Source organism: Photobacterium ganghwense, assembly GCF_003025595.1.
Classification (GTDB): domain Bacteria; phylum Pseudomonadota; class Gammaproteobacteria; order Enterobacterales; family Vibrionaceae; genus Photobacterium; species Photobacterium ganghwense.
Window position 1 is genome coordinate 230687 of the sequence record NZ_PYMI01000001.1, and the last position, 56701, is coordinate 287387.

Consider the following 56701-nt stretch of genomic DNA (forward strand, 5'->3'; position numbering starts at 1 on the left):
TGCCATCAGTGATGCTCTTGCTGGCAGGGTGACGTCCAGCGTATCACTGCCAGCTTTAACCTGCTTGGCGCGAGCAACCACTGCAGCTTTGGCTTCCTCATAGTTCGGATATGTATAAACAATCTTGAATTCAGGCTCACCGATTCCTGTCGAGACTTCCTTCGTATCGCCGCTCTCCAGGTCATGGTAGGTCGCCACCACCCGGCGGACATCATTCCGGCTGCTGAACCGACACTGCCAGGTCGCCACTTGGTGAGGGTGGAGTGTGATGTTCTTTAGTGCTTTTCCTGATGCTGATTTCCCTTCCCCCACTTTCAGAAATAGCCAATAGCCATTTGCAGGCTTGCTGACTGCCCCATAGCGCTTCGCCAACCGGGTAAGCAGGTTCATGTCACTCTCACCGACCTGATCAATATGGGTCAGCGTGATGCTGGCCAGCTCGCTGCTGACCCGCGGCACCAGGCCGTGCTCAGACACGACGGTTTTCACTAAATCCCCCAGGGTAACGTCATCGAAACTGCGGGTTTTCTGGGTCTGCAAACTCCCGGGCTGCTTGCGGTTATCCATCGGGGCGGCGTTCGCCACTATCTGCACCCGTCTGGGTGGGCCACTGGAGGTCACCTCATCCACCACAAACTGCCCTTTATCAATCAACTCACCATTAAACCCCAACCCCAGGCGCAGGACAGCCCCTTTCTTCGGGGTGGCCACGGTGTCAGGCAGGCTCACGGTAATGGCAAGGCGATCCGACTCGCTACCGGCATTATCCGTTAGGGTTAAGCTGATCAGGTTTCGTTGGATGGCAGCTGTGATGTCGTTGCCATCCGCGGAGAGGGAAAAATCCGGACGGTAATCTAATCCCATAAGCTCGAGGACTCCTTAGCAACGGGGGGCGGCAGGTCAGGCAGCGTAATTTGAATGCCGCTTGGCAGAATAGTCCCACGGTCAGCCAGACCCGGATTGGCGTTTAGCACCTCAATCACGGCGTTTTCCCGCCCGTAATGACGCCAGCAAATGGCATCAAGCATGTCCCCTTCACGGGTTCTGTAGGTCATCGCCATAAAATGCTAACTCCAGAGTAAACGACTGGCGCCTTGGCAGGCCACCTTTGATGAATTTGGTATTGGTTTCACTTAAATCCGTCATCACCCAATATCCCATGACATCGCCAAGGCCGCTGACGAGCAGCTGAGGTCTGTACTCATTGCCCATTGCGGCCAATTTCTCAATCTGATGGGTGCCAACCTCCCGGAACGTGGTCGCGATTTGCCCGTTCAGCGAAATCTTCACGGCGGCTTTGCCGGTGTACTGCAGCAGATCAGACTGGCCAATGCGAGACTGGGCATGCCAGCGCCACTGCCACGTTCTGACCAGTTCATTGTAAGCGGCGGCATCAATGTGGAACTTGAAGCCGCCCAGGGACAACATCACTTGAGCCATTAGCCTGCCTCCGGTAAATCATAGAGCGCACTGTCCTGGTAACCACCAAGCTGAGAGTGAACAGCCTGCGCCACGTCTGCCGGGGATTGCCCCGGGGCCGCATACACTTTGATTTCACCCACGCTCTGGTGTACCGTATGGCCTTTACTGGCGGGATAGGAACTGTTGATGGCGGCAACGGTCCGGCTTTGCGCAGCTTCCTGCTGGACCTGGTGATAAGATTTCACCTGCGGTGCCGGGGAATCGCTCTCCCAGAACGTCAGCGAGTCCATCCAGCCGCTGACGGTGTCCCAAATGCCTGAGATCCTGGCGAGGCTCGCATCGAAGATCCCGGTGATGCCACCCCAGAGATCAGTAAAGAATCCCGTGATCGGCGACCAATGATTAACAATCAGCCCCAGGGGCGACCAATCAAACAGCGTCTTGATGACATTGAACGTGGACGGGAACTCGGTCTTAAACCAGGTCAGTTTTTCGCTAAACCACCCTGTGACAGCATCCCAGTTTTGATAAAGCTGCGTGCCGGCAAAAATCAACGCCCCCACCGCTGCCACGGTTAACCCAATCGGGTTGGCGGCCATGACCGCATTAAAGCCAGCCATCCCGACTTTCATCGCACCGATGACTTTAACCGCCTGGTATCCGGTGGCTATCATACTGCCCAGCCCCATCACCAACTTGCCAGCCAGCAGGGAGGCAACCGCCAGGCCCACCGTTTCCCAGCCACCGAAGATCTGCACCACCCGGTTAACCGTGGCGCCCACATTCCACACGACCACGGCAAAATCTTTGGCACCGTAGACCATCGTTTTTAATGTGCCGACCACGTCCTCCTTGTTCTCCCGGACGTACTGGCTGACAGTTTGGCCAAGCTGTTGGATATCGCCCGCCATTTCACCGCCAACGATGCCTGAGATTTCTTGCCAGGCTGAACTGATGACCGTTCTGAGGTTTTTGAATGACTGGCCATACGCGACCGCACCTCTCGCACCTTCCTCGGTCAGCATGTTGAACTGGCGCTGCTCATCCAGCAACGCATTCAGGCTTTTCCCCGTATTGCGGATATAGGTGGTGACCTTGTTCCCTTCACCGCCAAAGAGCATGTCAGCTAAAGAGGCAGCTTGCTGCTTATCCGTCACCCCTTGCAGGCGTGCCATGATGAACTCAAACTGGTCGGCCGCCGCCATGCCTTCCATCATGGCTTCATCGATCCCCAACGCCCCAAACACATCCGCCACCGATGACTGTTCGCCCAGGGCTTTGAACTCACCGAACTTGTTGCTGAGCTCTTCAATCAGGTCGCCAATGTGCTCCCCGTTCAGGCCTGCCTGCTGGGCGACCCCACTCCATGCCTGGAAGCGCTCAATGCTCATGTCGTAGGACTTGGCCATCCCCGCCATGGTGGCAGTGCTGTCATTGGTGACGGTCATTAAGCCGGTGATCGCCGTGGTCGTGGCCCAGATACCCCCCACGGCAGCCGCACCTGCCGCGCCAATCCCGAGTAAGCGGTCGCCCAGCCCGGACGCTTCTTCAAAGGCCTCCGCTTTTACCCTGGCATCATCCAGCTCCTCACCCAACTGCTGATACCGGCGGGTGAGCAAGCTGACATCGGCACCGGCTAATTTTGACTTCCGGATCGATTTGGTGAGCTTGCCCTGCTCCCGCTCGAGCTCCTTGACCGTTTTGGTTGCCTTCCCCATAGACTCATTGAACGCAGAGCCCATTTTATTGAAACTGCCATCCACGGTACCGCCAAGGGTGACCACCGTTTTAAGATTTTGCGTGACCATCAGACTTTTCCTTTTTAGGCAGCAGTTCAATGAATTCCGTGAACGTGTTCAACGGCAGATCCAACAATTCAGAGAGTGACCAGCCCGTGTAGCTGGCCAACGCGATCAACCCTCGCTGGATGTGCCGCTCGCTAAGCGCTTCTGGCGAAAACCCACGATGACTTTTTGCACCTCCGTGTAATCATCCATATCCAGCTCCTGGATCACGGCGGGGTCCACTTCGGCTAACAGCGCCATTAAATGCACTTCTTTGTCGGCGTCGATCTTGTTCTGTTTGTTCGCAATCAGCTGATCGCGAACCTTAGGACGGCGCAGGGCAAGCACCTCAATGGTCTGGCTGCCTACCGTCACGGGATAGTCCAGTTTCACTTCTGTTTTTTCAGCAGCTGGGTATGTCATGATGTCACTCCAATAAAAAAGGCCGCATAAGCGGCCATAAAAACGAATGCAACCGCGGTCGCAGGGTATTAGGCGAGTTGCAGGATGCCGCGGATGCCCTCAAGGACATCGATGCCGCCCAATTTGCGAACGTGGTTAACCGGGTCAATTTCAATCAGCACGGCGCCGGACCGCACCACTTTGTAGTAATCCAGTTTCATGGTCACTTTCATGGCCTTGTCACGTTGGCTGCCGGTGTCCTGGGTGTCACGCTCAATCTTGGTGATCATGCCACCCAACTCTTCAACCAGGTCATAACTGTTACCGTACAGGTCGGTATAGGTAGAGCGCACCGACACCGCCGTGCGTGATCCCTGGCGCAACCCGAACAGCGGCAACACGGTAATATCCACCCCGAACAGGGAAAAGCTGGACTCCATGCCCGCCATGCCATCATCCACAGGGATCGGCATGTCCATATCACCGGCCTGAAAGTCAGAGGTCAGCACCTCAAGCACCGGTGGCGTGTACTCTTTGGCATTACCGGCTTTGCCGACACCATCGACCCAGATAGCCCAGCGGCTCAGTAAGTTGTCCCCTGCCATCAGCTAAATACCTCTTCCAGATAATCATTGTTTAAGCGGCTGCGGAACACGATGTGCTCAGCCGGATACGGCGGGCAGAAATCAAAATCAAAGTACACCAGGCCTTTTTGAATGGTCGCAGGTGTGTTCAGCTCTTTATCCGCCCAACATTCCCCGCCAAGAATCGCCCCGAGCGCCTTTAATTCACGCAGGTAGGCATTCACCCCTGCAATCACGTCATCGACGTAGGTCTTGGTGATGTTGCGGTCTACGGCCCACATGTGCGAGCGCTGGACGCTGTCGTTGATAATGTCTGCCGTTCGGCGGGTCTGCTCAAACGTCCATTTCGGATCCACACTGCAGGTGCGGTTCCCCCAGTGACGAAAGCCCCCTTCACGGATGATGGTGCTGACCTTGTTTTCGTTCAGCATGTTCGCCGTGGTATTCGCGTCCCCCAACGACCAGTCGACGGGTTGGGATGTCCCCACAATGCCATAGACCTGCTGGTTCGACTTCGACCACCAGAAACCTTTCTCTGCATCGATGCGGGCACGAAGACCTGCCGCCCGGGCGGAATAGGGACGATCAATCTCTTTGGCCAACTCGGTGTCGAACACACGCACCCATGGCCAGGTCACTTCAACCCGCTCACCGAACTGACGTGCGCGTTTGATCGCATCAGTGTACGTCGCGGTTCGCTCGCAATCTGAGTAGAAGATAGCGCGCAGGCGTTTGGCTTTGGCTTCCCCTTCACTCGATACCGCATCCACCTGGCTAAACTCAGGGGCGATCAGAATGCGCGGGGTGTATCCGGTTTCGGTTTGGCTATCAAGCCAACCTTGCATAGCCTTAATGACGTTTGCTTGGGTAGCTGCATCATCCGCACCTTCTTCGGCACGAACCACAATGACCAAAGCACCTGTTTGGTCAAAGATGTCATCAATGGCCGCGGGTAGCGTACCGCCAACACCAAGACCTTCAGCACGCTTACGGCTACCTGCCACGGCAACAGGCTTATACAGCGGGAAAGGTTCATTCTCGCCGCCAGTCAGGTAAGTACGCGGCGTTGCCGCCACATCACCACTGCCATCACCCAGCACGGCCACAGAAACCAGCGCAGCAACTGCCGCTTCGGCTTCAATGGCCGCTTTCACTTCATCTGCAGTGGACGTTAATGCCGCATCGGCATCCGTGCCCAGGACAATCTTGATTTTGTTTCCATCTACCGTGACGGCAAGCGCAGCAGAGGCTTCTGACTGGGGAAGGATTTCCACGCTGATGGCGTTGCCTTCCGTGCCTGCCTTTTTCGCGGTAAACACCAAGCCATCATTGAGGATGACACTACCCAGGGTGAGCGAGGCCGCAACGGCAGATGCTGCCCCTGGGGCCGTACCAACCAAACCAATGACGGCTGATTTTACGGTTTGAATCGGGCGTGAGCCGTCATCAATTTCGATGACTTCCACACCATGGAGAAATTGCGTCATAGCTAATTCCTATTCGTCGGGTAATAAAAAACCCCGCCGGAGCGGGGTTTGTAACCTACAATGATTTAAACCGAGTCTACAGACTCATATCGTGCATTCGCTTTAACATATCCATGAAACAAATCGGCGGGGCTTACCCAATCATACGCTGCGCCTTTTTCCACCAATGTTCCTTTTGAACTTAAACAGTTTGTCGGAATATATTGGGTAGCTGTTTTTACTATTGTGCAATCACGTAGATGATGGAGAGAGAATTCTGCATTACCAGACGTTCGGCTTGGTAATGGTATGATCTGTGAGCCATAAAACCATGCCTCGCCCTCTGAAACTAAACCTCCAGAATTTGCGTCATATGAAATACATGATCCTCCGTGAACTTCTATGAGATGGTCAACAGTAACTTCCACGTCAAACATGGTGCAATCTGTAACTATCGCCCGTAATTTAATTCTGTCTGAATTAATGTTTCTATCGTCGGGTATCGGATCATACTGAATTAACGTTTCTGCCCCTGGTATACCATCATCATGAAACGGATTTCGATTAGCATTAAAAATTCTCGATATACACCAAACTGAATTATGAGCACCGGATAGCACCGACTCAGATTCAACCGGCATTTTTACATACTTATCATTAGGCCCATTGACCGCTGATATATATGCCTTTGCATTTTCCTTTGAATAATTAACGTTATCGACAACAATTCGTGCTGGTAGTCGAACGCCAGTAGTAATGGCCTTTTTATTGTAATCGACACAAACAACACCGAACTCATGACGATTCAAATGGCTGTCTGGTGCATTAATGACCACATTCTGAACGTTAATATTTCTCCCCCATTCAGTTATTTGTTTGGCGCCATAATCCCCATTAGAAACAAAATCAACAATTTTAATAATATCTGTGACGGGCATATTAGAGTCGATAATCAATGTCAAACCATCAATATCAATATTACCACGCCATTCAGCGCCATAGTCAGGACGGAATTGCACAACTGATTTATACCCATACTGAGAGGCATTGAGCTTGGTTGACTTGCCAAAGAATCTAGAACAATTCTTCAATTTCAAGTAACCACCGCCATTACCAACCATGACTCCCCACTCTTTGAAATGGGTGTCCTCTGCATAAAAGTCCCATAGGCCGAAATGACAATCTATACGGTTTATTTTTGAACCTTTTAATGACAACCCATTAATATTATTAAACCCAGAAAAACCCCAGCCACAATAACCATTAATGTTTTCCATTTGAAGGTCAACAATACCGTTGCCACTTAAACCATACGTCCCTTCCGTACCTTCCAATCTTGTTGGTGCTTCTCCATTAACATTAATCAACCGAATATCCGCTGCATGAGTAATTTTCATCGTAGCTCGAATATTTAGCTCATCTGACTGAGTTTTATCCTTGAAACCAATCAATTCCCAAATCGTATTATTTCTTGCTATATCGAGAAATACATGACTCGGACTTCTGTTTAGGTCAATAAACCCGCCCTTTATTGTAATATAGCTTTCCTCTAGGTTCCTATATTTTACTGACAGACTTGTTGCACCTGAGTAATCAAATCTAAGCGGCTTATTTAACTCTCCGTTCTTAACAACACGATTAGGTTCTTTCTTGTAAATAAATGTCGTACTTTCAGGTTTTCTTTTTATATGTTCAAGATCGGACTCAATGAAAACATAAGCATTGTGTAGCGATGAAAGGCTAGCAACATGACTAGATGTTTCATAAAACTCAGTATGATTGAGCGCACCATTAAAATCAGAAAGAGGATTACCTTCAGCACGAAACAAAACCGGAAAATCCCATGTCGCAGGACGGCCAACATCTTCATGTATGACAAACTCTGTCATTCCCCAGTCAACATTAGTATTGATAACCGCCAAATAACTATCATCAATTAACGCTATCCCATCTTCATTGACAACTGGAAGTTTCTTTAAGTTTGCACAATCATGACAATCTTTAATTTGACGCATGACGGGAGATTGACCATCTAGAACAGCTCCAAACTGCCGATAATTTAAGGGACTGCTAATTATCTCAAACTCTCGGCCTAATTGGTCATAAACCAAACCTATATTTAGATAAGTCTGTCCCGCTTCCTCTTGCTTGATTTGACCTGTATGGGTGAATTCTGCATTACCTTTGTCGCCAGGATGATTGTAGCCTCGTGTAATAATGTGTGTAGCATTAATATCCTTTTTAGGAATATCTGTAAAAGCACCAACCGTCTCTGTTCTAGTTTCTACTTTTTTATTAACCCAATCGCGGCTTGCTATCACCACATTAGGATCAATTTCAATAATTGGCTCTGCACTGGTAATGACAAAGATCATCTCCAATGTCACCGGCGTGCTGACGTTACCGTTATTGATCGGGGCGGGTACATAAATACGAGCGCAGTTGCCCACCGCATGAAAGTAGGTATTCCCATCAAACGTCGCCACGGCGGCAAATTCTCGGATAATCAGATCATTGACATCATCAGGGAGAATCGCCTCGACCTTTAGCATCGGGGTGCTGTCGGGTGTGGGCTGTAGCACATCCACCGAATTCACCGGGATACGGGCCAGCTCATTGACCAATGCGGTCTGTTTACGATCAGGCTGCACATAGGTGTCATTGGCATCACCAATCGCAATATGGGTGAAGGTGATTTGTTTGTTCTTCAGCTTACCGTTCTGCTCGGCGTTTTCGCCGAGGATGGTCAGAATCGAGCCATATTGCTGTTGATTCTCTGGGGGTTGACTCATGTTTGTTACTCCAACACTAACGGTATCGGGCCGGACTTTATCTGTATACCCTGGCGTGAAATGCAAACCAGACCGTTATTTGACGAACTCACCATTGAGGAAATAATCCACGGACCCGCTTTCAGCTGCATCGCTTGCCGACTCACGGCAACATGCTTTTCCGGCGCTTCCACCCGGCTGGTAATGGCGACTTTGGTTAAGGTGCTGCGGACATTTTTCGCCGCATTGATAGCTGGCACGAGCTTTTCCAGATCAGAGCCGTCAACCGGGGTTCCGGTTGATACGTAATCCACCGTGAACTCACCCGGAGCCAGGTTTGCTTTGTCTTCAAACCACTCGGTAATTTTGGTGTCATCCCCGCGGATGCCGCTTACAGCCCGCTCGACCGCATCCCGGGTTCCCTTTTTCCGGTGTATATACAGACTGTCTTTGATGACCTTGCGCTTGAGCTCAACTGGCCAGGTAGAATCCCAGTTATCCACCGACAACGCCCACGCCAGATGCGGCAGGAGGTGCTCCGGGCATTTGTCCGGGTTCCAGAGATCACGGTTGGGAAAAGAAAGAGGCGGTGAAATCACCGCCTCGATGTCTTTTTCATGTTTGCTGGCATTGGGTGGCAGCAGGCTTTTTCCCGTCACGTGGTCACCCTCGCGGTCAGTGTGAGGCTTGAGGCAAACCCGGCACTGAATCGGTCATTGATGATGTCGGCCGCCGGCGAGGTTAAATGCACCTTATACACCCCGGGTACACGCAACGCGGCATAAAAACCATCCAGGGTTAAATCCAGACCCTGACGATGGGATTCGCTTAACCAGGCATCCAGTTTTTGCCGCGCCGCCTTCAACACTTCCGCTTGGTCCGGCCCCGAAAACAGCTCTAATTCAGCCTCCACCGCAAACTCATTGATGTGGGCACTTTGCACCACCACCTCATCACTGAGCGGCCTTGTGCCTTTTGGCGTGAGCGTGTCTTCAACCAACTGGAGAAGCTCTGGGGTGGCCGTACCGTTCCCTTCATGGGACAGCACCGACACCGTCACCGTTAACGTGCCTTTGGGGGAGTCAGTGGCAATACTCTTTACCCGGCCATCGGCTGACAGCGCCCAGAACTCATAATCATCCGCGCTGCCTGCCGTGTTCTTGGCCCGGTTGGATAGCTGTATCCGGTACCGAAACGCTTCATCTGACTCCATAATGCGCGGGCGTGGCGGCAGGGCTTCGGGATCCCCGTAATCAATCACTAGGCGCTCCACATCAAAATCAGCCCCTCGGATATCCAAGTCGGTGCCAGTCGCATACGCCAGCATCGTGGCATGCGCACCATCATTCACGCGCTGACGCAGCACCATTTCACGAAACGCAGCAACCTCCATCAGCTTGTAAACCGGATCAGACTCGTTCACATCCTGGTAGTCAGGGTCAATCGCCTGATAACGCCCCACCCACTCCTGGAGGATTTGTTCATAGTCCAACTGCTCTATCACCGCAGGTTTTGGCAGTTGGCTCATGTCTACATTCACGACTGCCATTAACTCACCTCAATGCCTTCCAATGTGATGGGCTCACCATTGGGTTTGTATTTCCCCTCAATGGTGAGTATTACCGAGCCCGGCCGAGCTGATGTCACCCGAACCCGGGACACCTCAATCCGCTTTTCCCACTTCTTCAGGGCCTGGGCACTTTCTGCCACAATGTCCGCCACCGTTTCGGGGTTACCCGGGTTATCAATCAAATCGAACAGGCGGCTCCCGTAGTCACGGCGCATTACCCGTGAGCCAATGGGCGTGGTGAGGATATCCCGCACCGACTGTTTGAGGTGCTCCATTCCGCTCAGTGCGCGGCCTGTCGCGGCATCCATCCCTTTCATACCTGCCCTTACTGTTCCGAATTTGGCTCACTGGTGTTGGGTTCACCGTGGCGGTGAGTGTGGCCGTTAAAGATGTCCCGGTCGTCGCCCATGCTCCGCACGGCGTCGGTCACCGTCTTCCCTTTCACCTGCTCTATCGCCGTCACATTCATTTGGACGGTCATGTCACCGGTCGTGGTCTGGTTGCCGTCATGCTGGATATTCGCATTGATGTAGAACGTTTTGCAGTTGAGCTCAGCATTGCCGTCACTACCCAGCGAAATGGTAAGCTTGTGTTCGGCGCGGTTGTATTTGATCTCAGTGCCATCGGCATAACGGCTGACATGCTCATCGGGCGAGGTGCTCGGTACCGGGCTGGACGCATCGGCCAGAGAGGGGATCACCACACCGGCAGCCAATTCGCCAGACTCTGACAGAATGATCACCTGCTCCCCGACCGCCAATGGTTCCCAATCCGATCGGCTGTCTTTGGAGGCTCGGCCCGACACCCAGGGTAACCAGGCAGTCACCGCGCCTTTGGCATACTCAACCCTGACCCGCGGCGGCACCTGGGTGAAATCAACACTGTGGACACGCCCCCGGCGAATCATGTTGGCCATCCGCCGCTGCAAATCCCGGATGATGAAATTCAAATTTAAATCACTCATTCGGTACCACCTGCACGTAATCCGCCTCATGTGCCGCCCCAATCTTCGGCGCGACGCCAACCCGCACCATCGCGGGCGTCAGTCCTTCCGGCTTGAACGCATCCTCACCCACTTCCACGTTCTGGCTAAACCGAATCGACCAGACCGCGTAATCATCCAGCTCGGGATTGAAGCCATCAGGTTCCGCGCTGATAAACACGGCAGGTTCTACCGGCAAACCAAAACGGGCGCCTTCCACCTTCAGGCCAATGGCCATCGCCGCGTTACGTACTTCAAGCTGAAACTGCTCATCGGCCATGCCAAGAACAGCAAGGATTTCACAATTCAATGTGACCGCCAGCTGCCCGTTCATGGGCTGGTCATCGGCCCGATCCCAGTCCATCACCGCAAAGAACAAACAGGGCGTGGACAGCTGGGTTTTGGTTTCCGGGTAATAATCCACAGACTCAACCCACTCCAATTGCTCTGCCAGCCATTGCCTGACTTTGCTGTGATAGTTGGTTAAATGAATGCCATCACTCATGCCAGTTCTTCCTGTTCATTCCCATCTTCACACGGCCTTTCAAGTCGGTTTCAAAATGCTTGAGGAATATTTCCGGCAAACGCTCAAAAATTTCATCTTCGATTGAGACTTGAAGGGAGTCTGAAATCCCCACGCTGGCCTCATCTAGAGGATAACGATGCTTTGTAGTACGCATATAGATAGACTTCTTCCCATTTCCGTATGGAGAAGCAATAAATCCACGATCATACTGCTTGGAAGGTAGTTTCCCCTTTGGCGTAAACCGTGACCCCTTTGGCTTTTTCTTGGTGCCTAGACGTCTCATTGAGCCCTTTAAGATACCTATCGGCACATTATCAAGACCAAACCACAATTTGATTTCATCCAGTTTTTCCAACTGGCTGGTACTGCGAATCCGAAAATACTTGATACGCTCTCGCAGCTTATTCATCGCTCTTGGCTGAAGCTCATCCCGGACCAAAGACTTAGACAGCTTCCGCAATGTTTGCGCGGTTCGACCAAGCGCACGATTGTAAGCCGCTTTAACCTGGCTTTCTGTCGCCCCGAGAATTTGCCTAACAGCCTCAAGTTCCTCGGGATCAATATGGAATAGGAGATCGTTGTGATTGCTCGCCATGATGATTCCCTAGCGTCAGCTTCACGAGGCCAGTGCCATCGGGCTCTGGGTTCTTAACCTGGTAAGTTTTAACCGTGCCATCTGAAAATGTCAGAGTCACTAGCGTTCTTCGCGATATTCCAGATGCATTGTGACTTTGAAGGAATAGCTCATTGTCTCTATCTGATATTTGGCCGCCGCCTGGTAATGAACTGATGGCTGATGGGTTATCAAAAATGCCAGGAACAGGGTTATCTCTCCCTTCGATCGTAACGGTCACATTGGCAAAGGTTTCAAAGATAATGTTGTCCGCTTTTTTCAAAGCAGACTCAAAATCAAACATACACCACCTCTACAGGGTCGCGATCAGGTTTGCCAGACCGGCTTCAACCGCTTCCATCGCTGTTTCTTCATCCAGGTAAGGCTTGTCACCGACGTTGTGCAAAACAGACCGTTTGCCGGTGTGGCTTTGAAACGCTTTCAGTACCAGTACCTGCATTTCACCGTCGTCATTTGTATTGACCTCAGGTGCCGGGCCTTCATCTACGGACTCTCCATCTGGCAGCTCGCCAATACCGACCAACACTTCTGTGTGACCCGTATCCGCACCCTGGGTTTCCTGGCTTTCATCACTGGCCAGATCTCCAGAGTGAGCTGCTTCCGCTTCGGTGCCAGTTTCATTGTCTTGATTGACTTCATCATCGGACTCATCCTCACCGGGCAGCTTGTCTTCCAGCTCATCAATCATGGTATTGAGCTGCGCTTCTGATGAGGTATCGGAATACGGGACATCGGCGATACCCAGCTCTTGGCACAGCGCATCAATACGTTTTTTCAGGTTGTCTTTACGGCTCATTTCGTTAGCCCCAAAAAAATGGGGCACTAGGCCCCATTAGGTTTCACTCCGCTGGCTAAGGGGTTAACCCACCTTAACCACCACCACTTTGTTCACATCAATCAAGTACATCGCCGGGGCCGATTCCGTTTTGGTTTGACGCACTGCCGGGTCACCGCCTTCGGTCCAGTCCTTAACGTAACGCTCAGCTTCGTCTAAGCCTTGCATTTGCGCATCCAGGTCCTGAATCTGGCCATACAGACGGGCACCGCGAACGGAGGTATGCGCCAGGATCAGGTGGAAGTCACGCTGGACTTTCTTGGTGGTACCGTCGCGGTCAATGTACTCTTCATCAACCACAATGATGGTCACATCGCCCAGGTTACCTTTGATGCTAACGGTTGCCCCCAGGTCTTTGAGCGCAGTTTCCAGCTGGGAGTTTGACCCACGGCGGGTTTCGAGCTTGTCTTTGAATGACTTGAACTCGCACATCAGTGCCCACGTTTTTGGATCCGCAATCACTGTGTTCGTCAGCCCTTCAGACTGCGCTGCCCACTTCGTGATGTCTGCAACAATGTCATATGTTTCACGGTCTAGGTTGGCCCACTGTGCGGCAGAGAGCAGCGTGATGTTGTTACCCGGGTTACGACCGGCATCGATCTCATAAGGCTCTTCGATGTAGGGGCTATCAATGACCGTTTTACCGTCATACACCATTTCGGCACACATCAGCTCTTCACGGTCACGCACCGCCTGCTCTTCGATGTCCATGTTCTGCATCACGACGGCGTTTAGTCGTTCTCCGGCTGACATGGTGCCTCGCACGGGCTCACCCGGACGGCGTTTGATGCTCTGGTTCGCCGTCACAATGTGCTTGGATTTCACGTAGGCAGGTTTAAACGTAGAGGTTTTGAAACCCTGATTGCGGTCCGGTGCTGCACCAATCATCGGTGAGCAATAGGCGGCAATCTTGGTTTTGTTCGGGATCATGTCCAGGTCGACTTTTTCCGTGGCGAAGGTGTACGACTCACGGAAAAAGAAGCGCATGAAAAAGTTGTCACGGCGAATACCGGCTTGCGTCACAGCACCCAGCAGTTCACGCGTTGTGTAGTTATCAGGCATAGTAAGCTCTTTCTAAATTCTAAAGGGAACGACTTAGTATTCGTCGTCGACGTACACGGCACTGCCAAGGAACGCTGCACGCTTGGCTTTATCGGTGGTGACAGTGTCCGGCCAGTTCACGAAACCAATACGGAAACCGCCCTGTGGGTATACCGTCGACACCTGCTCTGAGCCGGAGTCGGTCACGTTACGGGCTGACACCGCAATAGCTTTGCCCGGGGTGCCGTCCCATTTGACCAGCGCAGCAGTATCGGTCGCGTCGAACATCAGCGGCGTGCGGGACGGGAAAGTTTCACCGGCTTTAATCGTGGCGCGGGTTGTCACCGGATGACCAATCAGGAACTCGTCCGGTGTGTATTCTGTTACTTCACTCATTGCGCTTTCCTTTAATCAATACGCGTATAGGATGCAGCGAGAGAATTGATATTCTGCTGCTCTTCGGAAACGTCGGCGGAGTTCACATCCTGGCCAAGCGGTTGACCATGGTCCTGTGCGAGCACCTGAAGCGCCGCATCATTCTGGCTGACCGCACTTTTTGGTGCTGAGGCGAGAAAAGCCTTGGCTTCCTCCACCGAAATTTTCGGGTTGCTGGCCAACTGGTGTGCCAGTGCTTCTCGCCCTTTGCTTTCTTCCAGGCCCAGAATCCCCATGCAGCGTTCACGCTCGGCGGTCGCAGGATCAGGGTCTGTGTTGCTCTCTGGTGCCGCCGCAACTGCCGGGGCTGGTTGCTCTTGCTGGCCCTGGTCAAGATCGGCTGAGGCTTGTGGGGCTGTCACGTTGGCATTGGTGTCATTGCCGGTGGTTTCTGCTTTTGGGTTAGCTGTGATTTCCATGGAGGCTCCCATATCAAAGTTGGTTGATTTGTTTTTGAAGGATTCAGCCATCAGCTGAATCGCATCCAGACCGTTTACGACTTCATCCGCGAAGCCAATATCCACCGCTTCCTGACCTTCGTAGATCTCCGCTTCGGTGGCCAAAACTTTATTTACATCCATGCCCATATACTGCGCCGCCTTGCTGGCAAACATCTGACGGGCTGACTCGACATTTCGCTGCCATTTTTCCTTCACATCCTTAGGCAGCGATTTGTAAGGATGCCCATCCGCTTTGTGATCCCCGGCAGTGATCAGGGTGATTTCCACTCCTTCATTTGCCAGCATCTTTTCCACGTTGGTGTGGGCCATAATGACGCCGACCGAACCAGCTATCCCGGTTTGGGTGATCAGGCGGCGTGAGCAGGCGCTGGCCACCATTTGCCCCGCACTGGTATGCATGTCGTAGCCCAAGGACCAGATAGGTTTGATTTGCCGGAGCTGGGCAATCTTGTCAGCCAGATCAAAACACCCGGCGACCATGCCACCGGGTGTGTGCATATCCAGCATGATGGCTTTCACGTCCTTATCACTCACCGCTTCGGTCAGCCGGTACACGATGCCGTCGTACCCCGTCATGCCTGAGTAGGGTCGGACGTAGCCGTATTTGTGCACCATTGACCCGTCAATCGGGATAACGGCAATGCCATTGATGATCTGGTAGCTGCGGTTTTCAGAGCGGCTCCGGCTAAAACTCGACGCGACTTTTTCCATGTCCCGCTCAAGCAGAACCACCCCGTCGGTATCAGTCAGTTGCACCACGTTGCCCATCCGCTGGCTTAATGCCGAAAAGAAAACCCGGGCATAACCCGCCTCCAGCGCCAACGGCCTGTTGAACGTATTACTGATGAGGTGTTGTAAATTATTCATTGGGATTCTCGTTTGGGTTGTCCGGGGCGAGCGCCTGCAGCTTCATCCAGCTTGGAGGCGGTAGCCCTTTGGCTTTCCGCTCTTCCATCTCGGCAACCTGCTGCTCGAAGGTTTCCTGGTAATCTTCACCGAGCAACGCCAGCTCTTTCTCGTAAGTCGACAACCCGGCTTCGATACGCAGCACCGCTTCCTTGACTTCTTTCAATCCATCAATGGCCAGACGGCCAGAGCCAATCCAGTCACTTTTCGTCCAGGCGTGGCGGCGGTCATAGAAACCAAACCGGGCTTTACTCGGCAGCGTGATGTACCGGCGTATCAGCATTTCTTCAAAAATCAGGGTGAAGATTTGGCTGGCAAACCGGTTGGCAATGATTTTTCTGCGCCCCATGAAGTAGCGCCACGAGTCGTTATGGGCTGCCCGCAAGGTGCTGTAAGACATCTGCGCGTAGTTTTTTGATAGCTGCGCGTAATCGACCCCTATGCCTGCCGCAATGTATCGGATGATCGACTGCTCCAGGGCTGAGAACCCGTTGTCCGCGTTTCCGGCGCTGTGCAAGTTGATCTTGTCGCCAGGCATCAGGTGGGGCAGTTTCACCCCGTTGAATTTCACTTCGTTGGACGAATAGTATTCCCCGTAGGCCATCAACATCCGCTCAATAGAGCCATCCTGCTGGTTGGCCCCAAACAAGAACTCCATGGCCTGCTCCGAGCCCAGTTCAGACTCAATGCTGGCGGCATACATGGCATTGACGACAGCCCGCTGCAGCGTCGTGTTCTGCAACGTATCGAGCATTTTGAGCTGCTCTAAACTGGACATGAACCGATTGACGCCACGGCACTGGCCACCTTCGGAGGGTTCAAACACATGCAGAAAGCCGAGTCGGCCGGTGCGGGTGTACTTGGGGATCCGCCGCCATGTTTTGGCAACCCCAAAGTTGTCTGCACCTTCTTCGATATAAAACGCTTCCGCCGCGCCATAGCGGTTGATGTCCATCCCGCCCCTGAGGTCCGGTTTATCCATCGCGTAGTTTGGGTTGTTCACCTTTCGAGGGGCGACCATACGGATGCAGGTTGCAAACGGCGAATTTCGCCGCCCTATCCATTCCGGTTTCGCCATGATTTCACCAGCTGACGCATGCGTTTCTACAGCCTCGCGCATCATCATGGTGAACGTTCGGCGGCCTTCAGCGTCAATCAGGCAGTTGGGATCCTCGGCAATGTCACGGAAGATGGCTTCCACTTCCCGGACAAACCCTTTGTCGGGCCTGATGCCGAGCAAGAGCCAATTAGGTTTGTAACTGAGGCGAAATTCAGAGCCGATGATGTGGTCTTTGTGGATTTGAATCCCGTTTGCCGCAATACCGTTATTGCGGATCACATCGTCGGTTCGGGCATTGGCCTGCTTCATGACAGGCAGTAAAGCGGCATCCACTGATTTTGACGGCGGATGCCAGTCGCGCATCTGACCACCAAACCCTGAACCGCCAGCTCTAAACACCGCCTCTCGTAATGGTGTCTGACCATCTGGAGCCAGAAGTCCGGTGCTCTTCATTAGAATCCGACTCCTGCTGGGCGGCGACGCCGAACATTGGTGATGCCTAATTGCATTTTGAGATCGTCAATATAGGCTCTCAGTTCATGCACGTTCGCTCGGTTGTACTCCACCCGGCGGTCTCCTTTTTGAATGGACACCGCCATGGTTCCGGTCTGAATCTGGTGGTAAGCGTGTTCCGCTTCATCCAGTCTTGCTTGTAAGCTCATTATCCACCTTTAAGTCTGGCGGCTAGTTCAGCGATGCTGAGGCCGGAAGATTTCTTCTGTTGAACTGGCTCAGGCTCCTGTAGCACCAAGCCGAATTTTTGAATAAGGATGTTTAACGCGGCATAGGCATAGTTCCAGCCATCCAGCGCTTCATCGTAGGGGTGGTATTGCTTTATCCAGCGCCACATCTGGCGACCTGACTTACTGTGCTCGAGCTTTTTGTTGGCAGAGCACAGCTGTTTGAAAAACTCATCCCCGGCAATGGCATCATCCATCGGGAAGTGAACGCAGCCCGGTACCGGCTCGTTGCCGTTGGGTGTCAGGCATAACCGGCTGTACAGCCTTTGCTTGATACCATCGGTACCCAGCCGGGTCAGGTACACTTTCTTGCTGTTTTTCTTGCGCGGGAAGTTTTGGATCGGCTTGCCGTATTGGTTTTCACCCTGAATCGGGATGACCCTGAGAACGCCGTGTTTCCGGCTCATTTCATACACGTCATCGGTTTTGTGCCCCATGGCATCCCAGCACCAGAGCTGGACGTCCATTTCGGCCCCATTGCGCTTTTTGTAGGTATTGTTTAGCTCTTTACCGACCGTATCTTTCAGCACCTGGCTAGAAAGGTCGCCAACACGCACAATATGGTCAACCAGCCAGCACTCTTCACCGGCTCCCCATGCCCAGATGAACATCTCTATCCGGTCATCCTGGGTATCAATGCCACCGGTCAGTACCACCGCGCGATCCGGTACCGGATTTTGTTTCCGGTCTCCGGCCCACCAGATTTCGCGACGTGCTTTGAGTTGTTCCCAGTCCAGCTTGTCGCCGTTCTCACCTTCCCAGAGCTGGCCGAGAATGAGGTTCACAAAGGTCTTGAGTTTTGCCGGGTCGTTTTTCTTGGTCAGGTACTCGCGAACTAATCCAACCCAACCGTCAGTCATGGTGGTGTTGTACGCCGCCCAGCAATGGATACCGACACTGACCGGGGTGCTGACGGGCTGATTGTCTATGTCAAAGAACTCCAACCCGTCCTTGGTCCAGGTGAAATCTTCGGCCATCCAGCGGCCAGCTTTCTCCATCTTCAGCAGGTCGCGGTAATAAATCGCCTGCTCGCACTCGATGCAGCGGTAATGGGCCGTTTTGGCTTTTTTCTCTATCGACGGCTGCTTGTTGTCCCATTTGAAGCCGTGTTTGGTTTCGTCCGAGCCCCATTCCAGCACCTGCTCATGGCCGCAATGCGGACAAGGGAGATAGAACCGGAATGTCAGCTCCATCTCCGCCATCAGTTTTTCGATATGGGATTCACCGGCGTTGGTCGGCGTCGTTCCCCAGCGCTCCATTGGGAACGCGGCACCGTCAAGTCGGGTGCGGGCAAGGGAAATTGGATCCCCTTCTTTGCCCAGCTCCCAGTCCCACCCGTCCACTTCGTCGCCAAATAAGGCGGCTTTGGTGATACGCCGCATGTTCTTCGGGGTAGCAGCACCTAAAATATCCAGAATCCAGCCGAGACCGACTTTCTTTTTGGTGGTGTTGTTTTGGTCTCTGGCGTTAAGGTACGGGAAGATCCGCCTGATGATTGGCATTTCTTCCCAGGCACCGTCTATCTCATCAATGCAGAACCCTTTGGCATCATCATCCGTTGGCTGGTAAATCACGGTGTTTGTTTTGAACTGATGCAGCAAACATGAAACCGCAGCCACCAACATTTTTGACCAGCCGATGCGGGCCGATTTTTGAAACGCTAACCGGCGGATGGACCGGTTACACATCATGTTCAGGATCGCGACCTGAAACGGCAACGTGACCCAGGCACCTTCATCTTGTGAAGATCCTGAGGCCAGCCGGTAATGTTCATTCGCCCATTGCGTACCACTAACCGGCGGTGTCCGCTTCATCCCCGACAAGCCACGCTGGACCGCCGAATGGATCGCCGTCCATGTAATCTGAGAAATCTGGTCGAACATCAGCACACTCATTTGACACAGCGGCGATTTCCGCCTCAAGGACTTCGATGGCTTCTGGCGGCATCTCTGGCCAGACTTTTTTCATCTTTGGTAGCAGGCCATCAAGGCGGGAAGTGAGACGGGAACTGACCTGTTGCAAGGTCTCGACAATGATCTGAATCGGGCCGTAGGATTTCTCAAACAAAACCCGCTTGGCTCGCTTCATGGCGATGGTTTCTTTCTTGTCTTCGTTGGCCAGCCGCTTCTTTTCAATCTCGAGGTCCTCTTCTTCATTTTCTGCCGGGGTTTCCGGTTTTGAATCGACCTGTTTTGCTTGCGATTTATAGCTGATGTACGCATGGGTACACGCTAAAGGATCCATGCCGTTCCGCCCCTTGGCGGCAGGCAGAACCCCTTGATTTAAAAGGTTTCTAACCTGCCTCTCACTGATACCAAGGAGCTTGGCAATATCCGACTGTGTGAACTTTTTGTCGGGATTGAATATGCTGCTCATTCATGGTTAAAAACCGGAAACCGGAAACCTCCAAAATCAAAAAAAATTTTTAACGAGGGCTTTTCTGCGAGGTTACACCCCCGTGGTAATTGCGGATCGCCAAAAGGACCCGTGACCTCTGGCAGAGTGAGACCACGCAACCAAACATTCAAAGGCAATAAAAAAGCCCAGCATGTAGCCGGGCAAACTGGAAACAAGTGGACATATTCAAAGCTGGGCGTCAGCTATTTTCTGGACTGCTTGTCTTGTACCCAGCGGTTAATCTTGTCTATCTTTCCTGCACACTGATCAAACGCCACTTTCCAAACGGGATCTCGTTCGTAGGCGTCACCATAGGTGTCGGGCTCTGAATCAAATGGCGGGGCGCAATCAACCAAGTAGGCTGGCGGCGGGAACAGATAAACCTCGTTAACTTTGGTGATGACTTCGGGTGTAGACGGCGCGCACCCCGTTAACAACAGCATCAGGAGGACGCTTATCCCGGCATTCATCTTTTGCATCTTCGAATCCCTTTCTGATCACGGCCAAATCTTTTTCCAATTGCTTGCTGGCCACCCGTTGAGCCTGGTTCATTTCAACCGCGGCTAACTGATTGGCTACCATTTCCGATGTTAGCCTGGTCACTGTCTCATTCAGTGAGGCATTGTATGAAGTGGCCACTTCAGCCATTGACTGGTATTTCTCTTTATCAAGTTCTGACTGGTGCAGCTGCCGTTTGAGAAGGCCAATCTGAAATTGATTCAGAACCACGATGCCGAGCAGTGCTAAAGAAATCATGGCCCAGACATTGCTAAATATTCGCTTCAGGAACGCCAAGGCACATCTCCGTTTCTTTCTGGCGGCGACTGATCAAGCCGGGCAGCTTTTTACCCCCACCATAAACCCAATAATTAAGCTCACGACAGGCTGAGTCATATCGACCCGCCTTGATCTTGCGGTAAATGCGTGTCTCACTGCCGTCCCCGTTAAACCGGAATCGCGTACACCCAGTGTTAAAGATAAAGGACGTGAATGCGTCAACTTGGCCCTGGCGTAAACCGGCGTCAGAGGCTGAGGCAGTGAGACATTGCTCGGATGACTGGATGTTCTTCACCCAATCTTTAGCAATTTGTTCCAGACTAACCGGGCTATCCGGTACGCCGTAGGTATTACCTATACCATTGGTCACAAGGCCTGATGGGCATCGATATGGGTCCTGTCGGCAACCTTCTGCGTTACCAATTAACTCAAGGGCCGCAGGTGAAACCCGCAAGTTGCCCAGTGATTGACCATCAATCACAACCTGCCCCACGGATTGAGTAAAACCAGTGTCAGTGGTTGCGACACCACCAGTGATTAACGCGGCCACTGCCGCCACGGAACAAACAATGCGTTTCTTCAAGTTCATGACTGGTCAACCTCGTTCATAATCTTCTTTTCACGAGCCGATGAGTGCCTCAGAAGTTCATGGTTTTTGTGTTTGTAGTACCAGCTCAAACCGAAAGAAGCGATACCCAAGACAATTCCCACGATTACTCCCCACTCCTGAACGGTGAACAAACTAAAAAACGTCGACCAACCCGCCCAAAAGCGAGTTGAGCCAGTTGAGAGTTCTTCAGCCCTGACGGTGACAGGAAAAGCTGACCACCACACAGCGACTCTCTTTAACATGCTTTTCATTTCGTCTTGCATGATGATCAAAAAAGGCACCTCACGGTGCCCCCTCATAACAATGATTTGTATTTCCTGAATTTCAGGCATAAAAAAACCGCCAATTGGCGGTTATTAAGATATCTGTACATTTATCCATACTAGATATATATACACTAATATGCCCCACTTTTATTTTCAAGCACTTTTTTGAACAACGTCCGGGCTAATTGGTCATAGCTAATTAGCTGCGCCCGAATACTCTCAACATGTTGTTGCCAGGCCGACCAATGGTTCTGATAATACCGTTGGCGCTTTTTCCAAAACGACTCGGAAAAATTGTCCTTCTCTTTACAGTCGAACTCCACCAGCGCGGCAATTAAGGCAGAACGTGTCGTGACTGGTTGATATTGCAGCTCTGAATTGTGATAGCTAACATTGGCGCCTGAGGTTTGCTCCAACGCCAAACCACCAGCAATAAGTGGCACCAAAGTTTCTACCCTTTTAAACGTTCGCTCTTGAATGAAAACGCCATGCCCGGCCAAATTCATTGCCCAGTCATGAAGCAGGTGGCTGAACAAACGCTGTCGATTTTCCTGAGCGTTCCAATAGGGTGAAGAGTAAGCAAACAGACTCCAGTCAGCCAGATGAGGGGATAGTTTTTCAATCTCATCGATAACGGCTAAGACTTTCGCACCATCTATTTTCGATGCGATCTCCATGTCAGCAGCACCGAAGCCGCCACCACCAACACCGTGATTGTATTTGGCCTTAATGCCTTCAGTCGCCATCCCAATAGCCGCCGGCATACCCCAATTTTCGATATTCGTAATGAGTCCCATGCCCTTACCACTGTCTATTTAACCAGTATTGTGAATTGAAATACAAAAGTAACACCGTGTCCAGTAGTAAAAACAAAGAATAAATAAAACCAATTTTTATCTTTATCATCTAACTATCGATCTGATAGCAATAAGAAAGGCGCACATTCACTTAAACACTCGCTATTTTGATAGTAAAGCTATTCACCGTTCCCCTTAAGTGAGGTATCTCTCTTCAAGAGCCAACTAAGTAACCCTATTCCCACCAACGCTGAAAATAAGGATGCAGATAATATACCGAGCTTCGCTACATCAACGAGTTCAGGGCTCAAAGCTAAGTGGGCAATAAACAACGACATGGTGAATCCTATACCAGCAAGCATGCCACCAGCAATAATGTAGAGCCAAGGTAGATCTGGCGGTCGCACAGCCAGCTTAGTTAATGTTGCTAATCCGCTAAACAAGATGATTCCGGTGGGCTTCCCTATGACAAGGCCAGCAACAATAGCTGTATACAAGCTTCCGGATAGTTCCGAAAAAGAGATCTGTACGCCAGCGTTCGCGAAGGCAAAAAGAGGCATAATGACAAAACCAACCCAAGGATGCAGTAACATCTCTAAACGCTCTAATGGAGAAAGCGCTTCCCGAGCTGCTGCTTCGGCAGTTTTTAAGACTTTTCGATCAATCCGAAATTCACTGGGCTTGCTTGTTGCCGGAGCAGGAATGACACAATCCATTATAGTTAACAGACGCTCTTTACTGACCCAGCTGATTGTGGGCGTCATTAACCCCAAAATGACACCTGTAACCGTTGGGTGTATCCCAGACGCGTCCACCGAGAGCCATATCAGACCACCAATTAATGAATAAATAGCAATACTGCGAATACCGAGCTCAGCCATAGCCTTAATACCAATGACCCCAAGTGCCGCTATTCCAAGATAATAATAATTAATCTCTTCACCATAGCCGACCGCTACTACGATAATCGCACCTATGTCGTCGATAATCGCTAAAGAGAGCATAAATATTCGTAGACTTTTAGGAACACGGGGGCCAAGTAAGATAAGGCAAGCAATGACAAATGCTGTATCCGTCGCCATGACGATCCCCCAGCCATTTTGTCCCGGCTGATCTAATTGAAATACTAAATAGATTAATGCCGGAACCAGCATGCCGCCCATTGCCCCTGAAATAGATAACATTGCTAAACGCGGCTTTTTTAATTCTCCCAAAACAATTTCACGCTTCAACTCCAATGCAACCAGAAAGAAAAACAGCGTCATCACAGCATCATTAATCCACTCCTGAAGTGAACGCGTATATTCGAACGAACCGGATTTTATACCGAGCGGGATCTCCCAGAACGACAGGAAAGTCTCTGACCAGGGAGAATTAGAAAGTACTAAAGCGACAATAGTAAAAAATAGCAGTACAACCCCTGCAGCAGCCTCAATTTTCAGAAACCGAGTAACAGGTTGAGTTATCCAATCAACATATTCCTTCGGTAATTGAGTAGGATGCCCCCTCTCATTAGGACTAAAAGCTGTTTTCTTCATGGGTTTTCTGATTTTGCTTGATCACTTGCTGGTAGTTGTATCCTCTTCAGAAACTTAAATAAGTCACTATCAGTGGACAACACCAATGTAGTATTTTCTGACATGATCGTTTTATAGACTTGCAGCGTCCTAGTGAACTCATACAGGCTTACCGCCTGTGGGCTCTGGTTGTAAGCCTGCGCATAGATTTCTGCTGCTTTAGCGTCGGCAACACCCCGAATTTCCTCCACTTCACGATAAGCTTCGGATTGAATTTTATTTAAATCTCGTACTCGATTACCACGAATTCTAGCTGCTTCACCGTACCCTTCAGACAAAAAACGCTCCGCAATCTGTCTACGTTCACTGATCATCCGGTCATAAATTTTGGGTCTCACACTTGCGTTATAGTTAATCCTTTTGAATCGGATATCCAATAACTCGATCCCGAAGACACGCACTTTATCAGCCGCGGCCATAAAAATTTCATCCTCCACCACCTGACGACCTTTATGGATGGGTACTAAGTTACCCATTGTTAAATCACTACCACCCTCAGCCAATAGCGGATCTCTCAAAGGCAACCGATCTTTTGAGGTACGGATAATTTCTATCAATTCATGCTTTGCCACCGCGTTACGCGTTTCACTTCCAAGAATGTCATCCAACCTGGACTGAGCACTCCGCTCGTCTCGGAGGCGAAGAAAATACTGTAAGGGCTCCGTTATCCTCCATCGGGCAAATAAATCGACTGAGATATATAGCTTATCTTTCGTAGGCATATCTGAAGGATTGCCATCCCACTCCAATATTCGCTTATCTATCGTATTGACCTCTTGAATAAACGGTAATTTTACTTTGAGCCCAGCGCTCGTAATCGGCTGTCCGACAGGCTTACCAAATTGGGTTATAATGACCTGCTCAACTTCACTCACTGTATAAAGGGTTCCTTTAGCTGCAAGCAGAACGAATACAAAAAGCAAAATGGCTATTAGTACAAAGAAATTTTTCATGGCTTATCGCCTTTTTCCAAAACGTCAGCTTGTAGATCAAGAAAAGGCAAGATACTGCGGGTTTGCTCATCAATGATAATTTTTGAGTGCATCGTAGGCATGATTGCCTGCATGGTTTCTAGGTAAATACGCCGACGGGTTACTTCAGGTGCCTTGATGTACTGCATCAGTAATGCGTTAAACCTTGCAACATCCCCTTCGGCCTCATTGATTCTTTTAAGCCGATAGCCATCAGCTTCTCGAATACGCTGATCTTTTTCACCTTCCGCTAGCGGGATCACTTTATTGTAATCTCGTCGCGCTTCGTTAATGAGTTTCTCTTTTTCTTGCTGAGCCTGGTTCACTTCATTGAATGACTCCTGTACCGGCTTTGGCGGGTTAATATTTTTCAATTGAACCTGATCGATATTGATACCCATAGCATACTTAATCGCAAGCTCCTGCATTTTCATCAATGCTTCAGATTCAATCTCCTGTCGGCCAATGGTAATGACTTCATCGACAGTGCGGTCACCAACCACTTCCCGCATAACAGACTCAGAGACATCACGAAGAGTAGCTGTGGGGTCCCGCACTTCGAACAAAAACTTGACGGGCTCAGCAATGCGGTACTGAACCACCCATTCAACTAATGCTGCATTTAAATCGCCTGTAACCATCTGAGTTTCCATCTCACGATCATTTTCAGACGGGTTTTGGTAAGGGTCAGTTGCTCCGAGCGTTATAAATCCAAACTCTTGCTTTAACTGGCGCTTAACAGGAACAATGGTCGCAGTATCTATGCCTAACGGTAATTTGAAATGTAAGCCGGGTTGTATTTCGGAATAAAATTTACCAAAACGCTGAACGACAGCAATTGAGTCGCTTGGAACCGTATAAACAGCCTGCCATGAACTGATCAAAAAAATCACCACAAAAATTGATATGAAAACACTTTTCATATCACCTTTAGGAATATATCGTTTTATTTTAATTGCTCTTTTTTTAACGATATTTCCAACGCTTATAGGCGTAGAGCCATCGGAAATTTGAGTTACGTTATCAGAAGATGGGGGATCATTGGATGTCGGCATGAACGTAGCCTTAATCACATGGGAAAATAGAGTACCATTTAAGACTGGTTTGCGTTGGATGATTTTTCAAGACAGCGGGAACATTAAAATTTTTTAACCATATGCGCTTTGATTAATATTTCATGCACATATAGTATTCGTTTTATCAAAACTACTGTAACGAACATCTCTTCTCCAAACTATACTCTTAAAGGAAGATGAAATATCGACAAAAATTAAAGTGATATAACTAATAGGTGAAACCATGTTTGAATGGCTTAAAAACATTTTTTCTCATGAAAAACATGAGGCTGACAATGATGCCAGCAGAGACAGAATGGATAAAGAGCATATAAGAGAGAACAAAAAGGAAAGTTCTCCCATCGAATCACCACCGAAAAATAAAAATGAATAGTTTCTTCAACTTTCCATCTTGATTTTATAAAGCCGAGTTGTAATAGATTAATAATACTCGGCTTTTCTTTCGAAAATATGCCACTCTATGACTATACATTTACCGAGCCTCGAGATCACTCGTAAACGACGGCATAAAGAGGAACTAGCTAACAGCATCAGCCATGGTATAGCCCTCGTTGCCATACTGACTGGAACACCTTTTCTAATTATGAATGCTGTTCGTATTGGTGATTTGGCATTTATTATCGGAACAATTATTTTTTCTACGACGGCAATATTGCTATACCTGTCTTCCACTATTTACCATGCGCTATCATTTGGCAGAACAAAGCGACTGTTTCGTATAATAGACCACTCAGTAATATTTTTACTAATTGCAGGTACATACACCCCATTTACACTTGGTGTATTGAGAGGGACATTAGGTTGGATACTCTTAGGCTGCATCTGGTTGTTAGCATTTATAGGTGTAATACTGAAGTCGTTGCAAAGACTCCACCACCCCGTATTATCGACAGGGCTTTATCTATTTATGGGATGGCTGATTGTCATAGCCATTTATCCAATGCTTAATAATGTGCCGATAAAAGGAATGTTATTGCTGCTTGCCGGAGGATTATCCTACACCTTTGGCGTTATATTTTTTGCGACTGACTCATATTTAAAGTATGGGCACTTGCTTTGGCACCTATTCGTAATAGGAGGGACAACATTCCATTATTTTGCCATTCTTTGGTACGCATATTAATTCACATACTCAAACCATATGATATTATTATCAATTTTTATCATTCTTAACATCCAGAGACTTCTGGATAATATCTGTAAAATGTGGCAACTTATCAAGTAAGTACTCTAGGTTTGATATTTCACAACCTGTTATTTCACTTTTTATTAACTCCAACGCACATGAAACTGCGATTGCCCTTTTTACATTCTCATCCTTAGATTCATGATAAATAGATCGAGCACTGGCCGTGGAATTATCAAATTTAATTCTTAATAAATCCAAGAAAATTGAAACATTACTTTCATTTATCATAGTAACCGACCTCTTACCAATTAAAATGCTTTATACTTACATTAATAAGTATAAAGCATAGATATTTAGATTCTTAAAAACATATGAATGGCTTTAAGGATACTTAGGCTTGAAGCTTTAGAAACTACCCCAGCGCCCCCAGCTCGAGGGCTCTCTTCAGCGTTGCTTTCACATACCCAAGCTGTGAGCCATGCCGTTCTTCCCAGGCTTTGGGATCGTCATGAAAGCGGCGGTGTTCGTTGGCTTCTAAAGGTATAGTGAAGAGATCATGGGTTTTGCCGCCCATTTTCCCTTCGCCGTGGCCGATTAAGTGATGAGCGACGACGTTTTCAGTTTGACCGGTGATCACACAAGGCAACGAGCGCACAAACTTCAGATACTTTTCGCTACGCCAGATTAGCTCTTTGGGCCGGGCCATGTACATCGCTGGTGGCTCGTCATCTATCTTGAACTGGATAGGTTTCACCCTATCGGCCAGTAATGCCTTCGTATCGAGGTCGAACCGTTCATCACTTTCTCGGCGAAGCGTGAATGTATCCGACTTTGGTTTTGGTCTCAGACCAAACATCTCATCGACGACAGAACGAGGCAGGCATTCATATACGCCATTCACCACACTCCACCAGCAGAGTTCAGGTAGTGAAACCGCCCGATCTAACCTCAGTTTGCGCTTTACCGCTTCGAGGCCCCACAATATGACATTACGCCTGGCGATCGCCCTGCCCTTTTCAGTTGGATTAATGCGTTCCTGATTGTCATGGTGCCAGCAAAGCCGAATGGCCCCGCTGGCGTAATCCAAGAACGTCAGGTTTTTATCGCAATACTCACTGTCTGAAAGCTGGCAATGGGGGATCCGCTCTAACCAGTGATAGAAGTTACCCAGGCGATTCTGCACAGCCGGATGAGTAAAGAACTCGAGTAACCGCTCATCCTCCACCAGCGATTTTGAATTATCCGGGAAAACCGGACTGTTCAGCTTCCCGCTGGGTACATTCACCAGCTCTTCCGGTAACGGCATGACCACCAGCCGGTTACCCTGGCTCATTTTTGCCAGCTCAGATAACAGGGTTTTGCCCGGTTTGAACATCATCAAACCCAAGTCAGGCTGAAGAAATGGTTGAAGGACTAACATTTCACTCGGCCTCAGTTACGAAGTACGTTGTCGAGATTTTTCAACTTGGTGCTCAATTGGAGTCAGCGGGCTATACGAACTTTTCTGCGAAACAACGCGTGATGAAGCAGTCATCGCAGTATAGTTTCGCTTAAAGTCTAGGGTGATACTTTTTCCCTCAGCAACCATCCTCACAAAACCTCGGATAATATTTTCAGAGAATTTAAACCAGCCTCTTCGAGTCCCTAACGCATTTTCAACAATGCTCCCAAAATTCTCTTGTTTGAGCTTATTAAACTCTCTCTTAAATTTGACTTCATCCAGTACGTGTATCCCCAATCGCTCAACTGTGCCAACCTCAAGATCCCTACGCGTACGGGTATCGAGCGTTTCCATTATATTTTTGTACGAGAAGTAGATATGAGAATACTCCCTGATTAAATCAGCAGAATCCGCCATCGCCCATAGAATATGATGGAAGTGCTCTGATCGTCCAAGAGTCGCTTTGTCGTAACTATTCCTTAATGTTTCAGCCACAGATTCAATAGCTTCATTGAGTGCAGCAATAAAGTGTTCATGTGTGACCTGAGAAACGATGACATCTGCTCTGAATGCTTCCTTCAGTAACATCTCGCACAGTAGATGGACATAGCTCGGGAAGCCATCACTTAAACCTGCGATTTTGTATCTAATATCATCTGGAATTTTTACACCAAAGCGCTCAAATGCCGTATTAATAATTGCATAGCGTCCATCCCAAGGGAGGACATCCAATTTCACTTGGTGAAGCTGACGGGAGCTAGATAGATGTCCCGCAAGTAGATCGTTGAGAGAATCACCTATACCAGTAAAAATTATCTTTACTTTAGAACCCATGTCGCCAAGCTGCTTCAGTAATATACCGAATTCACCTCGCACTGATTCTGTAATTTGGTCAAACTCATCTAACACAATGACTGGCGTGTCAGAGTGCCATTCTGATAAGGAGTTCAAGGCCATCGCAGCAGTTGTAGTATCAACTATCTCAAAGTCTGAGTGCTTCCCATTGACTTCAGATGTGTGCTCATACTGCATAAAACTAGGGCCAACCTTTAGCTTTTTGCTGTATTTCGAGAATTCAACATTGGCTTTAGCGTAAGCCAGAATAACTCGAGTGATACTGGCTAAAGTTGATGTAGGCTCACCGCTCACCAGTATCGGCTTGTTATCTGAAGACTGAATAAGATAAGCAACAGAATGAGCTAATGAGGTCTTCCCTACTCCCCTGTCACCATATATAAACGCATGGCGTCCTTTTGCATGTAATGCCATTTCAATATCATCAACTTGTTTAGCCCGACCAAATAAATGATTAATGTCATCTATTGGGTTGGCCGCTGACAATACCTCATGCAAAGCAGTTAAAAAGTTCTTCCTATCAAAACCTTGAATAGACATGGCATCTCCTTTTTTTGCAATTTTACCATGATTCAAATTGCATATTTAATTTTTCAGTGTCGGCACTTATTTTTATAAGCAACAGAAGAAATCGACGTCTTGCTCATATATATGATCTACAAACGCTCTAACTGACTCAAAACACCACCTCTTCATTCCATACGGGCTCCAGTTCGGCTTCAACCCGCGTATCTCTCCCTGATCCGGCAACTGAAATTGAGGTCACAAAGTACTGTTTTCCATGATGGTCATAAACACGCTTCTTCTCATAGCAAATGCAAAGGGCTTCAGCAGCTTTGCTATTGGGTAACATACGAATAATCATCATCCCTCCACCAGCCAGAGCTTATGTGTATTCCCTGTCCGCTCGTTGTTCATGATTCGAATATTGGCGCCGGCCCTACGGGCTTTATCTAACAGCCGGACCAACTCACAAACGTGCACACCCAGTTCGTCGCATAGCTCCTTTGGCGTCCACACTCTGGCGCGGGATACCATCAGCGCTCGAAGATCCTTTTCACTGGCCATTCCTTCCCCCTAGTTCATCCAGCAGCTGCTGTCGTTGTCGTGACATTTCCGCGATACGACGCTTACTGGAATCGATAGACTCTTGTGTTGCTCCCCAGTCCATAGCGCGCAGCAGCGCTTGGTTTTCGTTGTTGATTTCCATCTCCAATTCGCGAACTTTGTTTTTCAGCTGGGTACGCTGGTCTGGTTTTGGTTTCGAAGCTGGTTGAGCCGCTGCTGGCAACACATAACCGCGGTCTTGCTCTTTGGCCAGCCATGAGTTGATGAACCGCTCGATGCCGGATTTCGTTTTACGACGGCGAGGGTTTGATGCTAGCCAGCCGATCATGTTCCGACACTGCTGGTGGACGTCCACCGCCGGGTACAGCCCTTCCAGTGCCTGAACGTCCTCGGCATACAACGGGAACAGCGACTTGTCGTTCAAAATAAACTTAAAAACTGGCTGCCGTTCGTCGGCATCGAGCTTGCTCGGTGCATTAGAGATCTGTTTGTTTGTATATGGTTTGGATCTGTTAATGGAATCGGTAATATTCCCAGTTCCATGGTTTTGGTAATCTTCCCGATTCGACTCGGTAATATTGCCGTTTCCATTCGGTAAAATTACCGAATCCATTTGGGAATTCTGTTCAGTTGCAGGAAACAGTAACTCCACCAGCCGATCACCATTAATCTGGTAGTGCGTTGTCGGTACACCATTGGCTTTCTTCACCCGACTCTGAATCACATCACCCAAGCGCTTCTTGAGCTGGCGAACGGCGTAACGCACCTGGTCTGTGGTCAGGCACAATTCAGTGCCCAACTCATCATTTGATTTATAGAACCACTCACCGTCTGCTTTGGTGCTCGACCAAAACACCAGCTGAGACAAAACAGCAGCATGAGTATGGTTACCCTCGCAGAATTTGATATAAGGACGTGGAATGCTGATCGCTGCTGCCTGACCAGATAGCTCACGAACTATGTCGAACAACCTAGCCACGTAACACCTCCTCATAAATCGCTTTGAAAAATGAGCGACTGATTTCTACAACACCATATTTGCCCACCATGAAATATCGCCATTGGTGGTTCTCTATACGGGCCTTTAGTGCTATTCTCCTCATGACTTCTCCGGGTTACTTGCAAGTGTTTTCGGGGTTGTTAGTGACTTTTCCTCGCAAGAAAATTCACATCCTGGCTTTAAGTCGTTGCCGCGGCTTAAAGCCAACTCAATTCTTTTCTCTAACGTTTGGATATGTAGGTCGCATCGAGCCTTGAGTATCTGAAGCCGTTCCAGTTCGAACCGGTCACCTTCAATGTCCTGTTGCTTTCGAATCACTCGGCAAGAGTTCATCGTCATGTCCGACATCTGTTTCACCATTTCCCAGAACTGATCTGTTTTCATACGTCCTCCGCGTATAAAGCATCAAGCTTGAGCATGAAAGCCTCGAACATGCCCTGATAGTCATTCTTTAACCGAGCAATGGTCATCCGTTCGCGGGAATCAAACACACCATCGGCCCTCGCCTCTTCAATGGTTTTATCCAGCAGTCCCTTCACCGCATTCAGCTGCAAGTGACAATCGAACATGTCTACGCTATCCAGCTCTGCGACTCGTGGACGTTCCACAACCATGCTGCCAACACGCTCTGCAAAGTATTCAGCCACGTATGACGTACTCGTCAGATCGGCCATCTCCACCAGCTCATCGACACTGAAGAACCGAGAACCTTTCTTTTCGTATAAATGGTTATTGAAGCTATCCACTGACATACCCAAAACCGCAGCAACCGCTTCCTTCCCACCGGTTACCCCCGCAATGGTCTTGTTCACCATCTCTTTCTTGTTTATCACCATCTGCTCCTTTGTTTGGTGGTTAGTTACCCAGTATTTTTTGAGTTATCTTGAGTACTAGGCGTAGGGAACACATCTTCAAATGAGCAGTTGGCTCCCATACGGTTTAATGCTTCGACGATACGCCAGCACATTTTTATGTTTGGCGTACGTATCCCCTTCTCAAAGTGAGCAATAGCTCCTTGTGTTACCCCAACATGCTCAGCCAATTCATCTTGAGAGGCATTAATTGAGGTTCTAATAGCTTTAATGTTTGACATAGATTCTCCTTACGAACGCAACAATAATACATAACGTAATTTTACACCACAAGATTATATTACGTTTTGTGACTACTGCCGTTTATTACAGCCTGTAATAATTAGGGAATGAAAATGCAATGGAACATGCTGGTAAAAGCCAGACTAAAAGAGCTCGGAATTACCCAGGAGAAATTGTCTGAGAGATTGGGCATAACTCAGGGGGCGGTTGCGCATTGGTTAAACAAACGCAGAGAGCCTTCATTAGAGCAAATCAGCCAAATATTAAAGGCGGTTGGTCTTGATAAGTTGACTCTACATTCAGATGGAACACTGGAATATCCTGACAGTGTCATTTCTAATGTAACCCAGATAGATATCCAGCCTTTTGATAAACGAAGATTCCCAGTTTTAAGTTCGGTACAGGCCGGAGCTTGGACTGAAGCTGTCGAGCCTTATTCGACAATTGAAGCTGATGAGTGGTACATAACTACAGAGCGCACAAGTGATCGTTGCTTTTGGCTTCGCGTTCAAGGTGACTCAATGACTTCAGCTACTGGGGTTAGTTTCCCAGAAGATACACTTGTACTAGTTGACACATTTAGAGATGCTGAAAATGGCTCGCTGGTTGTCGCAAAGCTCACAGATGTAAATGAAGCTACTTTTAAAAAGCTCGTCATCGATGCTGGACAGAAATTTCTGAAGCCATTGAACCCCGCCTATCCAACCTTGCCTATCAACGGTAATTGTAAAATTATCGGAGTGGTGGTTGACGCAAAGCTAAAGCTGATTTAACCGCAGACTTGAACTAACCACACATTGCATTGACTTTACTTATAAACCGCCTTTTGGCGGTTTTTTTGTATCTCAAACATAAAAAATTACATTATGTATTTACACCAAAAAATACATAATGTAATTTAATGGGGGTTGAGGGGGCATTAGAGCCAAAGGAAAGCCAAGTTGAATTCGGATTAACTAGTACCACTAAATTGCGAGGAAAAACGATGCAGAAACAAGAAGCCGGAAACCTCAGTGTTGAGGATCGCACTACCAACTTCCCCAAGCTGATGCAAGAGCTTGATGGCGGGGTCATCTCAAATGTAATGGGGCTGGCCTTGTCGAACGTTGCCCGAGCTGTGTCTTACAGCGACAAAGTCGGCAACGTGAAGATGGATCTCAAGTTGAAGCCAATGGGCACCAACAACGAGATGGTTGAAATCACGGTAAACATGTCGGTGAAAGAACCCAAAGCAGGTTTCGGCGCCAAGAGTGAAGACTTCCAGTACACCTCAATCGCGTATGTAGGGAAAGGCGGCAAACTGACCTACGACCGACCAAAGGAAGACATTCACGGCCAAGTCGTTATGGAAGACACCATGCTGCGGGAAGTTCGCGGCTAATACACACCACCCTATTCAATAACTGAAAGAGAGTAATCATGAGCATGGACAAATCTGCTATTCAACAAATTCAGGAAACCGGCAGCGCTAAAGAGTTTCTGGCCCAGCTGGCCGTTGCAGGGTTTCCTGTTGCGGCGCTACCTGCAAACTTCGAACTGCACAATCTAGAAAGCTACATGCCTAACCGCAACACTTTCCGCGGCCTGATGAAAACGGCCAACATTGATGAATTTGTTCGCTACCACGAAGAATATCAGACAGAAGGAAACCAGTGTTTTATTAACGCCGACAACATGTCAGCGCTAACCATCTTTGACTTGGGCACTCACAATGTTCCCGGCCACTGCAAACACCAAGCGCAACTCACCTTACGCAAAACAGCGCTGTTTCGTGCCCTGCTGAACGTGAATGAAGAGCGCCTCGGACAAAAGCAGCTGGCCGAGTGGATCGAAGATTACAGCACGGCTATTCAAGTGTTTTCGACTACTGGTGATGTCATTGATAACGCGATCGCGTCTGCTGCCGTTCGTAACATGAAGTTCGAAGCAAGAGCTGGCCGTGAATCAAGTGTTGATGATTTCAGCCAACACCAATCAGAGTACGAGTCGGTTGCTGTTCGTACCAAAGAAGAATTCCCAATGCCAGCCGTGTTCAAGTTCACCTGCGAACCGTATCTGGGGCTTGATGAGCGCGTGTTTGAACTACGCATGAGCACCATCGGTAACGATACGCTGGTTCTGCGCATCAAGAAATTAGAGCAGCATCAGGAAGAAATGGGGGAAGAGTTCCAAGAGAAACTTCAAGCCAAGTTCCTGTCTGAAAGCATCGAAATCGACACCTTTATCGGTTCGTTCACTTCATAACGGGATAACGCGCCCTTTCATTAGGGCGCTTCTTGCGAGGAAACATGGCTACAACATTTCAAACGAAACACGGGGTAATTACGGTCGGCAAGCCGTATTACCTCTTCCCTCTGGGACAGGTGGTTGATCTGAAGCTGATACGGCATGAAAACCAAGAAAATGGATGGGGAGTCAGCAAGCCCTACCCGGTTTCAACTGAACTCACTTCCGATCTTCTTAACGACTTTGCCGATCAAGCCAGCAAACTACTGTAAGGGACTACCATGCATTACGAAAACGTCACTATCGACATCGAATCCACTGACACAGCAAACACCTCGAAGATTCTCAGCATTGGCGTGGTTCCCTTCAACTGGGGAGAGAACGTCAGCTTTGATGAGCTGTGCAACCGGGAAAGCAGCCTGTATTTGACTCTCGATTTATCCAGCTTTCCAGCCGGTTTCACCGAATCCGCCAGTACGATGAAATGGTGGGAACGCCAAGGTGAAGCGGCGCGGCATGTGCTGGCACCCAGCCCGACAGACATCAGCATTAAAGATGCTTTGTTGAAGCTGCACATCCACCTTTGTGCTCACGTGCTTCCCCTGACTAAAGACGGCGGACAAGTGTTTTGCCGTGGCTACGACTTTGACGGGGGCATTCTGGAGTATGCCTATGAGCAGCTTGAGTTACTGACTCCCTGGACCTACAACCGTTTCCGCTGTGTTCGTACAGCCATTGATATTCTGGCTGACTCACGTAACGGCTATGTGGTTGAAAAGAATCCTGCCGGTTTCATTAAGCACCACGCGTTGCATGATGCGGCCAAAGACACCTTAACCATGCTGGCGCTGAATAAGGCACACCGAGCATCAAGCAATACCGCGCATTGAGTCGGTACGTTTAAAAAGTCAACCACCAGTTCCGCCCGTTACTGGTGGTTACCTTCAACACCATAACCAGATATATAGGTCACATACATGAGTAGATCTCAAATCGCGATTGTTACGCTGAAGAAGGCTTCTGAAGAAATTGGCCTGAGCACCAAAACATTGCGAGAAAAAGCTCGTGACGGGTTCTATCCATCCACTGTCATGAGAAAGATTCACGGCACCTGGATGGTAGATATTGAGGAATGGAACCGATGGCACCGAATGCAAGCTTGAACAACCTACCGCCAGGTATTGAAGTTCATGGTAATCACTTGCGTATAGTTTTTTATCACAAAGGCAAGCGATTCAGAGAAACACTCGGTTTACCGCCTACGAAACAAAACATCAACTTCGCCATGCGCAAGCGCGAGGCCATTCTTTATGAAATGAAAATCGGTACCTTTAACTATGCGGCACACTTTCCGGAATCTAAACATGCGTCGGGCAAGCCGAAGGCATTAGACTTGGGTCATCTCGCAAAACGGTTTCTTGAGTCCAAATCGCACGATATTCGCCGTTCGACTCACCAGCGGTATGAGTGGGTGCTGCGTGACTTTCTGGAACTCTACGGTGCAAACCGAAGCTGCGACACACTATCGCCCAGATCACTCACGCAATTTCGGCAGGAGCTGGTTAAAGGGAAAAGTGGCAGGACGATTAACCGTAACCTGGTCACCATCAATGCCTTTCTGGCCTGGCTACACAAAATGGAATACGTCGAGCGCGACCTTTCTGAGGTGCTCACCCGAGTTAAAGAGAACGAGGTAGACATACAGCCTTTCTCGGTCGACGAAATTACCAAGGCACTGGCTGAATGCCACCAGCTACAGCATCGGAATATGATCACGCTACTGGTTTACACCGGCATACGCAGCGGCGAGTTATGTGCCCTCGCCTGGGAAGATGTGGACTTTGAAAACAACACCATTCACATCCGGCGATCAACCTATGACAGACGTGGCCTCAAAACCACCAAGACCGACAAAGAGCGTTTTGTTGATTTACTGCCACCAGCCATTGAGGCGCTGAAAGCACAACGCCACTTAACGTATTTGTTTCCGGCCAAAGATTACGATGTTGAGTTGCCCGGCCAAGCGTATCGCCAAGAGAAGCTCCGTTTCGTCTTCAACCCAAAGGCCGTTAGAGAGCAAAAATGCAGCGACTACGACTATTACGGGAAACGCGCGCTAGGCAAAGTTTGGGAAACCCTTTGCCAAAAGGCCGGCATTCCACACCGGAATCAGTACCAGTTGCGGCACACCTACGCCAGTTGGATGATCACCCACGCAAACGTCAATGTCAGTTACCTGGCGCAGCAAATGGGCCACGCCGACATCACCATGGTCGCCAAGGTCTATGGGAAATGGTTAACGGAATCGAACAAGAAAGAGTCCGATCGGGTGTGGGGAGAGTTGCAGAAGGTTCAGAAGAAGAAGTAAACCGCCGGAGGGCGGTTTGCTGTTATCGTAACTAACAAATGTACACAAGCCTGTTAGGCTGATGCTGGTAATCACAGCTTCCAATAAAATGAAATTGGGCAAAATGTAGTAAAAGGCTTTAGCTAAAGGGGATCGATTAAATCGATGGATTTCCAAAGAGAACCTTGATGGTCATCACACAAAGTGGCCAATTATCAATTACATGGGTTGTATTCAGGTATAAAATATCGGGCAAATAGGCATTTCCTGAGATTAGATATGACAACAAGATCAATACCTAGAGTTTGTGACCGTCATTTAATAGATGTTTTCGCATATCAAGTGCTAAGAGACGGAAAATTAGAGGGAACTCCCAAGGAGGTAGATGAAGTTCAAGTTTACATTCTAGGTGGAGAAATCTGTATTGAAAAAGCAAGTTTCGACGATGAGGGTCTTATTAAAGATTCGACTATCACGGCACTTTATAAATTGGACTCTGAAGCAATCAATCGCATCCGCATTTTTTACAGGTTGAAAGGTAGTACTCCAATACAGAACAAACGTACGTATATCGACTACATACGATCAACTAACAGTTTTGTTGACCAGTTAACTGCCGACGCTTCAGTTCCTAAAGAAAACACTATTTTCTTTGCTGCCCTACTAACAGCACTATCGGTGGGAGTGACTGGCAAAGAGCACCACAAGTCACTTCAACCTGAATTGTTCTCTGCACACCACGAAATGCTCAGTCGCTTAGAAAGCGTTAGTACTCACTTGTTCGAAGACGCGCATAAACAAATGAGGAAATTGGAGACCGAAAAGAGCACATTCTTATTAACCCAAGCAACAGAATTTGAGGAGAAACGCCAGCAACTGGTAGTTGAATTTGAAGAACGTCAGGCACGTCTTGAGGAGCAGTATTTCCAAAAAGATCAAGAGTTGAAGGAACGAGAACACGCTATTGAAGATGCGGACAATACAACAGCTCGTAGACAAACAACTGTTTCAGCGATTACTGATGTAGCAGAAAGAGCTAAAAAATTTACATTTTCAACATCTGTCAACTCAAGAATGGTTTTCATTGTGGGTCTCTGTTTGTTTTTAGCTAGCCTTGGTCTGACTTCTACTTGGCAAGCTCTAACAGTAATTTCCTCGACTTCTTTCAGTGCTGGAACAGATCCCAATATCGTGAAAGCAGAGGCAGTTACCAATTCTGGATACATGTGGTTTAACTACATTCGTGTATTCTTATCATCAGCTCTAGTCGTATCGTCCTTAGTCTACCTCATCCGCTTTTTCAGTTCTTGGATGAATAAGGTCGCAAATCAGGAACTAGACAACCAGAAATACGTGCGTGATCTAAATCGAGCACACGTTGCAATTGAAATGTGTCTAGAATGGAACGACAAGAAAGACGGCACAATTCCAGAACGTTTGCTCAGTGCTGTGACTGAAGGGTTATTCGTAGATAAGACTCAATCTAACGTTGACATTAATCATCCAGCAGAGCAGCTAGCTAGTGCATTGATTAGAACCTCAGATAAATTGGAGTTTCCGCTAGGCACAGGAACTGTTACTACAAGCGGGAAAAATATAAATAAGGCTAAGGCGGACACACAAAAGGCTAGACCTGAATCGGAAGTTACTGCAGAGTAATAGCAAAATCAGAGGCTTCGGAGTATTTTCGGACGCCTCTCTTTGTTCCTAACTGAATCCCATTTATATAACCAAATTTTCCGTCTTTATAATTAAAACACTTAACGTTGATAATTATAAAAAACGCTATACTCCCTTTAACTATTGGTGGTTTCTGGACTCAGGCTGTAACTTTCTGACTTTATTACAATAAGTTAAAACGAGAAGAAATCGACACCGTTAATAATATTTTGATATTTAAGTATTTATTAAATTAACAACATTTAAAAGCAACAGAGCCATCAAAAAATCCTTACAAGATTTACCATAAATATAAAGAGAGCAAATTTTCACTAACGAATGTGGCGGCCGAACTTAAACTTGACACTATCGCAGTTGAGCATCCACTTCCCAGACAGGGTCGATCAATATGTGGATCTATGACTTACGCTGACACAGAACTATGAACACCCTCCGCTGCATGAATACTTCAAGGCTACTTTCAAGTGGCCTTGTTTGTTAATGCATTAATAGAACCATTATTATTTTAGTCCTTGCTTTCGATAAATATATAACGCCAAACGCACAATGGGGCAGAACCGATTTAGAGCAACCTATCAGATCTAGTCACATTGGGGAAACGAAACTGACAGATTGCATTCAGACTAATTCACGTTAGAAGAGCGACCTCCGCAGAATACACTTCATAATTCTCTTCTCGCAACAATCGGTAACCATCTAACTCTATAACATGAGCTTCAGATGCAAACACATCTAATGCAGAGTTCTCCATACCACACATAATTATTTGAGAAGTTTTAGGAACATTCTCCATAATGACTTCAACTACTTTCTCATACCTGTGCACAGCCTGTTCTTGCTGGTTAGGAGTATCTACTACAAAAGGAGAGGTTACACTGTTCCGAGCAAACTCAATTTGTCTTAGGATCGCTAGTTGGTATGCAAGCAATCCTCGAGTTCCCTCTGCTGCCCCTCCCCCCATCAGCTTGGTATAATCTGTTGGATGTTTAACTTTGCTTAAATTCAGCCCCTCAGCTCCAAGAACCTTGATGTTCTCTATCAGGTTCCCAATGAAAAATTCTCCCAACTCCTCTCTAGTAGCCTTCGGCAATAATTTTCTCTGTTCTTTCTTAAGCTCTTTTTGACTATGTTCAGCATTCGTTGAAATAAGTTGCTGTTCTTCCTTAGAGCGAACCACACTTTTAGATACATTATTTTGAGCAATACAACTCAAAACACTCGAGAAAGCAGCATCTTCAGCTTTTTCCTCATCCTCTGAAACTATGTATTTCTTGTTTATTCTTGCTATTTCTTCCTTAACTCTTCCGAGGTCAGAGTTAATAACACTTAGCTGACTCTTCTTACACAAAATCTCATTATCAATTAACTGTGCCCGGTCAGACACCTCATTTTTATCTGCAAGCAGTACCGCTCTGCTAGCTAGTGAATTATCGTGGTTAGTTCCACACAATGGACATTCAAGTACATCATCTGCAATAAACTCTACCGCGAAAGCATAGTCCTCTTCCAGTTCATTTGCAGATTTCACAGCTAGCTCTAATTGCTTTTCCAGATCATATAGTTCAGTTTGAATATCTGCTTGAGATTCAAACAATCTCACTTGTTCCACAACAAACTGACTCAGCTCTTCTTGGATTTCTTGCTGAATAATATCGAATTGTTCTTCACTAACCGCGACTGTGGTATCTGTTGAAACCTCTTCTAAGACCTCAATGGCAGAGTCTATTCTTTGAACCTGCTTATTGGCTTCATTTATAATTTTTTTCTGCTCACAAATACACTCTTCTATCTCGAAATGCTCAGGACCTATGTAGCCCGAGTGATACTTAACGACGGTAGGCTTCCAATTACGATACTGGCCTAGCTTTTCAAATGACGCCCACGGCTCACCCCAGCTCTTCAACTGATCAATGTAGAACGGTAGGAAATAAAAAGCCGGTGGTGGTACTTGCAATTCAGTTTCATCATCACGATTAGGAAGCTTCAGCTTAAAACCAACTAGGTTTGCAAATGCTTCAGAGTAACCACCACTGAGACTGTTATACCTTACTCCATCAAGTACAATAGTATTCTGGTAACGTGCTACGTAGTGATCATCTCCGTCAATACTGAAGTAAAGTAACGCTTTGACATCATTAGATTTCCACTCTTCGTCCAACGCTGGATCACAACCTAATGCCCAAAAGATGTTTTTTACTAAAGTTGACTTACCAATACTATTATCTTTTCCTGTAATTAGATTCAATCTTTCGGGAAATTCGAACTGATTCGCAAGTCTTTTCGAATCTGATACCAGAACTAACCGTTGGAATTGCAAGCCTTTCATTTTTCCTTTTCCTCAAGTTTCTAATTAGTAATTTATAGTTTTGGTTCATGATTAGTCCTTTAGATAAAGATAAAGTACTTCTGTCATAATCTCATCGTCATCATTAAAAGCATCCACTGGAAAATCAGCTTTGATCTTTAATACTTGAGCAGAAAATCCATCCTTTAATGAGCTATATTGTTCAGGGTCTATGGATTCGATGCAATCCTCTATTCTTTTCATCCGGTTAATTTCAAACGCAGTCAGCATCCCCGTTCTCTGAAGTAATAACTTTTCTATTCTTCTCCGATAGCCTTTGAAAGTAAGAAAGGTCCAACCTAGGTCACCTTTTAAACTACTTAAATCGCTGATCATCCGCTCCGTAGAAAAGTGCTTAGTGTTCACTGCTATAACCTCTTTGACTTTATATGACGTCAGAGACTTCTCATCGACTAATCTCTCCCAATCTTGGAAATCATATTTCACACATCCTTTCCTATGGATCTCATCAATGATAGCTCTATAAATGGAGACAGCGTTACACATGCCTTTGGGGAATAGTGAATCAATAAGATCTGCAAATTTAGTAATTACATACTCTCTTTGGTTCTCTAGTTGAATCGTAGGAATAATAAACTTCAGGTTGTTAGGAATTTGGTTCTCTCCTAACTCAGACGTTATTTTTTTTGTAAGTTCTGTCGTACAAGCTTCAGATAAGTCACCCACGGTTATAACATCAAGCTTAAGCTCGTTATCTTTCTGATCGAGGCTAAAGCCATTAGAGGCAACTAAGCCTATTTCAGTTATCCTGTCAGTATACTGAGTACCAACGCATGAACTAAGAAGCTTTCCTAATACTGAGTTCTTTTCTCCCTCTTTTGCTACTGAACGTTTTGTTAAGCTTTGTACTGTATATCGAGCGCCAGTCTTATTTTTCACTTGATAGAAATCAAACTGCGCTTTTTGGCCATCCATGGAATCCGCTATAACTACGTCTTCGTGATACTCAATAAGCAACGCATAGTCTTGTTGTTTTTGATGCTTTTGCAGAATTTTGCACAGAGCCCAATGAAACTGGAACTCGTACTTTGCAAAAGTCTCTGCCCCTGAAGTTTCTCTTTGGGGTTCATTTAGAATGTTGTCGACCATGTGACCCAACCATAACAAAACGATTTCTTACAGAAATTTGACGTAAATGCATGCTATCACACATGAAACCATGGACATTACTTACTGTTTGATTTTGAGTAACTTGATCAAACTTTTACCTCTAAACTCATGCTCCGGTTGGGTGAAACCATATGGGACAGAACTAACCTAAGCCAACCTGTCAGATCTATACACACCGAGGAAATGGAACTGACAGGTTTCAATAGATGACCTGCCCTACCATTAACTTGGAAATGTTCATAAACTGACTGTGAGCTATCAATACCCTAGCCGCACTTGATAACCGGTAGATCCCGCCACTTGGTGGTGTACTGCGGGGAGAGAAATTCACGGCGCATTGCCCATTTGGGGCTGATACCCTGTGCGGCCATGAAGACAGAGTCGGAGCCAAACTTTCCATTAATGCTGTCGAAAGCTTTCATCAGTGTTGGGTTTGATGGGGAGGTGTTGAACAAGTCTTGCTGGGCGTGGCGGGCATCTTCCAGATCAATTAACCCGACACCCACTTTGTAGTAGCGCACACCTGAAATAAAGAGTGATTTGGCAGCTTGGGATGCGATTTGTGTAAATTGTCGGGTGTCATCTGTCGCGCAAGCAAACCGGTGCTGGAAACGTCTGCTCACTGGCGCTTCATCGTATGGCGAGTTCCCCGCAAAAATGAGTATATGGCGGCACAATGATTGTTGTCGTCGAGCCTTGGCGGCTGCAATGCCCGCATGTTTGCACAGCGCCTGTTCAAGCTCCGTTAGGGAGGTAATGCGCTGCCCCATACTGCGGGTAGAGAAGATCTGTTTCTTGTCTGCTCTGGCTTCATCCCAAACTTTACAGGGCTGGCCGTTGAGCTCTCGAACTGTCCGCTCCAGTTCAACATTAAACTGCTTTCTTGCTAAGCCAGGAGGCATATCGGCCAGCTGCAACGCGGTTTCAATCCCCACCAGCGATAACCGCCTGGCAATGCGCCCACCTATCCCCCATATGTCTCGGGTCGTCATCTGCGCCAGTACTGAACGCCATGCCCTGCTCTCATCGAAAACACAAACGCCCTGGTAACCGGGAATTTTCTTTGCCGCATGGTTAGCCACCTTGGCCAGCGTCAGCGTTGGTGCTATTCCGACACAGACAGGCAACCGACATTCTTTCCATACCGTTCGCCTTAGCAAAGCTGCATGCTCTGCAAAATCAGGGATAGCTTTACTGCAGCGCTTAAAGGAAAGAAAGGATTCATCAATGGAGTAAATATGTTGCTCAGGGGCAAAGCGGCCGATCACTTCCATCATTTTGGCGGACAAGTCACCATAGAGTTCGTAGTTTGATGAGCAGACAATCACGCCTTTGGCTTTGCACAGTCCCTTCACTTCAAAGTACGGCTTGAATTTTTCAATGCCGGCTTCTCGCGCCTGCCGGTTTGCGGCCACGATACAACCGTCATTATTACTCAGCACAATGATCGGCCTTCCACGCCAGTCTGGCCGGTAGACCTGCTCGGCAGAGCAATAGAAACTATTAGCATCAACCAAGGCAAACATCAGGCCTCCAATAACCGGCTGGCCCGGTGGCAGCGTATTGAACGAACCACGACGCCTTCGACTGAGAACTGATCATCGCCACTTATCCAGAGCGGCGGATACCCAGAGGCGGCTGAGAGTAATCGCCTCTGGCGAATATCGATGATCTTACAGACGAATTCACCATTGTAATTAGCGACGATGACATCGTGGTCTGACACCGAGACATGACGATCTACAATCAGGATATCGCCATCGAATATCCCGACCCCTTCCATCGAGCGACCCTGAGCTCGTCCGATAAAAGTGGCACTGGGATGTTCAACCAGGAGTTCATCCAGGCTGAGTGGTAACTGAAGGTAATCGGCTGCCGGGCTCTCAAAACCTGTGATACCGGCACTTGCACAAATTGGGATGACGTTCATACCGCAACAATACTGTCTATATATACAGTATTATTTTCAACGTTACCGGAGTGTTTTGCAAGCGCTCTGTCACTTCAATAGATCAACAGATGAGAAGGTAAGCATTATGTGTGGACGATTCAGTATCGACAGCTGGCTGGCAAAAATGGTGAGGGACGAAATGGAGTGCGAGTATTCTCCGCAGGAAAACATGGACTTGAGGCCGACCAATGAGGTCACGGTGCTGATCCACCAGCAGGCATGCTACCAACCACTGTTGACGCATTGGGGTATTCAGCCAGGCTGGGCAACCCATATGATCATCAATGCCCAGTCGGAAACGGCGGCTCAGAAGAAAACCTTTCGTGATGCGATGGCGAACCATCGGTGTCTGGTGCCGTGCTCGGGATGGTATGAATGGCGAGATGAAGGCAATCCTAGAAAACAAAAGTACCGGTTCGCTCACGCGGAGCAGCAGCCACTGTATATGGCTGGCATTTGGTTTCCTGCAGACGAACCGAAATTGGTGTTGCTAACGGCAGAGGCAGATGATCAATGCCTTCCTTACCATCATCGCATGCCATTGCTGGTTGGGCGTGCTCAGGCGAATGAGTGGTTATCTGGGCAGGCTCCCAGGGCATCGGTACCGCTAGCAATTACGCCATGCTGAGGATTTTGCATTCCCAGCCGAATAGATGCCAACCAATTACTAGATGTATAGCAACAGTGGTTTACTGGACAATCAGTTCATGCTGTGTACTTTATCGGCTTTAGTATCGGCCCATCCCGTGGAACATCCCGCCAAAAACAGCCATCAATAGAGCAAAAATAATGCTCAAAATTATAACGGCCGGAATTGATGCAATAGCGAGTTTAACTAAGAAAATAACCATAGACGTAAATGGCATTTTTACATCTACAACAGTAACTTCTTGTTTATCATTTTCTGCGGACATACGTATTTCCTTGTTATCCAACGTAAGCAGCATGCTTACTTTAATGAGTAGTGTCGTTCCGTAAAATAGCCATTACTTTCATTTCATGGGTTAAAAAGTAACTTCAGATACTCAAAATAAGTAAACCGCCATACAGGCGGTTTATACAGTATGCATTGGGTTTCGAGCCAGGTTTGAGCTCACATTTTTGGAATGGAACTGAACCTTATTCGTACAACCATGCTACCAAACGCACTTTGCGGCGCAGATAGTTCAGCACAGGTGTACTCAGGAATGGAAAGATAGCCTGTTGTGAGGAGCATATCCAAATTTTGAGGAATGCAGTACAAAGGTTAATCATGCCTTACATCACGGTAAATCCATGATTGTTAATTAATGATCTTGAATTATTGATGCTGCTTAAAAAAACGTTCAGCTTTTGCGAAGAGAGAGTCACAGTGTTTTTGATGCTGGCTGTATTCAGCTGTTCCTACCTTCATGGAGTCAAGCATTGCTTTAGCGTTTTGGTATTCTCCAACCATCTGCTCAAATTTTGCTTCATGACCGTTCTTCCACGCCTTCTTCTGATGTTTTTCTCGATTTTTTTTCATTTCGTGTTCCTATGTTGAAATTCATAACTACAACGGAATTTCAGTGTAAAGTATTCATTCTCTTCAAATATATGAACATCAATCAATTAATATATTGATATAAGAATGAAAAAATTGCCAACCGAATAAATATTAGAGTTAGCAAATAAAATTCGACATTAAGAAACGCTCATTCATTTACTGAAAGTAGGGTTTCTATTTATATTGTAATATTCTAGAATCAGGCTAATTGACTAAAACACTTGTAGTCTGCGGACCTTTACCGCCTTGTTCTATATTGAATGTTACTTTTTGACCTACAGAAAGAGTTCTGACACCTTCTGAAGCTATAGAATTAATGTGGACGAATAAATCTGCTCCACCATTGTTTGGAGAGATGAAACCAAAGCCTTTAGTTTCGTTGAACCACTTTACTGAACCTGTTGCTTTATTAGACATAATAACCTCATTAATAGTTAAAAACTGAAACTATTTTATGGAAGATAAAGATTAAGTTGCCTCAGGAGTAGTATAACGAAGTGATTCGAAAGAAAACTAAGAAGATACTTGAACTAAATGTTTCATAAATAGCTCACGTTTAAGAGCTATTTTCACTATACACTGATTACCCTAAATAGATAGAATTTTCTCACTTTATTTTCATAATCAAAATCATTTCGCTATATTATATTACCTTCGCGCATATCATTTCCATTATCGAAGATGAAAGTCACTAAAGGTTTTGACGAAATTTTCCAGATAGAAATACTTCCAATTTATGGGAGCTTTGCTTTTTTCTCATGCTCTATCATATCTAAAAACATAGTTAACAACGCCGCTCAACTTACATGAATATCGGAATTATCTTTCAACACTTCAAAAACCAAATGCCACTTGTTTTATATTAACGCTTTTCGATAACCACAAAAAACCAATAAAATCACAAACTTAACTCGCAACACCTTCAGGAAATAAAAAAGTGTTCAAAAAATCCAAAATAGTACTGTCTATTTTCAATACAACCTGTATAGTGTTCGTAGCTCTTGCAAACGGGCTATTAATAAAAATTTAGTACAAGCTTTTTCCCAGTTTCCTTTCGATACCTTCGTCTAGCTCCTGCGATAGCTTCTCTTCATGGTTTTAAAAAATAGCATTTGCTCGCAGTTTTCAATTTTATTTATATCTCAGAGGTATCTATGTCTACTAAAACAACTGGTTCAGTAAAGTGGTTCAACGAAACTAAAGGCTTCGGCTTCATTACACAAGATAATGGCGGACCTGACGTGTTTGTTCATTTCAGAGCTATTGCATCTGAAGGTTTCAGAACGCTTATTGAAGGCCAAAAAGTCAGCTTCAATGTTGAACAAGGCCAGAAAGGCCCACAAGCAACAAATGTATCATCGATTTAAAAATTTCAGGTGTAATGTGAAAGCATTACACCTATCACCTTTCACAGTTTTCCATCCCCCTAAAATAATCAGGATTTTTATTGTCTCGTAGAACAAGTCGCCAGCGATACTGGTATAAAAAATTATGTGATAAAAACTCACAGTCGACAAATGACAAGCGTAGCTTATGCTTAGCATAGAATTTTATTTAGAAAATGAAAGAATACGCTGGTCAACAAAAATACATCAGTTAAATAGTGACATCTTACGACGTCACATTCTTCCAAGAATTTACTCCAGCCATTATAACCTCCTATTTTCATTTTCTGAAAAAGACAGTCAGGGATGTATTTTATCAGGTACAGGAACGCAACTAGGCACTTTCAAGATTTCCTAAATATAATTTTATGAGTAGCAGGTGCGCATGAAAAAAACTAAAAAAACATTAAAAAATAAAGAAAAAGACAAGACAAAATCAGAAGTGGCTGAGAACAAGAACATCCATAAAACCAGAAGAAAAATCGAAGATATTCTTGATAAACGCGACTTTGACAAGCTATATGAATTTTAGCTGAGTGTTTAAGTTTTAGCGTTGAAAGTGGTTTTGCCCCTCCACTAGTCGCTCGCTAAAAAAACGAATAAAAATCCAAAGCTAATGTCCACCTGACTAAAACTGTGTGCGATGAAGCGCTTTTTCAAACAGCATAAATTGCGTTGTTTCGAAACCATAGAATGCTGTCATCATAAGCTAGAAAAAGCGGTATGAGCAGCTGGCGGCACCGACGTGTCACCAGCGGGTGAGAAGATACATATTCGATTGCAGATACTTCATGGTTTAGCCACAGTTTCGCTACTGCCGCCTCCAGCCACTCCAAACCGGGTAACCTTCCGAATCTCGTAGCACTAAAACATCATTTCCTTTGTGAACTTCGGACGCAATCAGTGCCGGCTCGTCATAAAAGATGATTCGAGACCCTTTGATGACGACTTTGTCCCCAGGCATAATTTTCATATCTTGTTTTTCAAGGTGCCATACTGGACCAAGGTGCACTGATATGTTGCCTTCGCTGGTCTTAACCGTAAGAACTACGCCTTCGTTCATTTGATGCATCATCGTAATCCTATCCACCGATACCACTTCACCAGTGATTTCCGTCATAGTCTTGGTGTCATACATCATTCCATAAGCAGAATGGTGTCCCCACCCTCCACTTCCATGCCATGTCATGCCTTGCTGGGCGAATACAGCACTGGCGTAAGCTATTTGTAGCAACGCCACCAGCAAGATGACTACGGTATTAGATTTCATCCTCAGACTCCTTTGCATCATCACATAGATGAATGACTGGTTGAGATTTTATCAGACACCCCATGGCAGTAGTTTGCTCAATTCGGAACTGTCTAGGGCAGCTTCCCTACAATGTTAGCTGTTTATCTAATTTAATTATGAAGCATGTGCGGCAGAACGAAAAAAGCCCCAAGAATCCTTGGGGCTTTTTTGTAATTAGCTTTGGGGCTAAATTGGGGCTTTTTTTGGGGCTAAATACCGCCCCATCTTCCATTTCACTGTTTATGCATACAGCACAGTAGAAATGAAAAAGCGCCCCTTCCGGAGCGCTCTCAATCTTATTCCCAATCAAGGATGACCTTGCCGGAACGCCCGCTACGCATGGCGTCGAAGCCTTTTTGGAAGTCATCAACCTTGAAGTGGTGAGTGATAATTGGGTTCAGATCCAGACCTGATTGGATCAGGCTTGCCATCTTGTACCAAGTTTCGAACATTTCACGACCGTAGATGCCTTTGATGATCAGACCTTTGAAGATCACCTGGTTCCAGTCGATGCCCATGTCTGACGGTGGAATACCCAGCAGTGCAATCTTACCGCCGTGGTTCATGCTGGTCAGCATGCTGTTGAACGCTGACGGTACGCCTGACATTTCCAGACCCACATCAAAACCTTCTGTCATGCCCAGCTCGGCCATCACATCTTCCAGTTTCTCTTCGGCAACGTTTACAGCTCGGGTTACGCCCATTTTACGCGCCAGATCCAGACGGTATTCGTTCACATCAGTGATCACCACGTGACGGGCACCAACGTGTTTCGCAACCGCAGCCGCCATGATACCAATTGGGCCAGCGCCGGTGATCAGCACATCTTCACCAACCAGGTCAAACGACAGTGCCGTGTGAACCGCGTTACCAAACGGGTCAAAAATCGCAGCCATATCATCAGAGATGTTCGCCGGGATCTTGAAAGCGTTAAACGCAGGAATCACCAGATATTCGGCAAATGCACCTTCACGGTTTACACCTACACCGATAGTGTTACGGCACAGGTGCGTACGGCCACCGCGACAGTTACGGCAGTGACCACAAGTGATGTGCCCTTCACCGGAAACACGGTCACCAATTTCAAAACCACGCACTTCCTGACCGATACCTACAACTTCACCCACGTACTCATGGCCAACAACCATAGGAACCGGGATCGTTTTCTGTGACCATTCGTCCCAGTTGTAGATGTGTACGTCAGTACCGCAGATGGCTGTCTTCTTGATACGAATCAGCAGATCATTGTGACCAAGCTCAGGCTTGTCCACTTCGGTCATCCAAATACCTTCTTCAGGCTTTAGTTTAGAAAGAGCTTTGATTTTCATGTGTTGTTCCTACTGCAGGGTAGAGATCCGGAGGCAGGTTTCACGGCTGCCTCCGGCCCTAGAAATCCATGTTCTGTTATCGCACTGAATCAGCCGATAATCCCCATGTCTTTACCGACTTCGATAAAGGCATCGATAGCTTTATCCAGTTGCTCACGCGAATGCGCGGCAGACATCTGAGTACGAATACGTGCCTGACCTTTTGGTACAACCGGGAATGAGAAGCCGATAACGTAAATACCTTTCGCCAGCGCGCGCTCTGCAAACTCTGCAGCGACTTTAGCGTCGCCCAGCATGATTGGAATAATGGCGTGATCTGCGCCTGCCAGAGTAAAGCCGGCTTCAGTCATACGCGTACGGAAGTGAGCCGCGTTGTCCCATAGCTGATCACGCAGTGAACCGCTTTCTTCCAGCAGATCCAGTACTCGCAGTGAAGCTGAAACAATCGCAGGGGCCACTGAGTTAGAGAACAGGTACGGACGTGAACGCTGACGCAGCCAGTCAATCACTTCTTTTTTACCAGAGGTGTAACCGCCTGATGCACCACCCATCGCTTTGCCCAGGGTACCGGTAATGATGTCGATGCGACCCATAACATCGTGGTACTCATGAGTACCGCGACCGTTTGCGCCCATGAAACCAACAGCGTGAGAATCGTCAACCATGACCAGAGCATCATATTTGTCAGCCAAGTCACAGATAGCAGGCAGGTTAGCAACCACACCGTCCATAGAGAAAACACCGTCAGTCACGATCAGCTTATGGCGTGCACCCGCTTCATTAGCCGCGATCAGTTGCTGCTCCAACTCTGCCATATTGTTGTTCGAGTAGCGGAAACGCATTGCTTTACACAGACGCACACCGTCAATGATAGACGCGTGGTTCAGTGCATCAGAAATAATGGCATCTTCTGCGCCAAGAATGGTCTCGAACAGACCGGCGTTAGCATCAAAACAAGAGGTGTACAGGATTGTATCTTCCATACCCAGGAAGTCAGACAGCTTGCGCTCAAGCTCTTTGTGAGAATCCTGCGTACCGCAGATAAAACGAACGGAAGCCATACCGAAACCGTGCGTGTCCATCCCCTCTTTCGCCGCTTCAATCAGCGCCGGGTGGTTAGCCAGACCCAGGTAGTTGTTCGCACAGAAGTTCAGTACTTCTTCACCGGTGTTGATAGAAACAGCAGCTTTCTGCGCTGAAGTGATGATACGTTCGGATTTGTACAGACCTTCAGCTTTAACGTCTTCGATTTGCTGATTGATTTGGTCATAAAATGCGGCAGACATGATGTTCCTCTCATTATTGGCAAGACACCGCGCAGGCTGCTCCCGCTTGGTGGAAGTAAATAGTATGATTATTTACTTTTGCAATATTTCCATTTTTAGATTAGGTGACATACCTGCAAAAATGCTAATTTCACAGGTTACCTCATGTAACGCCATTCTAATCAAACCCCTTTCAGACTATTATCCCCTCTTCCGGAAAAGGACTCTTGAATTATGGACACAAATACATTAATTGCCCTGATGTCGGAGCTGGCCGTTTTTAAGATAGTGGTTGATGAGGGAAGTTTTACCGCAGCCGCCCGCAAACTCGGCGTCACTCCGTCAGCCCTGAGCAAACAGCTTTCTCGTCTGGAGCATACCCTGTCGACCAAGCTGCTCGAACGCACCACCCGTAAACTGGTTATCACAGAGTCCGGTAAAGGTATTTACAATCAATGCTGTACGCTAATTGAAGCAACTAAGCAGGTGGTTGAGTTCACCAGTTCGGAGCACACAACCCCATCGGGTTCGTTAACCGTCGCAGCGCCGAAAGCGTTTTTGAGCATTGTACTTCAGCCGATGGTGCTGCCGTTTTTAACGAAGTACCCGGACATCGAGCTCAAGCTGAAAGCTCGCGATGGAGAGATTGATCTGATCTCGGAAGGGATTGATGTGGTTTTCCGTCTGACGGAAAAACCGACCGAAGGGCTGGTTTTAAAGCAAATGGGTAAGGTCAGCCTGAGCTTATGTGGCAGCCCTGACTATCTGGCACAACGCGGTACACCCATGCACCCGACAGAGTTACGTCAGCACGACTGCCTGTACCTTGGCGAAACCCCCACCGATCATATTTGGGAGTTTGTTAAAGAAAATGAATCCCACACGGTCGCCGTGACAGGACGCTACGCCGTTAACCACTCCCAGATGCGCCTGCGTGGTGTTATGGACGGACTGGGAATCGGCATCTTTCCGGATTTTGTCATCAAAAAAGCACTGGAAGAAGGCAGCGTGAAACAGGTGCTGGCAGACTGGACAATTAAAGGCAACTATCAAGGTGACATTGCCCTGCAATTTGCGCAAACCAAATTCATGCCGGCTCGCCTGCGGGTGTTTATTGACTATGTGTCAGAACACCTGTCCAAATACACGGTGTCCTAAATTTATACCTCCGCCTCTTCTTGCTTTTGCCATTGGGCACGTTTTCGAACAGCTCACAAAGTGATTCAGAGGGAAGATTAGCGGCGCAGTGTTAACACTGCGCCCTTGCCTATTCAAGCCGGAGTGACTCCGGCTTTTTTACCACCTTGGTGTTCTATACTGAGACACAACACTCAGATTTCTTCGCTGCAGGCGATTTAAGACGATCAACCAACAATTATTTGCGTAAGACACTCAGACCGTTTCTTATCGTTGATCCAATCCGACAGGCGCGTCGTTAGATATTGGCAATGGCACAACGGCCATAACCCGCTTCAGACCGTGATTGACTAAGCCACTCTCCATACTCAGTCAACGGCGGAGGGAGAACGATGATGAAGATTTGTGTTCAATGGCTGATGATCCTCCTTCTCATGGCCGGATCACCGCTACTGCTCGCCTACCCTTACGGATCCATTCACTGGAATCACCGAACCATTCTGTACTTTGCACCTGAAAAAGATCAGCACGTCGACAGCTTCCTCAAAGAATCTCTGATGAATGATTGCCTGCTCAAAGAGCGGGACATCATGGTATTTGTTATGACGAAAGACGGCTTTAACCAACCTGGCGATCTTCTCAGCCCAGAAGAAGTACGCCGCCTGACCCTCAAATACAACATTGATGAAAGCAGCCATACCGCCATTCTGATTGGTAAAGACGGTAAAGAAAAATACCGTTGGCGCGATACCACCAATTGGCAGTATCTGACCCAGCTGATAGACAGCATGCCGCTGCGAAAAGAAGAAATCGCCGCCCAGACCAGCAGCCCCTGCTCCATTTAACTTAAAGATGGGGAGTGGCTTCATCAAAGTATGTCGTTCAAATCGAACCTTATTTTTCTCATCGACACACAGGTCAAATCCGCAAGCGTACATTTTTAATGTGCTGCAACAGACTGTTATTACAGCTACGCCCCGCACTACGCCTCCAAAAATTGAGGCAGGAGGATTTTATTTACCTGCAAAACCAGTAAGGTAGATCAACACTTCCATACAGGGGGCTATTAGTACAATGATGAATACGCCTTTTCTTTTCCACGGACAGGATCCATCGTGGATTGAAGTCACCGAACAGACTCTGAACCTTACACTGGTCAGCGATGCTGACACGCCAATTACCGCCATTTTTATTCGCTGCGAACCCGACAATGAAGAACGTCTTGTCGATATGGAGCGTGGCCAGCAGATGGGAAAACGGCAATTCTGGCACGGTCAAATTCCGCTGAATCAAGATAAAACCATGACGCATTACTGCTTTAAAGTCATGCAGAACAGCCGTCAGTGGTGGTTACATGCGCAGGGCATCAGCCCGCGAATGCCGAGCCGCCATCAGCATTTTAAATACAACCGACAAGATCACCCTCCGGGCTGGGTGAAACAGCAAGTGTTTTACCAGATCTTCCCGGATCGATTCTGCAACGGCGATCCGACAATCAGTGTTCAGGATCAGGAATATTGCCTGAGAGGGGATCAACTGCCTGTTATCGCCAAACAGTGGGGAGACGCGGTATCCGGCCATGACAATAATGAAGAGTGCGACAACCGCAACGGTGCCAGTGAGTTTTATGGTGGCGATCTGCAAGGCATTCACTCCAAGCTGGATTACCTGGCTCAACTCGGCGTCACCACGCTCTATCTGAACCCGATTTTTAGTGCCCCCAGCAACCATAAGTACGACACCACCGACTATCTGCGAATTGATCCGCACTTAGGTACGAATACACAGTTTGCCGAACTAGTGGCAGATATTCATCGCCGTGATATGAAAATCATCCTTGATGCGGTATTTAACCACACCTCGGTTGATCATCCGTGGTTTGATAAATACGGCAGACAAACGTCTACGCCAGGTGCTTACAATCATCCGGGTTCTCCGTATCGGGACTATTACCAGTTTGACGGCGCCACCAACCAGTACATCGGCTGGAACGGCATCGATACCCTGCCCAAGCTGAATTTCTCCAATCCGGAAGTTCAGAACTACCTTTACGCAGGTGACAACGCCGTTATCAAAACCTGGCTGCGGCCACCTTACAATATTGATGGCTGGCGATTTGATGTCATTCATATGTTGGGTGAAGGAGCCGGAGCAAAAAACAATGCCCATTACGTGAAAGCCTTTCGCGAGGCGGCGAAATCAGTAAATCCGGACTGCCTGATTCTCGGCGAACACTTCTTTGAAGCGACCCAATGGTTGCAGGGCGATCAGGAAGATGCGGCAATGAACTATTTCGGATTCGCCCACCCGGTGCGGGCCTTCTTTGCCCATAAAGATATTGCCTATCACAACTGCCAGATTGACGCCGAAGAACTGATCGCCTGGCTGGATGAAGCTCGGGCACAAATTCCGTGGCAGAACCAGTTGGCGCAGCTGAACCAGCTCGACAGCCATGACACCATGCGTTTTTTCACCCTGCTTGATGGCGATGAAGCCACCATGCAACTGGCACTGCTGATGCTGTTTGCGTACGTCGGTACACCGTGCCTGTATTACGGTACTGAAGTCGGGATGGAAGGCGGGATGGATCCGGATAACCGCCGTTGCTTCCCATGGGATAGCATTACCCAGCCAACCGAAAAAATCAGCAATACCTTTCAATATGTCCGTCAGCTTATTGAGCTGAGGAAGACGCGTCCGTCTTTACAGGCAGGTAGCTTGCAGTGGCTACATGGACAGAATAATGCGCTGGCTTTTTCTCGCTCAACAGAGCAAGAAACCACACTTTGTTTAATCAACAACAGCGACCATGCGGCGACCTTTACCCTGCCTCTGTGGCAGGTAGGCATAGAGGAAGGGACACTGACCGATCTGCTGACCGGGGATGAATGGAGTTGCAAACATGGCGAGCTGTCTCTGACGCTGGCGGGGAAAGAAGGTGTGCTGCTGAGTCACTGAATCTGACCGAAACGTCATTCAAAACAGATGAATAAAGAACAGGAGCCTGATGGTTCCTGTTTTATTTTGGCTGCTTTGCCTCTAGTACCGTCCACAGCGCCTGAAACAGTTCAGTTTTAAAGACGGGCTTGGTGACAAAATCGTTCATCCCGGCATTCAGGCAACGTTGTCGCTCAGTCTCCGAAACATTAGCTGTCAGCGCCACAACGGGAAGTTGATTGCTACCGTAGTATCGCCTGATGGCAGCCGTGGCCTCGATACCGTTCATCTGCGGCATCTGGCAGTCCATCAACACCACATCCGGTTGGTCGGCCTTCACGGCAGCCACCGCTTGCCGCCCGTCATCAGCAAATCTAATGCGGCTCATCCCCATCGACACCAGCAGGGCTTTTACTAACAGCTGGTTCACCTTGCTGTCGTCTGCCACCAGAACAGAGCACGCCTTAAACCGGGATAAATCACATGTCCGGAATGCCTCTTCAACAGGGAGGGTTCCCTGCGTGGCCTGATTCGCCGTCAGCGTCAGACAACATTCCACGCCTTTGCCTTTACTGCTGTTCAAGCGCAACCTGGCACCCATCAGCTTCGCAAGTCGACTGGCAATGGTCAGCCCGAGGCCAAGACCACCATAATGTTCTGCCACTGCAGCATCGGCCTGTATAAAAGGACGAAACACCGCCTGTAGACGATTGACAGGAATCCCTCCCCCGGAATCCTGAATGCGAATATCGATATCAACATAGGACAGCGGCACGCGTTCACTGACGGAACGGTCACCTTCCGGCTCGCCATTTTGTAACAATACTGCCGCTTGAGGTGTTAACGTCACACTCACCCTGATCTCACCGTCATCGGTAAACTTCACCGCATTATCCAGCAAGCAGCCAATGATTTTTTGCAGATGCTGGGTATCAAGCATGACGGGCAGATTAGCATCAGACGGAAGCCTGACATCCAGCCGAAGCCGCTTCTCTGTCGCGCGAGCAGTAATGTTATCGACACACTGCCTAACCAGTTGCGACACCCGCACGCACTGCATCTCGGTCACCACATCACCTTGCTCCAACCGAAGATAATCCAGCAAACCCTCGATCGAATGATTCAGTGTCAACGCGGCCTGTTTAATAAACGCGGTCTGCTCCAGCATCGGTGACACAGTTTCTACTGTTGACGCTGGTGTTGGCGCTGCTATTTCCGCCTCTTTTGCCGCTGGTAGAATTTCATCTTTATGGCTTTTCGCTTTTGCTACGTCACTTGCCTCTTTATCTATTCCTTTATTTCTTCCTTTATCTCCTCCTTTATATAGCGGCTTATCAGACAAAGCATGCTCATGTTCAAGGCATTGCACAAAGCCCAGAATGCCATTTAACGGCGTACAGAGCTCATGACTAACATTCGCCCATATATCAGGATATTGTTTCAATTGGGATGATACCGAGGAATCGAACGTTGATGG

At 47.8% G+C, this 56701-nt stretch carries 66 protein-coding genes (2 of these 66 cut by a window edge); 16 read left to right on the forward strand and 50 right to left on the reverse strand.

Annotated elements, in window-relative coordinates:
- The 31 genes from C9I92_RS01010 to hflK all read right to left on the reverse strand — a co-directional run.
- On the reverse strand, positions 1 to 864 hold the 5' portion of the coding sequence (locus C9I92_RS01010; RefSeq protein WP_047885549.1) for a contractile injection system protein, VgrG/Pvc8 family. Its footprint begins 138 nt before the window's first position; the window shows 864 of its 1002 coding nt (coding positions 1-864); it begins with the start codon at positions 862 to 864; its stop codon lies off the left edge, out of view.
- On the reverse strand, positions 855 to 1061 hold the full coding sequence (locus C9I92_RS01015; protein WP_047885550.1) for a tail protein X: 207 nt from the start codon (positions 1059 to 1061) through the stop codon (positions 855 to 857). Before C9I92_RS01015 ends, C9I92_RS01010 begins: the two co-directional genes overlap by 10 nt.
- Entirely contained in the window at positions 1036 to 1440 is a 405-nt protein-coding gene (locus C9I92_RS01020; protein ID WP_047885551.1) for a phage tail protein, read from the reverse strand. The genes C9I92_RS01015 and C9I92_RS01020 overlap by 26 nt, the downstream gene beginning before the upstream one ends.
- A complete protein-coding gene (locus tag C9I92_RS01025; RefSeq protein WP_047885552.1) occupies positions 1440 to 3230 on the reverse strand; it encodes a phage tail tape measure protein in 1791 nt (596 codons plus the stop codon). Before C9I92_RS01025 ends, C9I92_RS01020 begins: the two co-directional genes overlap by 1 nt.
- Positions 3231 to 3335: 105 nt before the next feature.
- A complete protein-coding gene (locus C9I92_RS01030; RefSeq protein WP_047885553.1) occupies positions 3336 to 3629 on the reverse strand; it encodes a phage tail assembly protein in 294 nt (97 codons plus the stop codon).
- 68 nt (positions 3630 to 3697) lie between these two features.
- A complete protein-coding gene (locus C9I92_RS01035) occupies positions 3698 to 4213 on the reverse strand; it encodes a phage major tail tube protein (protein WP_047885554.1) in 516 nt (171 codons plus the stop codon).
- Entirely contained in the window at positions 4213 to 5679 is a 1467-nt protein-coding gene (locus C9I92_RS01040; RefSeq protein ID WP_047885555.1) for a phage tail sheath C-terminal domain-containing protein, read from the reverse strand. Before C9I92_RS01040 ends, C9I92_RS01035 begins: the two co-directional genes overlap by 1 nt.
- Before the next feature lie 65 nt (positions 5680 to 5744).
- Positions 5745 to 8450 (reverse strand): phage tail protein, encoded by a 2706-nt coding sequence (locus C9I92_RS01045; protein ID WP_053061844.1) that lies wholly within the window; start codon positions 8448 to 8450, stop codon positions 5745 to 5747.
- Positions 8451 to 8455: 5 nt separating this feature from the next.
- A complete protein-coding gene (locus tag C9I92_RS01050) occupies positions 8456 to 9088 on the reverse strand; it encodes a phage tail protein I (protein ID WP_047885556.1) in 633 nt (210 codons plus the stop codon).
- Positions 9085 to 9978 (reverse strand): baseplate assembly protein, encoded by an 894-nt coding sequence (locus tag C9I92_RS01055; RefSeq protein ID WP_047885557.1) that lies wholly within the window; start codon positions 9976 to 9978, stop codon positions 9085 to 9087. The genes C9I92_RS01050 and C9I92_RS01055 overlap by 4 nt, the downstream gene beginning before the upstream one ends.
- A complete protein-coding gene (locus tag C9I92_RS01060; RefSeq protein ID WP_047885558.1) occupies positions 9978 to 10316 on the reverse strand; it encodes a GPW/gp25 family protein in 339 nt (112 codons plus the stop codon). The genes C9I92_RS01055 and C9I92_RS01060 overlap by 1 nt, the downstream gene beginning before the upstream one ends.
- An 8-nt stretch (positions 10317 to 10324) precedes the next feature.
- On the reverse strand, positions 10325 to 10963 hold the full coding sequence (locus tag C9I92_RS01065) for a phage baseplate assembly protein V (RefSeq protein WP_047885559.1): 639 nt from the start codon (positions 10961 to 10963) through the stop codon (positions 10325 to 10327).
- Complete coding sequence (locus tag C9I92_RS01070) at positions 10956 to 11486, reverse strand: hypothetical protein (RefSeq protein ID WP_047885560.1); 531 nt, start codon at positions 11484 to 11486, stop codon at positions 10956 to 10958. The genes C9I92_RS01065 and C9I92_RS01070 overlap by 8 nt, the downstream gene beginning before the upstream one ends.
- On the reverse strand, positions 11479 to 12102 hold the full coding sequence (locus tag C9I92_RS01075) for a phage tail protein (protein WP_047885561.1): 624 nt from the start codon (positions 12100 to 12102) through the stop codon (positions 11479 to 11481). The genes C9I92_RS01070 and C9I92_RS01075 overlap by 8 nt, the downstream gene beginning before the upstream one ends.
- Entirely contained in the window at positions 12065 to 12424 is a 360-nt protein-coding gene (locus C9I92_RS01080) for a head-tail joining protein (RefSeq protein WP_107193795.1), read from the reverse strand. The genes C9I92_RS01075 and C9I92_RS01080 overlap by 38 nt, the downstream gene beginning before the upstream one ends.
- A gap of 9 nt (positions 12425 to 12433) precedes the next feature.
- Positions 12434 to 12937: a hypothetical protein gene (locus C9I92_RS01085; protein WP_047885562.1), complete on the reverse strand. Its 504-nt coding sequence runs from the start codon at positions 12935 to 12937 to the stop codon at positions 12434 to 12436.
- 63 nt (positions 12938 to 13000) lie between these two features.
- A complete protein-coding gene (locus C9I92_RS01090; RefSeq protein ID WP_047885563.1) occupies positions 13001 to 14038 on the reverse strand; it encodes a major capsid protein in 1038 nt (345 codons plus the stop codon).
- Between the two features lie 33 nt (positions 14039 to 14071).
- Entirely contained in the window at positions 14072 to 14413 is a 342-nt protein-coding gene (locus tag C9I92_RS01095) for a head decoration protein (protein ID WP_053061845.1), read from the reverse strand.
- A gap of 11 nt (positions 14414 to 14424) precedes the next feature.
- On the reverse strand, positions 14425 to 15780 hold the full coding sequence (locus C9I92_RS01100; protein WP_047885564.1) for a S49 family peptidase: 1356 nt from the start codon (positions 15778 to 15780) through the stop codon (positions 14425 to 14427).
- Positions 15773 to 17332 (reverse strand): phage portal protein, encoded by a 1560-nt coding sequence (locus tag C9I92_RS01105; protein WP_047885565.1) that lies wholly within the window; start codon positions 17330 to 17332, stop codon positions 15773 to 15775. Before C9I92_RS01105 ends, C9I92_RS01100 begins: the two co-directional genes overlap by 8 nt.
- Positions 17332 to 17541: a gpW family head-tail joining protein gene (gene gpW, locus C9I92_RS01110; RefSeq protein WP_047885566.1), complete on the reverse strand. Its 210-nt coding sequence runs from the start codon at positions 17539 to 17541 to the stop codon at positions 17332 to 17334. Before gpW ends, C9I92_RS01105 begins: the two co-directional genes overlap by 1 nt.
- On the reverse strand, positions 17541 to 19502 hold the full coding sequence (locus C9I92_RS01115; RefSeq protein WP_248827382.1) for a phage terminase large subunit family protein: 1962 nt from the start codon (positions 19500 to 19502) through the stop codon (positions 17541 to 17543). The genes gpW and C9I92_RS01115 overlap by 1 nt, the downstream gene beginning before the upstream one ends.
- Positions 19411 to 19995 (reverse strand): helix-turn-helix domain-containing protein, encoded by a 585-nt coding sequence (locus C9I92_RS01120; RefSeq protein ID WP_047885568.1) that lies wholly within the window; start codon positions 19993 to 19995, stop codon positions 19411 to 19413. The genes C9I92_RS01115 and C9I92_RS01120 overlap by 92 nt, the downstream gene beginning before the upstream one ends.
- Positions 19996 to 20219: 224 nt before the next feature.
- On the reverse strand, positions 20220 to 20495 hold the full coding sequence (lysC, locus tag C9I92_RS25850) for an Rz1-like lysis system protein LysC (RefSeq protein WP_428838601.1): 276 nt from the start codon (positions 20493 to 20495) through the stop codon (positions 20220 to 20222).
- Positions 20404 to 20772, reverse strand: coding sequence for a hypothetical protein (locus tag C9I92_RS01125; RefSeq protein WP_047885569.1), 369 nt, complete (start codon positions 20770 to 20772; stop codon positions 20404 to 20406). Before C9I92_RS01125 ends, lysC begins: the two co-directional genes overlap by 92 nt.
- Before the next feature lie 13 nt (positions 20773 to 20785).
- Complete coding sequence (locus C9I92_RS01130) at positions 20786 to 21382, reverse strand: lysozyme (RefSeq protein WP_047885570.1); 597 nt, start codon at positions 21380 to 21382, stop codon at positions 20786 to 20788.
- Entirely contained in the window at positions 21379 to 21735 is a 357-nt protein-coding gene (locus tag C9I92_RS01135; protein WP_047885571.1) for an HP1 family phage holin, read from the reverse strand. The genes C9I92_RS01130 and C9I92_RS01135 overlap by 4 nt, the downstream gene beginning before the upstream one ends.
- Before the next feature lie 65 nt (positions 21736 to 21800).
- Positions 21801 to 22466: a hypothetical protein gene (locus C9I92_RS01140; RefSeq protein WP_047885572.1), complete on the reverse strand. Its 666-nt coding sequence runs from the start codon at positions 22464 to 22466 to the stop codon at positions 21801 to 21803.
- A gap of 179 nt (positions 22467 to 22645) precedes the next feature.
- On the reverse strand, positions 22646 to 24004 hold the full coding sequence (gene nhaA, locus C9I92_RS01145; RefSeq protein WP_047885573.1) for a Na+/H+ antiporter NhaA: 1359 nt from the start codon (positions 24002 to 24004) through the stop codon (positions 22646 to 22648).
- Positions 24001 to 24996, reverse strand: a complete 996-nt coding sequence (gene hflC / locus C9I92_RS01150) for a protease modulator HflC (RefSeq protein WP_047885574.1) — start codon at positions 24994 to 24996, stop codon at positions 24001 to 24003. Before hflC ends, nhaA begins: the two co-directional genes overlap by 4 nt.
- Positions 24993 to 26069: an FtsH protease activity modulator HflK gene (hflK, locus tag C9I92_RS01155; protein ID WP_047885575.1), complete on the reverse strand. Its 1077-nt coding sequence runs from the start codon at positions 26067 to 26069 to the stop codon at positions 24993 to 24995. The genes hflC and hflK overlap by 4 nt, the downstream gene beginning before the upstream one ends.
- A 244-nt stretch (positions 26070 to 26313) precedes the next feature.
- On the opposite strand from hflK, the gene C9I92_RS25320 reads away from it, so the two are divergent.
- Together C9I92_RS25320 and trhA are read left to right on the forward strand one after the other, a co-directional pair.
- Positions 26314 to 26463: a hypothetical protein gene (locus tag C9I92_RS25320; RefSeq protein WP_157038322.1), complete on the forward strand. Its 150-nt coding sequence runs from the start codon at positions 26314 to 26316 to the stop codon at positions 26461 to 26463.
- An 87-nt stretch (positions 26464 to 26550) separates the two neighbouring features.
- Positions 26551 to 27213, forward strand: coding sequence for a PAQR family membrane homeostasis protein TrhA (gene trhA, locus C9I92_RS01160; protein ID WP_047885576.1), 663 nt, complete (start codon positions 26551 to 26553; stop codon positions 27211 to 27213).
- 30 nt (positions 27214 to 27243) lie between these two features.
- Here trhA and C9I92_RS01165 read toward each other — a convergent pair whose 3' ends face one another.
- The 8 genes from C9I92_RS01165 to C9I92_RS01205 form a co-directional block, all read right to left on the reverse strand.
- Positions 27244 to 27507: a hypothetical protein gene (locus C9I92_RS01165; protein WP_047885577.1), complete on the reverse strand. Its 264-nt coding sequence runs from the start codon at positions 27505 to 27507 to the stop codon at positions 27244 to 27246.
- Between the two features lie 124 nt (positions 27508 to 27631).
- Positions 27632 to 28639, reverse strand: a complete 1008-nt coding sequence (locus tag C9I92_RS01170) for a DUF968 domain-containing protein (protein ID WP_047885578.1) — start codon at positions 28637 to 28639, stop codon at positions 27632 to 27634.
- A 15-nt stretch (positions 28640 to 28654) separates the two neighbouring features.
- A complete protein-coding gene (locus C9I92_RS01175; protein ID WP_047885579.1) occupies positions 28655 to 30055 on the reverse strand; it encodes an AAA family ATPase in 1401 nt (466 codons plus the stop codon).
- 136 nt (positions 30056 to 30191) lie between these two features.
- On the reverse strand, positions 30192 to 30383 hold the full coding sequence (locus tag C9I92_RS01180; protein ID WP_047885580.1) for a hypothetical protein: 192 nt from the start codon (positions 30381 to 30383) through the stop codon (positions 30192 to 30194).
- Between the two features lie 189 nt (positions 30384 to 30572).
- Positions 30573 to 31562: a hypothetical protein gene (locus C9I92_RS01190; RefSeq protein ID WP_047885582.1), complete on the reverse strand. Its 990-nt coding sequence runs from the start codon at positions 31560 to 31562 to the stop codon at positions 30573 to 30575.
- Positions 31563 to 31682: 120 nt separating this feature from the next.
- Positions 31683 to 31967, reverse strand: a complete 285-nt coding sequence (locus C9I92_RS01195; protein ID WP_047885583.1) for a hypothetical protein — start codon at positions 31965 to 31967, stop codon at positions 31683 to 31685.
- Positions 31964 to 32416 carry a YmfL family putative regulatory protein gene (locus C9I92_RS01200; protein ID WP_053061856.1) on the reverse strand — a complete coding sequence of 151 codons (453 nt, stop codon included), beginning with the start codon at positions 32414 to 32416 and terminating at the stop codon, positions 31964 to 31966. Before C9I92_RS01200 ends, C9I92_RS01195 begins: the two co-directional genes overlap by 4 nt.
- Positions 32417 to 32442: 26 nt before the next feature.
- Entirely contained in the window at positions 32443 to 32676 is a 234-nt protein-coding gene (locus C9I92_RS01205; protein WP_047885585.1) for a helix-turn-helix transcriptional regulator, read from the reverse strand.
- Between the two features lie 114 nt (positions 32677 to 32790).
- Between C9I92_RS01205 and C9I92_RS01210 the strand changes: the two genes are divergently transcribed.
- From C9I92_RS01210 to C9I92_RS01245, 8 genes are all read left to right on the forward strand, one after another.
- On the forward strand, positions 32791 to 33450 hold the full coding sequence (locus C9I92_RS01210) for a LexA family protein (RefSeq protein WP_428838602.1): 660 nt from the start codon (positions 32791 to 32793) through the stop codon (positions 33448 to 33450).
- Positions 33451 to 33662: 212 nt separating this feature from the next.
- Complete coding sequence (locus C9I92_RS01215; RefSeq protein ID WP_047885587.1) at positions 33663 to 34058, forward strand: hypothetical protein; 396 nt, start codon at positions 33663 to 33665, stop codon at positions 34056 to 34058.
- A gap of 38 nt (positions 34059 to 34096) precedes the next feature.
- A complete protein-coding gene (locus C9I92_RS01220) occupies positions 34097 to 34921 on the forward strand; it encodes a DUF2303 family protein (RefSeq protein WP_248827383.1) in 825 nt (274 codons plus the stop codon).
- Positions 34922 to 34965: 44 nt separating this feature from the next.
- Complete coding sequence (locus C9I92_RS01225) at positions 34966 to 35175, forward strand: hypothetical protein (RefSeq protein ID WP_047885588.1); 210 nt, start codon at positions 34966 to 34968, stop codon at positions 35173 to 35175.
- A 9-nt stretch (positions 35176 to 35184) separates the two neighbouring features.
- Positions 35185 to 35793 (forward strand): 3'-5' exonuclease, encoded by a 609-nt coding sequence (locus tag C9I92_RS01230; protein WP_047885589.1) that lies wholly within the window; start codon positions 35185 to 35187, stop codon positions 35791 to 35793.
- A gap of 87 nt (positions 35794 to 35880) precedes the next feature.
- Positions 35881 to 36066, forward strand: a complete 186-nt coding sequence (locus C9I92_RS01235; protein WP_084712572.1) for a hypothetical protein — start codon at positions 35881 to 35883, stop codon at positions 36064 to 36066.
- Positions 36045 to 37271 (forward strand): site-specific integrase, encoded by a 1227-nt coding sequence (locus tag C9I92_RS01240; protein ID WP_047885590.1) that lies wholly within the window; start codon positions 36045 to 36047, stop codon positions 37269 to 37271. The genes C9I92_RS01235 and C9I92_RS01240 overlap by 22 nt, the downstream gene beginning before the upstream one ends.
- A 258-nt stretch (positions 37272 to 37529) precedes the next feature.
- Complete coding sequence (locus C9I92_RS01245; RefSeq protein WP_047885591.1) at positions 37530 to 38909, forward strand: hypothetical protein; 1380 nt, start codon at positions 37530 to 37532, stop codon at positions 38907 to 38909.
- A 649-nt stretch (positions 38910 to 39558) separates the two neighbouring features.
- Here C9I92_RS01245 and C9I92_RS01250 read toward each other — a convergent pair.
- The 4 genes from C9I92_RS01250 to C9I92_RS01265 form a co-directional block, all read right to left on the reverse strand.
- Positions 39559 to 41256: a hypothetical protein gene (locus C9I92_RS01250; protein ID WP_047885592.1), complete on the reverse strand. Its 1698-nt coding sequence runs from the start codon at positions 41254 to 41256 to the stop codon at positions 39559 to 39561.
- A 51-nt stretch (positions 41257 to 41307) separates the two neighbouring features.
- Positions 41308 to 42384: a DUF4297 domain-containing protein gene (locus C9I92_RS01255; protein ID WP_047885593.1), complete on the reverse strand. Its 1077-nt coding sequence runs from the start codon at positions 42382 to 42384 to the stop codon at positions 41308 to 41310.
- A gap of 287 nt (positions 42385 to 42671) precedes the next feature.
- A complete protein-coding gene (locus C9I92_RS01260) occupies positions 42672 to 43931 on the reverse strand; it encodes a Y-family DNA polymerase (protein ID WP_047885594.1) in 1260 nt (419 codons plus the stop codon).
- Entirely contained in the window at positions 43931 to 44335 is a 405-nt protein-coding gene (locus tag C9I92_RS01265) for a LexA family protein (protein ID WP_047885595.1), read from the reverse strand. Before C9I92_RS01265 ends, C9I92_RS01260 begins: the two co-directional genes overlap by 1 nt.
- Positions 44336 to 44441: 106 nt before the next feature.
- On the opposite strand from C9I92_RS01265, the gene C9I92_RS01270 reads away from it, so the two are divergent.
- On the forward strand, positions 44442 to 44984 hold the full coding sequence (locus C9I92_RS01270) for an SOS response-associated peptidase (RefSeq protein WP_047885596.1): 543 nt from the start codon (positions 44442 to 44444) through the stop codon (positions 44982 to 44984).
- Between the two features lie 100 nt (positions 44985 to 45084).
- Here the strand turns inward: C9I92_RS01270 and C9I92_RS01275 are convergent, their stop codons facing one another.
- The 3 genes from C9I92_RS01275 to C9I92_RS01285 form a co-directional block, all read right to left on the reverse strand.
- The gene (locus C9I92_RS01275) at positions 45085 to 45270 is read right to left on the reverse strand and encodes a hypothetical protein (protein ID WP_047885597.1); all 186 of its coding nucleotides are present in this window, start codon (positions 45268 to 45270) and stop codon (positions 45085 to 45087) included.
- A 386-nt stretch (positions 45271 to 45656) separates the two neighbouring features.
- The gene (locus C9I92_RS01280) at positions 45657 to 45860 is read right to left on the reverse strand and encodes a hypothetical protein (RefSeq protein ID WP_047885598.1); all 204 of its coding nucleotides are present in this window, start codon (positions 45858 to 45860) and stop codon (positions 45657 to 45659) included.
- Positions 45861 to 46085: 225 nt separating this feature from the next.
- Positions 46086 to 46298, reverse strand: coding sequence for a cold-shock protein (locus C9I92_RS01285; protein WP_047885599.1), 213 nt, complete (start codon positions 46296 to 46298; stop codon positions 46086 to 46088).
- A 737-nt stretch (positions 46299 to 47035) separates the two neighbouring features.
- Here C9I92_RS01285 and cspE point away from each other — a divergent pair.
- Entirely contained in the window at positions 47036 to 47248 is a 213-nt protein-coding gene (gene cspE, locus C9I92_RS01290) for a transcription antiterminator/RNA stability regulator CspE (RefSeq protein WP_047885600.1), read from the forward strand.
- A 403-nt stretch (positions 47249 to 47651) separates the two neighbouring features.
- On the forward strand, positions 47652 to 47798 hold the full coding sequence (locus tag C9I92_RS01300; protein ID WP_107193796.1) for an adenosine deaminase: 147 nt from the start codon (positions 47652 to 47654) through the stop codon (positions 47796 to 47798).
- A gap of 279 nt (positions 47799 to 48077) precedes the next feature.
- Here C9I92_RS01300 and C9I92_RS01305 read toward each other — a convergent pair whose 3' ends face one another.
- The 3 genes from C9I92_RS01305 to C9I92_RS01315 form a co-directional block, all read right to left on the reverse strand.
- Positions 48078 to 48536, reverse strand: a complete 459-nt coding sequence (locus tag C9I92_RS01305; protein WP_047885601.1) for a MamS/MamX family magnetosome protein — start codon at positions 48534 to 48536, stop codon at positions 48078 to 48080.
- A gap of 317 nt (positions 48537 to 48853) precedes the next feature.
- Positions 48854 to 49885 (reverse strand): L-threonine 3-dehydrogenase, encoded by a 1032-nt coding sequence (tdh, locus tag C9I92_RS01310; protein ID WP_047885602.1) that lies wholly within the window; start codon positions 49883 to 49885, stop codon positions 48854 to 48856.
- Positions 49886 to 49974: 89 nt separating this feature from the next.
- A complete protein-coding gene (locus C9I92_RS01315) occupies positions 49975 to 51171 on the reverse strand; it encodes a glycine C-acetyltransferase (RefSeq protein ID WP_047885603.1) in 1197 nt (398 codons plus the stop codon).
- A gap of 213 nt (positions 51172 to 51384) precedes the next feature.
- On the opposite strand from C9I92_RS01315, the gene C9I92_RS01320 reads away from it, so the two are divergent.
- The 3 genes from C9I92_RS01320 (at position 51385) to malZ (ending at position 55245) form a co-directional block, all read left to right on the forward strand.
- Positions 51385 to 52308: a LysR family transcriptional regulator gene (locus C9I92_RS01320; RefSeq protein WP_047885604.1), complete on the forward strand. Its 924-nt coding sequence runs from the start codon at positions 51385 to 51387 to the stop codon at positions 52306 to 52308.
- Between the two features lie 374 nt (positions 52309 to 52682).
- On the forward strand, positions 52683 to 53132 hold the full coding sequence (locus C9I92_RS01325; RefSeq protein ID WP_047885605.1) for a DUF4174 domain-containing protein: 450 nt from the start codon (positions 52683 to 52685) through the stop codon (positions 53130 to 53132).
- A 232-nt stretch (positions 53133 to 53364) separates the two neighbouring features.
- On the forward strand, positions 53365 to 55245 hold the full coding sequence (gene malZ, locus C9I92_RS01330; RefSeq protein WP_047885717.1) for a maltodextrin glucosidase: 1881 nt from the start codon (positions 53365 to 53367) through the stop codon (positions 55243 to 55245).
- A 61-nt stretch (positions 55246 to 55306) separates the two neighbouring features.
- Here malZ and C9I92_RS01335 read toward each other — a convergent pair whose 3' ends face one another.
- A protein-coding gene (locus tag C9I92_RS01335; protein ID WP_242551885.1) for a response regulator crosses the window boundary here: on the reverse strand, positions 55307 to 56701 show its 3' portion. Its footprint extends 840 nt past the window's final position; the window shows 1395 of its 2235 coding nt (coding positions 841-2235); its start codon lies off the right edge, out of view; it ends in the stop codon at positions 55307 to 55309.

Bases quoted from the DNA above. Each gene is read 5' to 3' on its own strand.
- C9I92_RS01015 (WP_047885550.1), bottom strand. From the start codon at position 1,061: ATGGCGATGACCTACAGAACCCGTGAAGGGGACATGCTTGATGCCATT.
- C9I92_RS01020 (WP_047885551.1), bottom strand. From the start codon at position 1,440: ATGGCTCAAGTGATGTTGTCCCTGGGCGGCTTCAAGTTCCACATTGAT.
- C9I92_RS01025 (WP_047885552.1), bottom strand. From the start codon at position 3,230: ATGGTCACGCAAAATCTTAAAACGGTGGTCACCCTTGGCGGTACCGTG.
- C9I92_RS01030 (WP_047885553.1), bottom strand. From the start codon at position 3,629: ATGACATACCCAGCTGCTGAAAAAACAGAAGTGAAACTGGACTATCCC.
- C9I92_RS01035 (WP_047885554.1), bottom strand. From the start codon at position 4,213: ATGGCAGGGGACAACTTACTGAGCCGCTGGGCTATCTGGGTCGATGGT.
- C9I92_RS01040 (WP_047885555.1), bottom strand. From the start codon at position 5,679: ATGACGCAATTTCTCCATGGTGTGGAAGTCATCGAAATTGATGACGGC.
- C9I92_RS01045 (WP_053061844.1), bottom strand. From the start codon at position 8,450: ATGAGTCAACCCCCAGAGAATCAACAGCAATATGGCTCGATTCTGACC.
- C9I92_RS01055 (WP_047885557.1), bottom strand. From the start codon at position 9,978: ATGGCAGTCGTGAATGTAGACATGAGCCAACTGCCAAAACCTGCGGTG.
- C9I92_RS01060 (WP_047885558.1), bottom strand. From the start codon at position 10,316: ATGAAAGGGATGGATGCCGCGACAGGCCGCGCACTGAGCGGAATGGAG.
- C9I92_RS01065 (WP_047885559.1), bottom strand. From the start codon at position 10,963: ATGAGTGATTTAAATTTGAATTTCATCATCCGGGATTTGCAGCGGCGG.
- C9I92_RS01070 (WP_047885560.1), bottom strand. From the start codon at position 11,486: ATGAGTGATGGCATTCATTTAACCAACTATCACAGCAAAGTCAGGCAA.
- C9I92_RS01075 (WP_047885561.1), bottom strand. From the start codon at position 12,102: ATGGCGAGCAATCACAACGATCTCCTATTCCATATTGATCCCGAGGAA.
- C9I92_RS01080 (WP_107193795.1), bottom strand. From the start codon at position 12,424: ATGTTTGATTTTGAGTCTGCTTTGAAAAAAGCGGACAACATTATCTTT.
- C9I92_RS01085 (WP_047885562.1), bottom strand. From the start codon at position 12,937: ATGAGCCGTAAAGACAACCTGAAAAAACGTATTGATGCGCTGTGCCAA.
- C9I92_RS01090 (WP_047885563.1), bottom strand. From the start codon at position 14,038: ATGCCTGATAACTACACAACGCGTGAACTGCTGGGTGCTGTGACGCAA.
- C9I92_RS01095 (WP_053061845.1), bottom strand. From the start codon at position 14,413: ATGAGTGAAGTAACAGAATACACACCGGACGAGTTCCTGATTGGTCAT.
- C9I92_RS01100 (WP_047885564.1), bottom strand. From the start codon at position 15,780: ATGAATAATTTACAACACCTCATCAGTAATACGTTCAACAGGCCGTTG.
- C9I92_RS01105 (WP_047885565.1), bottom strand. From the start codon at position 17,332: ATGAAGAGCACCGGACTTCTGGCTCCAGATGGTCAGACACCATTACGA.
- gpW (WP_047885566.1), bottom strand. From the start codon at position 17,541: ATGAGCTTACAAGCAAGACTGGATGAAGCGGAACACGCTTACCACCAG.
- C9I92_RS01115 (WP_248827382.1), bottom strand. From the start codon at position 19,502: ATGTTCGACCAGATTTCTCAGATTACATGGACGGCGATCCATTCGGCG.
- C9I92_RS01120 (WP_047885568.1), bottom strand. From the start codon at position 19,995: ATGAGCAGCATATTCAATCCCGACAAAAAGTTCACACAGTCGGATATT.
- lysC (WP_428838601.1), bottom strand. From the start codon at position 20,495: ATGCAAAAGATGAATGCCGGGATAAGCGTCCTCCTGATGCTGTTGTTA.
- C9I92_RS01125 (WP_047885569.1), bottom strand. From the start codon at position 20,772: ATGATTTCTTTAGCACTGCTCGGCATCGTGGTTCTGAATCAATTTCAG.
- C9I92_RS01130 (WP_047885570.1), bottom strand. From the start codon at position 21,382: ATGAACTTGAAGAAACGCATTGTTTGTTCCGTGGCGGCAGTGGCCGCG.
- C9I92_RS01135 (WP_047885571.1), bottom strand. From the start codon at position 21,735: ATGCCTGAAATTCAGGAAATACAAATCATTGTTATGAGGGGGCACCGT.
- C9I92_RS01140 (WP_047885572.1), bottom strand. From the start codon at position 22,466: ATGGGACTCATTACGAATATCGAAAATTGGGGTATGCCGGCGGCTATT.
- nhaA (WP_047885573.1), bottom strand. From the start codon at position 24,004: ATGAAGAAAACAGCTTTTAGTCCTAATGAGAGGGGGCATCCTACTCAA.
- hflC (WP_047885574.1), bottom strand. From the start codon at position 24,996: ATGAAAAATTTCTTTGTACTAATAGCCATTTTGCTTTTTGTATTCGTT.
- hflK (WP_047885575.1), bottom strand. From the start codon at position 26,069: ATGCCGACATCCAATGATCCCCCATCTTCTGATAACGTAACTCAAATT.
- C9I92_RS25320 (WP_157038322.1), top strand. From the start codon at position 26,314: ATGTTTGAATGGCTTAAAAACATTTTTTCTCATGAAAAACATGAGGCT.
- trhA (WP_047885576.1), top strand. From the start codon at position 26,551: ATGACTATACATTTACCGAGCCTCGAGATCACTCGTAAACGACGGCAT.
- C9I92_RS01165 (WP_047885577.1), bottom strand. From the start codon at position 27,507: ATGATAAATGAAAGTAATGTTTCAATTTTCTTGGATTTATTAAGAATT.
- C9I92_RS01170 (WP_047885578.1), bottom strand. From the start codon at position 28,639: ATGTTAGTCCTTCAACCATTTCTTCAGCCTGACTTGGGTTTGATGATG.
- C9I92_RS01175 (WP_047885579.1), bottom strand. From the start codon at position 30,055: ATGTCTATTCAAGGTTTTGATAGGAAGAACTTTTTAACTGCTTTGCAT.
- C9I92_RS01180 (WP_047885580.1), bottom strand. From the start codon at position 30,383: ATGATGATTATTCGTATGTTACCCAATAGCAAAGCTGCTGAAGCCCTT.
- C9I92_RS01195 (WP_047885583.1), bottom strand. From the start codon at position 31,967: ATGAAAACAGATCAGTTCTGGGAAATGGTGAAACAGATGTCGGACATG.
- C9I92_RS01205 (WP_047885585.1), bottom strand. From the start codon at position 32,676: ATGTCAAACATTAAAGCTATTAGAACCTCAATTAATGCCTCTCAAGAT.
- C9I92_RS01210 (WP_428838602.1), top strand. From the start codon at position 32,791: ATGCAATGGAACATGCTGGTAAAAGCCAGACTAAAAGAGCTCGGAATT.
- C9I92_RS01215 (WP_047885587.1), top strand. From the start codon at position 33,663: ATGCAGAAACAAGAAGCCGGAAACCTCAGTGTTGAGGATCGCACTACC.
- C9I92_RS01220 (WP_248827383.1), top strand. From the start codon at position 34,097: ATGAGCATGGACAAATCTGCTATTCAACAAATTCAGGAAACCGGCAGC.
- C9I92_RS01225 (WP_047885588.1), top strand. From the start codon at position 34,966: ATGGCTACAACATTTCAAACGAAACACGGGGTAATTACGGTCGGCAAG.
- C9I92_RS01230 (WP_047885589.1), top strand. From the start codon at position 35,185: ATGCATTACGAAAACGTCACTATCGACATCGAATCCACTGACACAGCA.
- C9I92_RS01235 (WP_084712572.1), top strand. From the start codon at position 35,881: ATGAGTAGATCTCAAATCGCGATTGTTACGCTGAAGAAGGCTTCTGAA.
- C9I92_RS01240 (WP_047885590.1), top strand. From the start codon at position 36,045: ATGGCACCGAATGCAAGCTTGAACAACCTACCGCCAGGTATTGAAGTT.
- C9I92_RS01245 (WP_047885591.1), top strand. From the start codon at position 37,530: ATGACAACAAGATCAATACCTAGAGTTTGTGACCGTCATTTAATAGAT.
- C9I92_RS01250 (WP_047885592.1), bottom strand. From the start codon at position 41,256: ATGAAAGGCTTGCAATTCCAACGGTTAGTTCTGGTATCAGATTCGAAA.
- C9I92_RS01255 (WP_047885593.1), bottom strand. From the start codon at position 42,384: ATGGTCGACAACATTCTAAATGAACCCCAAAGAGAAACTTCAGGGGCA.
- C9I92_RS01260 (WP_047885594.1), bottom strand. From the start codon at position 43,931: ATGTTTGCCTTGGTTGATGCTAATAGTTTCTATTGCTCTGCCGAGCAG.
- C9I92_RS01265 (WP_047885595.1), bottom strand. From the start codon at position 44,335: ATGAACGTCATCCCAATTTGTGCAAGTGCCGGTATCACAGGTTTTGAG.
- C9I92_RS01270 (WP_047885596.1), top strand. From the start codon at position 44,442: ATGTGTGGACGATTCAGTATCGACAGCTGGCTGGCAAAAATGGTGAGG.
- C9I92_RS01275 (WP_047885597.1), bottom strand. From the start codon at position 45,270: ATGTCCGCAGAAAATGATAAACAAGAAGTTACTGTTGTAGATGTAAAA.
- C9I92_RS01280 (WP_047885598.1), bottom strand. From the start codon at position 45,860: ATGAAAAAAAATCGAGAAAAACATCAGAAGAAGGCGTGGAAGAACGGT.
- C9I92_RS01285 (WP_047885599.1), bottom strand. From the start codon at position 46,298: ATGTCTAATAAAGCAACAGGTTCAGTAAAGTGGTTCAACGAAACTAAA.
- cspE (WP_047885600.1), top strand. From the start codon at position 47,036: ATGTCTACTAAAACAACTGGTTCAGTAAAGTGGTTCAACGAAACTAAA.
- C9I92_RS01300 (WP_107193796.1), top strand. From the start codon at position 47,652: ATGAAAAAAACTAAAAAAACATTAAAAAATAAAGAAAAAGACAAGACA.
- C9I92_RS01305 (WP_047885601.1), bottom strand. From the start codon at position 48,536: ATGAAATCTAATACCGTAGTCATCTTGCTGGTGGCGTTGCTACAAATA.
- tdh (WP_047885602.1), bottom strand. From the start codon at position 49,885: ATGAAAATCAAAGCTCTTTCTAAACTAAAGCCTGAAGAAGGTATTTGG.
- C9I92_RS01315 (WP_047885603.1), bottom strand. From the start codon at position 51,171: ATGTCTGCCGCATTTTATGACCAAATCAATCAGCAAATCGAAGACGTT.
- C9I92_RS01320 (WP_047885604.1), top strand. From the start codon at position 51,385: ATGGACACAAATACATTAATTGCCCTGATGTCGGAGCTGGCCGTTTTT.
- C9I92_RS01325 (WP_047885605.1), top strand. From the start codon at position 52,683: ATGAAGATTTGTGTTCAATGGCTGATGATCCTCCTTCTCATGGCCGGA.
- malZ (WP_047885717.1), top strand. From the start codon at position 53,365: ATGAATACGCCTTTTCTTTTCCACGGACAGGATCCATCGTGGATTGAA.